The following is a 55827-nucleotide window of genomic DNA, read 5'->3' on the forward strand; positions in this document are numbered from 1 at the left end:
CCCTATCCAGGGCCGTCCGGATCCGGGCGGGTCCCGGTCAGCGTCGCTTGCGGTACTGCCTGCGCATGTAGCCGAGCACCCCGATGACGCAGCCGGCCAGCAGCATGATCAGCAGGACCGCCCACATCGGGGCGTTGACGGTGGTGAGGCCCCACAGATGGATCTTCACCGACTGCCGGTTGATGAGGATGAACCACACCGCCAGGACCGTCACGACCGCGAGGACGATCCTGCCGGTGGTGACGCGCACCCCGCCGATCCGGCGCTCGGCGGCCTCCTTGTTCGTGGTCATTCTTCCAGTCTGGGGCGGCGGCCCGGTCCCCGCCCGGCGAGGGCCGCCGAGCGGGACCGACAGGCCCCGCCGGGGTCGGGACGGTGGGCCGGTCGGCCCTGTCCGAGCGGCGCGGCCGCCCGCCAGGCTGGACGGTGAGGACAGAAGAGGCCGTCGCCTGCACTCCCGGAGGGGGAGCCGACCATGAGCGCACCGCTGACCGACGCGGAACTCACCGAGCTCGACGCGCACTGGCGCGCCGCCAACTACCTCGCCGTCGGACAGATCTACCTGATGGACAACCCGCTGCTGCGGGAGCCGCTGCGCCCCGAGCACATCAAGCCCAGGCTGCTCGGCCACTGGGGCACCTCCCCCGGGCTCAACCTGGTGCACACCCACCTCAACCGCGCGATCCGCGCCCGGGACCTGGACGCGCTCTGCGTCTGGGGGCCCGGCCACGGCGGACCCGCCGTGCTCGCCTGCTCCTGGCTGGACGGCAGCTACACCGACCACTACCCCGGCATCACCCGTGACGAAGCCGGCATGGCGCGCCTGTTCCGGCAGTTCTCCTTCCCGGGCGGCGTGCCCTCCCACGTGGCGCCGGAGACGCCGGGCTCGATCCACGAGGGCGGCGAGCTCGGCTACGCGCTGGCCCACGCCTACGGCGCCGCCTTCGACAACCCCGAGCTGGTCGTCGCCTGCGTCGTCGGCGACGGGGAGGCGGAGACCGGGCCGCTGGCCACCTCGTGGCACGGAGACAAGTTCCTCGACCCGGTGCACGACGGCGCGGTGCTGCCCATCCTGCACCTGAACGGCTACAAGATCGCCAATCCGACCGTCCTCGCCCGGCTCCCGGAGTCGGAGCTGGACCAGCTGCTGCGCGGCTACGGCTACACGCCGATCCACGTCAGCGGCGACGAGCCCGCCGTGGTGCACCGGGCGTTCGCCGCGGCCCTGGACAGCGCCCTGGACGCCATCGACGCCGCTCAGTACGCCGCCCGCACCGAGGGCGCGACGGAGCGACCGCGCTGGCCGATGATCGTGCTGCGCACGCCGAAGGGCTGGACCGGGCCGGCCCGGGTGGACGGGCTGCAGGTCGAGGGAACCTGGCGGGCGCACCAGGTCCCGCTCGCCGAGGTCCGCGAGAACCCGGAGCACCTGCGGCAGTTGGAAGCATGGCTGCGCTCCTACCGCCCCGAGGAGCTGTTCGACGCCGACGGGCGGCCCGCCCCGCCGGTGCTCGCGCAGATCCCCTCGGGCGCCCGGCGGCTGGGCTCGAACCCGCACGCCAACGGCGGCCTGCTGCTGCGCGAGCTGCCACTGCGGGAGCTGGAGCGGTTCGCGGTGCCCGTCGACAAGCCCGGCACGGGCATGCACGAGCCCACCCGGGTCCTGGGCGACTACCTCGCCCAGGTGATGGCGGACACCGCCGCCCGCCGCGACTTCCGTCTGGTGGGCCCGGACGAGACCGCCTCGAACCGGCTGCAGGCCGTCTACTCCGCGACCGGCAAGGCCTGGCAGGCGGAGGTGCTGCCGGTGGACGATCATCTGGCCCGCGACGGCCGGGTGATGGAGGTGCTCTCCGAGCACCTGTGCCAGGGCTGGCTGGAGGGCTACCTGCTGACGGGGCGTCACGGCCTGTTCTCCTGCTACGAGGCGTTCGTCCACATCGTCGACTCGATGGTCAACCAGCACATCAAGTGGCTGCGGACCACCCGCACCATCCCCTGGCGCGCGCCCGTCGCCTCGCTCAACTACCTGCTCACCTCGCACGTGTGGCGCCAGGACCACAACGGCTTCTCGCACCAGGACCCGGGCTTCGTCGACCACGTGCTCAACAAGAGCCCCGAGGCGGTGCGGATCTACTTCCCACCGGACGCCAACACGCTGCTGAGCGTGGCCGAGCACGTGCTGCGCAGCCGGAACTACGTCAACGTGGTGGTGGCGGGCAAGCAGCCGTGCTTCGACTGGCTGACGCTGGAGCAGGCCCGGGTCCACTGTGCCCGGGGGCTGGGCATCTGGGACTGGGCGGGCACCGAACGCGGCGACCGCGAGCCGGACGTGGTGCTGGCCTGCGCGGGCGACGTCCCCACCCAGGAGATCCTGGCGGCCGCCCAGCTGCTGCGGCACGAACTGCCCGAGCTCGCGGTACGGGTGGTGAACGTGGTCGACCTCGCCCGGCTGATGCCGGCCGAAGAGCACCCGCACGGGCTGTCGGACCCCGAGTTCGACGCGGTCTTCACCCGGGACCGGCCGGTCATCTTCGGCTACCACGGCTACCCGTGGCTGATCCACCGCCTCGCCTACCGCCGCGCCGGACACGCGCAGCTGCACGTGCGCGGGTACAAGGAGTCCGGCACGACCACCACGCCGTTCGACATGGTGGTCCGCAACGACCTCGACCGCTACCGGCTGGTCATGGACGTGATCGACCGCGTCCCGGGCCTCGCGGTCCGCGCCGCGCCGCTGCGTCAGCGGATGGCCGACGCCCGGATCCGGCACGGGGAGTGGATCCGCACCCACGGCGCCGACCTGCCCGAGGTCGCCGACTGGAGCTGGACCGGCTGACCCGGCCGCGCCCGCCTACCGCCCGCCCGAGGCGAGGGCCTCGGGGCGGTCGGTGTCGCCGTGCCAGGTGGGCCAGCCGAGCAGGCGGGGGCGCTCGGTGACCCAGGCGCGGGTGTCCGCGCCGATCTCGGCGTCGATCAGGGCCTCCAGCAACGCCCGGTAGCGCTCGACCAGTTCGCGGTGGGCGGGGTCGGCAGCCAGGTTCCGCACCTCCGCCGGGTCCTGCTCTCGGTCGTAGAGGACGACGTCGTTGTCGGCCAGCAGCGCCTCGGTGTCGGCCGGACGGTTCGGGCGCAGCGGGGAGAAGTAGCGGCCGAAGGTGTAGCGCGCGTCGCTGTATCCGCGCAGGAAGCCGCGCTTCTCCCAGTCCGGCCGTAGGTCGCCGGAGGCGACGCGCTGGGGCGCTTCGGGGTCGGCGAACTCGAACCAGAAGGAGGCGTCCAGGGTCGTGATCGACTCCACCGCGTTCAGGACCCCCTCGCGCACCGACCCGCCGTGCAGCACCGGCATCAGCGAGTGGCCCTTCAGCGCCGGGTGACGGGCGGCCCTCTGGGCGGCGTCGACCCCGGCGACGTCCAGCAGCGTGGGCACGAGGTCGACCGCGGACGCGAGGGCGGGGGTGCTCGCGCCGCCGGCCACGTCGGGGTGGGCGATCAGGAACGGCACGTGGAAGTTCTCGTCGTAGAGGAGGTTGCCCTTCTGGCGCAGGCCGTGGGAGCCCGCCATCTCGCCGTGGTCGGAGGTGAAGACCACCACGGTGTCGTCCGCCTGGCCGGTGGCCTCCAGGGCGTCCAGGACGAACTCGACGCTGCGGTCCACGTCCCGCAGCGCGTTGAGGTAGAAGTTCAGCCCGTCGTACCAGTGCTGGTCGTCGGCGACCGGACCGAAGACGGTGTCGAGCATCCGCGCGTACTCCGCCACGGCCGGCGCGGCGCCCGACAGGTCGTCGTGCAGGCTGGCGGGCAGGTCGAACTCCCACCGGGGCCGGTAGACCGGAATGTCCGCCGCCGCACGCGTCACCACGGCGTGAGCGAGCCCGAAGGGCAGCTGGACCTGGGGCCGGCCGCCGTAGTCGAAGCTCATGATGTCGTGCGGGTTCACGAAGTTGACGGCCATGAACCACGGCTGGTCCTGCAAGACGACCGGGGCGCGGTTGCGCAACCACTTCACCGCTTGCCCGGCGATGACCGGGTCGATCTTCAGTCCCGCCCAGGCGCCGCCGTCGATGTCCCCCCAGTCGTTGAACTCGCTGAACCCGTAGGGCTCCAGCGCGTCCGTGGTGGGGCCGGGGTTCTCCGGCGTGACGTACGCGTTCGAGAGATGCCACTTGCCCTGGTAGGTGGTGTAGTAGCCGGCCGAGCGCAGCATCGTGCCCAGGGTGCCGAGCGCCGGGTCGAGCGGGCGGATGTAGGGCATGTTGTCGTTGTCGTAGATCTCGGTGATCGGCAGGTGCTGCCCGGTGTAGATGACCGAGCGGGCGGAGCTGCACTGGGCCGAGGCGGTGTAGTAGCGCTCGAAGGTGGTCCCCCGAGCCGCGATCCGCTCCCGGGCGGGCAGCGAGAAGCCCGGCGGCCGGGGCAGGGACACCCGCTCCTCGTCGGTGACGATCAGCAGGATGTTGGGTCGCCTGGTCATGAGCTGCCCTTCGTTCGCCGCCCGGGTTCGCTCCGAATCTAGGACGCCCCGCGTGGACCGCCGGTCAGGACGCGGCCGGGGGCGGCCGGACGGGTGAGCCCGCACCGCCAGGAGCGCCGGGGGCGCCGGGCGTTCCCGGGTCGGACGGCGCGTTCTGCCGTAGCTCGGCGAGGCCGGGTCCGGGGGCCAGGAACTCGCGGATCCCGAAGGCGATCAGGACGACGAACGCGAACCAGAACACCACCAGACCGGTCGGGTGGTCCCACAGGACGAAGACGAGCGCGGCGATGAGCAGGATCGCCACCCCGATCCCGTGCTTGAAGCGCCGCACGAAGGTCTCGACCGGCCCGGCCCGGAAGCCCACCTGCTCCGCGGCCTGCCGGACCCCGCCGATGCCGGTGCTGCACGCCGCCCGGACGAAGATCGCGGCCCGGGAGCGGCCGCCGAAGAACGCGCCGAGCGCCACCAGCACGGCGAGCACCCCGACCGCCCGCACGGTGACCCGCAGGAAGTGCGCCAGCGCGTCGTAGACCGCGCCCACCGCTGCGGCGTCGACGCCGGGCGGGAGCTGGTCGAGGAAGTAGCCGCGGAAGACCGCCAGCGACACGCCCAGCACGAGCATGGCCACCGCGACGGCGACCGCCGCCCCGATCAGCGCGCGTCTTCGGTCCCGGGCCAGGTAGACGCCTGCCGCCGCGACCACGACCGCGATCACCGGCATCCAGTTGCCCGCGACGTCCAGCAGCCGCAGGTAGGACTTGAGCTTGCCGATCGACTTGGAGGAGTAGACGGTGAAGGTCGGATGGATCGCCGGCAGCTTCGCCACCAGGCCCAGCCCCGAGTTGGCCAGCTGCTTCTTGACCTGCTCGATGATCGGCCCCAGGTCGATGGTGACCTGGTTGTTCGCCAGCGACACGGTCCCGCCGCCCTCCCCCGTGAGCGCCTTGACCATGGAGGAGTGGGCGGCCCGCAGCGCGTTGGTCCACAGCGTGGCGAAGGCCGGGCTGGTGACGACCTTGTTCACGACCGTGCCGACCAGGCTGGTGATGCCGCTGCCGATCGCGCCGCTGAGCGACCCGATCAGGGTCGCCGCCTTCGGCGGCACGCCCTTCTGCGAGGCGGCCTGGGAGAGCTGGCTCACCAGCGAGGGCACGTCGATCTGCTGCACCACCGCGTTGGTCACCCGCGTGGTCAGCGCGCTCTGCACGTGCGGATCGCTCGCCAGTGGGGCCATCGTGGCGACGAAGCGGCCGGTGTCGGTCACCTGGTCGCGCGCCCACACCGACACCACCGCCAGCAGCGAGAGGATCGCGGCCAGCACGATCAGCACCGCCGACCCGGTGGCCCGCGCCCGGTGGTGCTCCCTGTGGACGGGCGCGGCACGGGCCTCCAACTGGGCGATCCGCCGCCGCAGCTCCTCCAGTTCGCCGGAACCGGGCTCGGGCTCGGACCCGTCGTCCGGTGGCGCCATGTGCTGCTCCGTCCTGGCCGCGCGTCCCGGCCGTCAGGGCCGTCCTCATCCAAGGAAAGGCGCGGCCCGGCGGGTCGGCGACAGGGACTGGCCCGGTCGGGTGCAGAGTTTCCCCATGACTGACGCCGGCTGGACGGGGGCCGCGGTCGCCGGGGTCGCCGCCGGCTACGCGCTCGTCTCCCGCAGGCTGGCCGGAACGCCGGTCTCCGACGCGCTGGTCTTCGTCGGCTTCGGCGTCCTGCTCGGGCCGGTCGGCGTCAACCTGGTGAGCCTGAAGCACGACAGCGGGCCGCTGCGCACGCTGGCGGAGGCCGCGCTCACCCTGGTGCTCTTCGTCGACGCCTCGACGGTGCGCCCCGCGGAGCTGCGCAGCGAGGGAACGCTGGCCGGACGGCTGCTCTCCGTCGGGCTGGCGCTCACCATCGGGGCGGGGTGGCTCCTGGCGCGGCCGCTCTTCCCGGGGCTGACCCTCTGGGAGTGCGCGCTGGTGGGCGCGGTCCTCGCGCCCACCGACGCGGCCCTCGGCAAGAGCGCGATCTCCGATCCACGGGTGCCGAGCCTGGTCCGTCAGACGCTCAATATGGAGAGCGGGCTGAACGACGGGCTGGTGCTGCCGTTCTTCGTGCTCTTCCTGGCGGCGATCCCCGGCACCTCCTACGCCCACGAGGGCATGGCCGAGACGATCTGGAGCGCTCTGCTGCTCAGCCCCGCCCTCGGGCTCGCGGTCGGCGGGGTCGGCGGACGGCTGCTGCGGGCGTCCTTCGACCACGGCTGGGTCGCCCGGGACTGGCGGGAGATCTTCGTCCTCGCCGCGGCCGTCGGGGCGTACACGCTGGCCGCGGTGACCCACGGCAGCGGCTTCATCGCGGCCTGGGTGGCGGGGTTCGCCTTCGCCGGCGTCTTTCGCGGCGCCGGGGAGCCGGCGGTCGAGCCGGCCGACACCACGGAACTCGCCGAGGACCTCGGCGGGCTGCTGGCCATGCTGAGCCTGCTGTTCTTCGGGGCGGTGCTGCTCGGTCCCGCCCTGCAGCACCTGAGCTGGCGGGTCCTCGGCTACGCCCTGCTGAGCCTGACCGTCATCAGGATGGTCCCCGTCGCCCTGTCGCTGGCCGGCAGCCACCTGAAGCGGCCGACCGTCGCCTATGTCGGCTGGTTCGGGCCGCGCGGGCTCGCCTCGGTGGTGTTCGGGCTGCTCGTCGCGGAGGAGCCCATCCAGGGTGTGGGGCTGATCAGCCAGGTGGTCGCGGTGACCGTCGGGCTGAGCGTGCTGCTGCACGGCGCCTCGGCCGCGCCGCTCGCCGCCCGCTACGGACGCTGGTACGAGCGGGCCGCCGCCGACCCAGGGGTCGCTCCGGGGCTCAGGGAGAGCGCCGCCACGCCCGTCACGCCACGACGGCGCAGGCTCGGCCCGCTCGAACAGCCCGAGGGCTGACGCGCGGGCCGGACCGGCGGCGGCTCACCAGGTCGGACGGGAGGTCACGACCCGAGGATGCGGGCCTTCTGTGCCGCGAACTCGGCGTCGGTCAGCACCCCCTGGTCCTTGAGGGCGCCCAGTTGCTGCAGCTGGGCGAGCTTGCTGTCCATGTCGCCGCCGGGGGCGGGGGCGGCAGGGGCGGCCGGCGCCGCCTGGGGCGGCGGGTAGTCGGCCTGCGCCGAGGCCATGTACTCGCGCTGCTCCTGCTCGGCCCAGCGGCCGGCCTGCCGGCGCGAGACGCGGTTGGAGACGGCCGTGGCCGTCCCGGCGATGGCGGCGGTGCGGGCGACGCCCCGGATCAGTCCAGGCATGGTGTGCTCCCTTCGGAGTCGGTGGCGGACGGCGGCGGATCACGCCGTGGCGGCGTCCAGTTCGTCGAGCGTCGCGAGGATCTCCTGCACCGGGATCCGCCCCCCGGCGACGAGGTGGGCGCCGCCCCGGCGCAGCGCCGCGGCGAAGGGCGCGGCCCAGAGGTTCTCGTAGACCAGGATTCCGGCGGAGTCGCCCGGCGACAGGATCGACGTGGCCTCCTCGAGGTCGTCCGCGCCCAGCAGGCCGGACGAGACCCCCTCGAACACGGCGAGGTCGAGCGTGCCGTCGCTGTCGAAGTCGGCGATCTGAAGCCCCGTCAGCGTGCCGTCGCTCTCCTTGCGGACGAACGCCAGATCGAGGATCCGGATGATGCCCCGGTCCACCAGGTCGACCAGGATCGGCAGCCCCTCGCCGGTCATCCGGCTGCCGGGGAACTCGACGATCAGGTAGTCGATCGGTCCCATCTCGTTGAATTCGGTGGTCACGTCTCCTCCTCGGGGTGTGCGTCCCGGCGCGGCACCGGCTCCACGTCCCGCACCCGTTGTCGACGTAACCCCTTGGTGGTGTGCCCGGGGATCACCCCTCGTGGGTGACCCGGTCCGGAGCGCCCGGCAGCACCGTGGAGAGAGGGCGGGTTCCCCGGAGCCGCAGCCGCCGGAACTCCTCGGATCGACGGGCGAGAGGTGTCACATGCGCTACGAGATCCGCGTCGAGGGGCTGATGGTGGAGACGACCTTGCACGAGGCCTTTCCGGAGCTGGAAGGAGTCTTCGTACCGAACCAGACCATCCTGTTCGGCCAGATCGTCGACGACGCGCATCTGTACGGCCTGCTCAACCGCTTCCAGGCGTTCGGCCAGCGGGTCACCGAGATGCGCCGGCTGCCCGACTGACGGCGCCGCCGCGCGCCCGTTCACAGGAGCTTCAGCATGCGTGCGCGGCGTACCGCCTCGCCGCGGCGGCCGGCCCCGAGCTTGCGGTTGATGCTCTTCAGATGCGTCTTGACGGTGTTGACGGACAGGTGGAGGTCGGCCGCGATCTCCTCGGTGGACATCAGCTCCGCGGCCCGTGCCAGCACCTCGTGCTCCCGCCCGGTGAGCGGCTCGACCACCACCGGCAGCCCGGGCTGGGCGGCCCCGGCCCCCGGCGGGTACGACCGAGCGGGGCGGAGGTCCGACGGCAGCCAGGCGTAGGGGCGGGTGAGCGCCTCGTCGCCGCGCAGCACCCGGCGCAGCCACGGGGAGGCGAGCCGGAACGGCAGCCACAGCCGTTCGGCGTCGGCGGCGGCCAGCGCCCGCCGGACCAGCCGCCGTGCTCCAGCCGGGTCGCCCAGGGCGTCGGCCGCCTGGGCGCGGGTGAGCAGCGCCTGAACGTCGACCACCGATCCGGGGCCGTGCCGCGGCCCGAGCTCGCCGAGGTCGCGCAGCGCCGTCTCCGGCTGGCCGCAGGCCAGGCGGGCGCGGGCGGAGGCGACCGCGGGCTCCGGCGCCTGCGGGTCCGCGTCGCACAGGGCGTCGATCGCCGCGTCGGGACGGCCGGCCGCGAGCAGGGCGGTGGAGGCGGTTGCCGCGACCCTGTCCGCCAGCCAGGGCGAGCCCGCCCCCTCCGGGACGGCCTTCTCTCCCTCCTGCAGGGCGTGCAACGCCGCGGCCGGCTCTCCCTTGGCGAGCATCAGGCGGGAACGGGCGACGGAGAGCTCCTGGGTCACCACCGGGTCCGCGCGGTCGGCGGAAGCGGCGTCGGCGCGCCGCAGTTCGGCGTCTGCGGCGTCGAGTTCGCCGCGGTCGATCGCCACCTCCGCCAGCACCAGCTGTCCGGCGCGGGTCCCGGTGCCGGGCCGCAGCCCGGAGCGCTCGGCCTCGGTCACGGCGGCCCGCGCCCGCGCCTCGGCCCGCGCCAGGCGGCCGTCGAGGACGTCGATGAGGCCGAGCCAGCTGAGGGACTCGTGCCGCAGTTGCGCCGTACCCGGGGCATCGGGCGCTTCGGCCGCGGCCACCAGAGCGCGGCTGGCCTCGTCGAACCGGCCGTCCCGCAGCAGCACCGCGCCGAGGTCGCCCATCAGGTGGGCGGAGAGCTCGGGGTGTTCGTCGACCAGCTCCCGGGGAAGCTGCGCCCGGAGGCCGGCGGCCTCTTCGGCGGCGGCCTCCGCGGAGTCGGCCGAGCCGTGCAGCCGGGCCGCGAGCACCCGCAGGCACGCGCCGGTAAGGCGCAGCGCGGCCGTCTGCGCGCTCAGGGGCTGGGCCCGGTCGGCGTCCCGCAGTGCCTCGTCGGCGTCCCGCAGGTGGTGGACCGCCTGGTCGGCGTCGCGGCCGGCCAGCGCCAGGGCGGCTCGCACCAGGGCCGGGGCCGGTCCCGGGGTCTGCGGCGGCATGGCCGCGAAGAGCCGGCAGAGCCGTTCGGCGTCGCGGCCCTCCAGCAACCGGCCGATGGCGAGGCTGCGGACGAGCAGCGTCGCGGCGAACTCCCAGTCCTCGGCCTCGGCGGCGTGGGCGAGCGCGGGCTCGGGCTGCCCGTGCTCGCCGAGCCAGCGCGCGGCACGCGCGTGCAGCTCCCGCTCCAGGCCCGGCTGCCAGACGTGCAGCCGGATCCGCACGATCTCCGCGAACAGCGGATGGTGCCGGTACCAGGAGTGGCCCACGGGGGTGACGAAGGCGTTGGCGCGGTACAGGTCGGCCAGGATCCGGGCGCCGTCGCGGCGTCCGGTGAGCGCGTCCGCCAGGTCCGGATGGACCTGGTCCAGGATGCAGGTGCGCAGCAGCAGGTCCTGGGTCGGCGCGGGCTGGGTCGTGAAGACCTCGTTGGTGAGGAAGTCGGCGATGGTGCTCTGCCCGGCCTCGAAGTCGCGCAGGCACGCCTCCGCGTCCGGCGCCTCCGGGGCGGCGAGCGCGGCCAGGCGCAGGCCCGCGGCCCAACCTGCCATCCGGGCGGTGAGGGCGCGCACCGACTCCTCGGAGACGGCGAGCCCGTGCGCCCCGAACAGCGCCACCGAGTCGTCCGCCGAGAAGGCGAGATCGGCGGCCCGCAGGGAGGTCAGCTCGCCCGAGACGCGGTACCGGTGCAGCGGGAGCAGCGGCTCGGTCCGGCTCACCAGCACCAGCCTCAGACCGAGGCCGGCGTGGCGGAGCAGCTCGTGCAGGCCGGCGGCGATCTCCGGTGAGCCGATCCGCTCGAACTCGTCCAGCACCAGCACCACGGGCTGCTCGGACGGTTCCCTGGCCTGCAGGTGCGCGGCGAGCCTGCCGAGCAGCGCCTGGTCGGCCTCCCCCGCCTCGGCCGGGGCGGTGATGTCGGCGGGCAGCTCCACGCCGTGGTGCTGCAACGCCTGCAGGACATAGGCCCAGAACAGGCCTGGATCGTCGTCCGGGCGTTCCAGGGTCAGCCAGACGGCACGACCGGCGCGGCCGGCGCGGCCGCGCTCGGCGCGGAACCAGTCGGCGACCAGCAGGGTCTTGCCCGCCCCGGCCGGGCCGGTGACCAGCACCAGCGGACCGCGCACGCCCTCGGCCAGCCGCCCGACCAGCCGGGGGCGGCGCACGTAGGTCGCGGGCAGCACCGGGACGGCGAACCGGGCGACCATGACCGGGTCGCCGCTCGGCGTGCTCGAGGTGCTGAAGGGACGGGGCATGGTGCTCACCGCCAGGCTCAGGGCGGACAGGACGTCCGCGACCGTCTCACCATGAGTGTCGTTGTGCGCGCACCACCCTCGAAGGGCCTCTCGGCCTCCGCGGCAGGGACCGTCGGCCCCAGTCGGAGGGAGGGGAACACGGCCCGTCCGTTCCCCGACCCCATGGTGACACCGACCGCCCGAAGGCGCTGGACGAGCAGCGATTCACCCGGAACGGGTGGTGTGTGCGGCGGCACGCCGTGCGGAAGTGGAGGCAGCAACGTCCGTCGAGCGAGGAGAGGGCGATGAACTACCCGCTGCTCAATGTCTTCTTCACCACCATGTGGGTCTTCCTGTGGGTCATGTGGTTCTTCCTGCTGTTCCGGGTCTTCGCGGACCTGTTCCGGGACGACTCCGTGAGCGGTTGGGGCAAGGCCGCCTGGTCGGTCTTCGTCCTGGTCCTGCCGTTCCTGGGTGTCTTCGTCTACCTCATCGCACGCGGCAAGGGCATGGGCGAGCGCGAGATGGCGCGTTCCGAGCAGGCCGAGAAGGACTTCCGCGCCTACGTCAAGGAGGCGGCCGCCACCAGCCCGGACGCCAAGCCCAGGAGCCAGGCCGAAGAACTGGCCCAGCTCGCGGAGCTGCGACAGCACGGCGACATCACCGAGGCCGAGTACCAGAGCGCCAAGGACCACGTCCTGGCCGCGTGACGTCGGGCACGACGACGCCGGGTCGACAACGCCGGGTCCGGTCACCTCTCGAGGTGTCCTGACCCGGCGTCCGGCGGCGTCGACGCCGGCTCAGTGCCCCACGGCGACCTTGGCGACCACGATGAGCAGCCCGAGGGCGAGGTTGACCGCCGCCTCGACGGCCATCTGCGGCCTGGACGCCCCGGCCCGCCGCGCGCCGAGCGTCGCCCAGACGACCTGCTGCGTGATCGCGACGCAGAGGGCCAGCCAGGCCTCGTCGGTCGTACCGAGCCACGGGCTGATCAGCACCGCCAGGGCCGGCAGGACCGCGGCCTCGACGATGGACCACTCGTGCCGCCCGATGCTCCGGGCCTGCTGCCAACTGACCGTCTTCCCCGCCTCACGCTCGCCCGCCACGTGCGCGTACACGTGCGCCAGCCAGAACACGAGTCCGGTGACGACCAGCAACACGATGATCGACAGCCGCGCGTGCGGCGCGTGCACGTCGGACGCGGCGATCACGGAAGCCGCGAGCAACGAACCGTAGACCGCGCCGGCGTAGTCCGTGCGGTCGCGGTCCCCACCCTTCTCCGAAAGTTCCACGACTCGAGGATTCCAGGACAGGGACGTGAGCGACGATGACCGACACCCTGACCCTGCCCACGGCCGCGGGACGCCGTGTGCTGATACCGCTCGCCCTGGCTCAGTTCATCTGCAGCTTCGCCGGCTCCAGCATGAACGTGATGATCAACGACATCAGCAAGGACCTGCACACCACCGCGCAGGGCGTCCAGGTCGCCATCACCGTCTTCCTGCTGGTCATGGCCGCACTGATGATCCCCGGCGGCAAGCTCACCAACCGGTACGGCCGCAAGCGCTGCCTGATGGTCGGTCTGGCCACGTACGGGATCGGCGCGGTGCTCAGTGCCCTCGCCCCCGGACTCGGCGTGCTGATCCTCGGCAACTCGATCCTGGAGGGCGTCGGGACGGCCCTGCTGATCCCCCCGGTCTACATCCTGACCACGCTGCTGTTCACCGGGACCACCAACCGGGCCAGGGCCTTCGGCGCGATCATGGCGCTCGGCGGCATCGGCGCGGCGGCCGGCCCGCTCATCGGCGGCCTGCTCACCACCGCCATCAGCTGGCGGGCCAACTTCGGCTTCCAGGTCCTGGTGATCGTGCTGATCGTGTTCCTCACCCGCACGCTCAAGGACCCGCTGCCCGCCGACCCGTCCCAGCAGTTCGACACCGTCGGCGCAGTGCTGTCCGCGCTGGGGCTGGTGCTCGTGGTGACCGGCATCCTCGCCGCCGACAACAACATCTGGCTGATGCTCGGCCTGCTGGTGGCCGGCGTCCTGGTGCTGGCCGGGTTCTTCCGCTGGATCAGGAACTGCGAGCGGTCCGGTCGCGAACCCCTGTTGTCCATGGCCCTGTTCCGCAACCGCGTCTCCAACCTCGGGATGGTCACGCAGAACATCCAGTGGCTGGTGCTGATGGGCGTCTCCTTCACGGTCGGCGCCTACCTCCAGGTCGTCCGCGGCTACAGCGCCATCGCGACCGGCGGCGTGTTCACCGCCGCCACCCTCGGCCTGCTCGTCTCCTCGCTCTCGGCCGAGCGCCTGGCCAAGCGCCATGCCCAACGCACGCTGATCGTCACCGGGTTCGTGGTCACCGTCGCGGGCATCGTGCTGCTGCTCACTCTCGTCCGCGCCTTCAACGACGTCTGGTCCTTCACCCCGGGCCTGCTGCTGATCGGGCTCGGGCTCGGCGCGATGCTGACGCCTTCGGTGAACGTCGTGCAGTCGAGCTTCCCCGACAGCCAGCAGGGCGAGATCTCCGGGCTCTCCCGCAGCATCTCCAACCTCGGCTCCTCGCTCGGCACCGCCATCGCGGGCACGATCCTGGTCTCCGAGCTCACCAAGAACGGCTACGCCGCGGCGATGCTCGCGCTCGCCCTCTTCGGCCTGGTCGGCCTCGGCGCCGCCTGGCTGCTCCCGCGCGGCGACCGCACCATGCCGACGGCCTGAGCGCGCGGTGCGCGCAATGGCAGGCTGTGCGGGTCGGGACGCCCGCCGGGCGTCTCTCGGCCGAGCGGGGGTCCTGTCGTGGGTTTCGGTGCTGTTCCGCCCTTCGACCCGGAGTTGGGGGCCGTGCTGGCGGCCTTGGGCGCGCGGGCGCCCGAGCCGCTCACTCCGGAGGGGCTGGCGGACTGGCAGGCGCGGGACGCCGCCGCACGGCCCAGGCCGACCCTCCGGGAGCTGCGGGCCGACGGCCGGTTCGACATCGAGGAGCTGCGCGTGCCGGGCCCCGGAGGCGGGCCGCCGGTGACGCTCGTCAGCGCGCGGCCCGCCGGGCTCACCGGGCCGCTGCCGCTGCTCTACTACCTGCACGGCGGCGGGATGGTCACCGGCAACGCCTGGTCGGTGCTGCCGCGGGTGCTGCGCGAGTGGGCGCTCCCGCTCGGGCTCGCGGTGCTGTCCGTCGAGTACCGGCTCGCGCCGCGGGCGCGGTACCTCGAACCCGTCGAGGACTGCTTCGCGGGGCTGCTCTGGGCGGCCGAGCACGCGGACGAACTCAGGCTCGACCCGGCGCGGTTCGTCCTGGGGGGGAAGAGCGCGGGCGGCGGCCTGACCGCCGCGCTCGCGCTGCTGACCCGGGACCGGAGCGGCCCTAGGGCGATCGGCCAACTGCTGCTGAGCCCCATGCTGGACGACCGCAGCGACAGCTTCTCCGCCCACCAGATGGCGGGCGCCGACCCGTGGGACCGTGCCTCCAACGCGACCGCCTGGCAGGCCCTGCTGGGCGACCGTCACGGCGCGGCCGACGTGTCCCCGTACGCCGCGCCGGCCCGTGCCACGGACCTGGGCGGCCTGCCGCCGGCATACCTCGAGGTCGGATCGGCCGAGACCTTCCGGGACGAGGCCGTGGCCTACGCCGACGCGCTCTGGCGCGCGGGCGGGGACGCGGAGCTGCACGTCTGGCCCGGCGCCTTCCACGGGTTCGACACCGTCGCCCCGCAGGCGAGCCTCAGTCAGGACGCCCGCGAGGCCCGGCTTCGCTGGCTGCGGCGGGTCGTCAGCCGATGAACCGGGCGCTGTCAGTCGCGGCGGGTAGCTTCGGGCAGAAGACCGGAGGACCGGAGGAGGAGGACGATGGCGACGTTCACGCTCGTTCCCGGCGCGGACGGCCGCGCCTGGTTCTGGCACCGGCTGGTGCCCGAGCTACGGGCGCGCGGCCACGAGGCGATCATCATGGACCTCCCCAGCGAGGCCTCGGCCGGGCTGGACGAGATCGCCGACGCCGTCGTCGCGGCGGTCACGGCGGCAGGCGGAGAGGGCGCCGGCCGCGGGCTCGAGCCGCTGGTCCTGGTCGCCCAGTCCCTCGCGGGCTTCTCCGCTCCCCTGGTCTGCGAGCGGCTGCCCGTGCCGGTCGCCGAGCTGGTGCTGCTCAACGCGATGGTCCCGGTACCCGGGGAGACGGCCGGTCAGTGGTGGGAGAACACCGGGCAGGCCAAGGCGCGGTCGGACCTCGCGGAGGCCACCGGCCGCGGGCGGGTCCCTGCTTTCGACGTGCGCACGGACTTCTTCCACGACGTCCCGCCGGAGGTGACGAAGGAGGCCCTCTCCGGCGGCGCCTCCGCGCCGCCGGAGGCGTTGTTCGGGCAGCCGTGGCCGCTGGCCACGTGGCCGGACGTGCCGACCCGCTTTCTCCAGGGGCGCGAGGACCGCTTCTTCCCGCTGGAGTTCCAGCGCCGCGTGGTGCGCGAACGCCTGGGCCTGGACGTCGAGGAGATCCCAGGCGGCCATCTCGCCGCGCTCAGCCGCCCCCGCGAGCTGGCGGACCACCTGCTGCGGTCCCCTCACCTCTGACGCGCCGACCACGGTGCGCGTCGGCTCCACCGGTGCGTGCGGCGGCACGTGCGTGCCAGGACCAGCCAGGCGCCCGCAAGGAGCGGGCGGCTCCTCGGGGGGCCCGCCGCCTGCTGCGCGGCCGCGGCATCGGCCGGATGTCGGGGACCCTGGACGACTGCCTCACCCGCCTGGGCCTGAAGTCCCCCGCCTGCCGGGGAACGGCCGACCGGTGACGTCGCGTCGTTGTCCAAGTGAACCGTTCGTCGACGCATCCGAGTTCGAGGCGCGTAGGGTGGTTCGGGGATGCACCGTACGCGCACGGCGCGACGGGGACGGGGAACGGGGGCTCAGGGATGGGACGACAGGCCGCCTGGCCGGGGGACGACGGAAAACGCGCGCCCTCCGCCGCGCTCGAACTGGACAGACCGCACCCGGCGCGGATCTACAACTACCTGATCGGCGGCAAGGACCACTTCGCCGTCGACCGTGAGGCCGCACACACCTTGCAGCGTCTGGTCCCGGAGAGCCGGGACGCGATGCGGCTCAACCGTGCGTTCCTCGGCCGCGCCGTCCGCGACGCGGCCGAGGCCGGGATCTCCCGGTTCCTGGACGTGGGCACCGGGATCCCGGCGCCGGGCAACACCCACGAGATCGCCCTCGACGTCCGCCCTGACGCCCGGGTCGTCTACGTCGACCGCGACCCGCTGGTGGTCACCCACGCCCGCGCGCTCGCCGCGCACCCCGGAGTGGCCGCCACGGCGGTGCTCCAGGCGGACCTGCGCGACCCGGACGCGATCCTCGCCGCGCCGCCGGTCGCGGAGCTGACGGGCTCCGGCGAGCCGGTGGCGCTGGTGCTGGGCGCGGTGCTGCACTTCCTGGAGGACCCGGACGAGCCGCACGCGGCCGTGCGCCGACTGTTGGAGCCGCTGGCGCCGGGCAGCAGGCTGATCGTCAGCCATGTCTGCCACGAGTCGCGGTGGGTCGACGACGCGGACCGCGAGCGGGCCGTCGAGGTCACCGCGCTCTACCGGGAGACGGTCGACCGGCTCGCCCCGCGCGGGGCGGACGCCATCGAGGCGTTCTTCGCCGGTCTGGACCTGCTGCCGCCCGGCCTGGTCCCGTGCGCGGCCTGGGGCGCGGATGCGTCGGTCGGCGAGCTGCGCGCCACGCGCGGCTTCCTGGCCGGCGTCGCCGTCAAGCGCTGAGCGGCCGGGCGCGTCCCGGCGGTCGGCGGGCGCGTCCGGACAGCCGCGTGGTGCCGAACCTTACGGTGCGGCCCCACGCGGTAGTGGGGGCCCACTTTGACGCGACGTCAGGCACGCGGCGGCGCGGGCGGGTTGTCCTGGGGCCCGGCCTTCGGCGCGCCGGGGGGGCGGCCCGTACTACGTCGGGCGGTAGGCCACGTCCTCCTGCGTCGGCGTGGGCTGCTGGACGGGCCCCGCCTGCGGGGGAACGGGCGGCGGGGCGTAGCCCGGCGCGGGCTGCGCACCGGGCTGCGGCGCCGGACCCGGCTGCGGCACCGGACCGGGTTGCGGCTGGCCCTGCTGCTGGTGCGGCATCGGCTGCGCGGGGTAGCCCGGCTGCGGCTGACCGGGCTGACCCGGCTGCGGCTGACCGGGCTGACCCGGCTGCACGGAGTAGCCGGGCACTGGCTGCTGCGGGTAGGGCTGGACCGGTCCGGGCTGCTGCGGGAAGGGCTGCCCCGGTGCGGGCATCCGCGCCTGACCCGCCATCGGACCGACGGGCATCGGCCGCGGACCCGCGTGCGCGTTGCCGCGCGAGGTCGCCAGCATGGCCAGCAGCGTGCCGACGGCGATGAGCAGCTCGACGATCATGATGAGGTAGAACCAGAGGTTGTGGCCCAGGGTGAACGCGTGGCGCCCGTCGGAGGTCCGCAGCGCGTCCAGCAGCGAGGTGGCCGTCGGGTAGCCGTTCAGCGCCATGGTGACCCCGATGGCCGCCCGTCCCCAGGTACGGCCGCCCAGCGAGCCGAGGATCCCGGCGCCCAGCACCGCGCAGGTCGCGACGTCACCGGCCGTGAACTGGGTCGGCGCGTCGATCCAGTGGTCCCCGAGCCCGAACAGGTTCAGCAGGGCGTCCAGGTGGCCCGGCGCGTCGACCAGCGTGAGCAGCAGGAGCAGAGCCTCCATCAGCAGCATCGCCCCGGCGCCGACCACGGCGACCGCGGCCTTTCCGCCGCCGGCCTGCCCCGCGCCGGACGGACCGGCTCCGCCACGCGGCGGCTGCGGCGCCGGCACCGGGCCGCCGATCGGACCGCTTGGGTTGAACGACATCGGTGAACTCTCCCCTTCCGTGCGCACATCCCCGTGGTGCGCCACCGGTCGAGGGTATCGGGCGGGTCGGGGACGGGCGGCCCGCCCCCGGACGCCGCGGCGGCTCAGGCCCCGTCGTGACCGTGCAGCGCGCCGCCCGCCGACTCCCAGGCCTCGGCGATGACTTCGCGCAGCATGGCGGGGGTGAGCCGACCGGTGAAGGTGTTCTGCTGACTGACGTGGTAGCAGCCGAACAGTGTCAACGCCTGCACGTCGCCTGCGGGTTCGACGGGCGGCAGCACCACGCGCACGCCGTGTCCGAACACCGGACGCGGCCGTGGCACGGCCCAGCCGGAGGCGGCCAGCACGGGCAGCACGGCCTGCCAGCCGAAGGCGCCGAGGGCGACGACCGCGCGCACCGTCGGCCGGAGCAGGGCCAGTTCGCGCGTCAGCCAGGGGCGGCAGGTGTCGCGTTCGTGCGTCGTCGGCCGGTTGTCGGGCGGGGCGCAGTGCACCGGGGCGGTGAACCGCACACCGTGCAGCAGCAGCCCGTCGTCGCGGCTGACGGAGGTGGGCTGGGAGGCCAGGCCGAGATCGTGCAGGGCGGCCACGAGGACGTCGCCCGAGCGGTCGCCGGTGAACATCCGGCCGGTGCGGTTGCCGCCGTGCGCGGCCGGGGCCAGGCCCACCAGCAGCAGCGACGCGTCGGCCGGCCCGAAGCCCGGCACGGGCAGCGCCCAGTAGTCGTGGTCGGCGAAGGAACGCCGCCGGACCCGGCCCGCCTCCTCGCGCCACGCGACCAGGCGCGGGCAGGCGTAGCAGCGGCTGACGGCAGCGTCGAGCCCCGCGAGGTCCCGCGCCTTCGGCGCCTCCTCGCGGGGCTCGGTCACCCGGTCCGGCAGGCTCACCCTTGCGCGGACTCCTCGGGCTTCCCGGCGGTCTCGGGAGCGGCCTGCGCCGCGGTGTCGGTCGCCGCGGCGGCCGCGTCGGGCTTCCTCACCTTGCAGACCAGGGCGTCGCCCTGCACGTCCGCGACGATCGTGTCGCCCGGGGAGGCCTCGCCGCCGAGCAGCAGCGAGGCGATGCGGTTGTCCAGCTCGGACTGGATGGTGCGGCGCAGCGGGCGCGCGCCGAACTCCGGCTGGTGCCCGTGCGCGACCAGCAGGTCGCGGGCGGCCTGGGTGACCTCCAACTGCATGCCCTGCGACTGCACCCGCCGCTCGCTGCGCCGCAGCAGCAGGTCCACGATGTTGTTCAGCTCCTCCTTGGTGAGGGCGTGGAAGATGATCGTGTCGTCGATGCGGTTGAGGAACTCCGGCGGGAAGTGGCCCTGCAGATCCGCCATCAACTGCTCGCGGATGCTGTCGGTGTCGCCGTGGTGGGCCAGGATCCGGTGGGCCCCGATGTTGCTGGTGAGAATGACGACGGTGTGGCGGAAGTCGACGGTGCGGCCCTGGGCGTCCGTCAGCCGGCCGTCGTCGAGCACCTGCAGCAGGGCGTTGAAGACGTCGGGGTGGGCCTTCTCGACCTCGTCGAAGAGCAGCACGCTGTAGGGCTTGCGGCGGACCTTCTCGGTCAGCTGGCCCGCCTCCTCGTACCCGACGTACCCGGGAGGCGCGCCGACCAGGCGGGAGACGGTGTGCTTCTCCTGGAACTCGCTCATGTCGAAGCGGATCAGCCGGTCCTCGTCACCGAAGAGCAGCTCGGCCAGCGCCTTGGCCAGCTCCGTCTTGCCGACGCCCGTCGGTCCGAGGAAGAGGAACGAGCCCACCGGGCGGTTCGGGTCGCCCATGCCCGCCCGGTTGCGGCGCACCGCCTCGGAGATGGCGACGACCGCCTCGTCCTGGCCGACGACCCGAGCGTGCAGCTCCTGCTCCAGCTTGAGCAGCTTGGCCTTCTCGTCCTGGGTCAGCTGGGTGACGGGGATGCCGGTGCGGCGCGAGACCACCTCGGCGATGTCGTCGACCGTCACCGCCATCACGCCCTCCCGGCGCTCGGCGATGCCCGCCAACTCGCCCTCCGCCTGGGCGAGCTGCTCCTTCAGCCCCTTCGCCGCCTCGAAGTCCTCGGCGGCGATGGCCTGGTCCTTCTCCCGCCTCAGCTTGGCGATCCGGTCCTGGCGGTCACCCGCCTCCGTCGAGCGGCTCAGCGACTTGATCCGCACCCGGGCGCCCGCCTGGTCCATCAGGTCGATGGCCTTGTCCGGCAGGAACCGGTCGGAGATGTAGCGGTCGGAGAGCTCGGCGGCGGCGCGCAGCGCCTCGTCGGTGAACCGCACCTGGTGGTGGGCCTCGTAGGCGTCACGCAGGCCCTGGAGGATCTGCACCGTCTCCTCGACGCTCGGCTCCGGGATCAGCACCGGCTGGAAGCGCCGCTCAAGGGCGGCGTCCTTCTCGATGTACTTGCGGTACTCGTCGATCGTCGTCGCGCCGATGACGTGCAGCTCGCCGCGGGAGAGCGCGGGCTTGAGCATGTTGCCCGCGTCCATGGCCCCCTCGCCCCCGGCGCCCGCGCCGACGACGGTGTGCAGCTCGTCGATGAACAGGACGAGGGAGTCGGTCGACTCCTGGACCTCGTCGATGACGTTTTTCAGCCGCTCCTCGAACTCGCCGCGGTACTTGGCCCCGGCGACCATGCCGGCCAGGTCGAGCGAGACGACGCGCTTGCCGCGCAGGGTCTCCGGCACCTCGTCGGCGACGATGCGCTGCGCCAGCCCCTCGACGATCGCGGTCTTGCCGACGCCCGGCTCGCCGATGAGCACCGGGTTGTTCTTCGACCGGCGGGAGAGGATCTCGATGGTCTGCTCGATCTCCTCGGCCCGCCCGACGACCGGGTCGAGCTTTCCGGCCTTCGCCTCCTCGGTGAGGTCGCGGCCGTACTCGTCGAGCGTGGGGGTGTCCGTCCCGGGCTTCGACGACGCGCGTTCACCGGCCGCGGCCCGGTCCGAATCTCCGCGCAGCCGCTCGACGTCGACACCGCCGGTGCCGAGGAGGCGGCCCGCGCCGGAGTCCGGGTCGTCCAGCAGCGCACCAAGGATGTGCTCGGGCCCGATGTAGGAGCCGCCGCCGGCCTGCGAGCGCGCGTGCGCGGCGATGAGCACGCGCTTCGCGGCGGGCGTCAGGCTCGGCTCGGCGGACGGCGTCCCCGCGACCCCCGGCAGCATCTTGTCGATCGCCTGCGCGAGGGCGTCGGGATCGACACCGGCCTGGGCGAGCAGCGAGCGCGCCGGCTCGACCAGGCAGGCCGCCCACAGCAGGTGCTCGGTGTCCAGGTCCTCGCTGCCGTCCTCGGCGGCCTTCTGCTGGGCCCGCCCGATCAGCTCACGCGCGGACTCGGTCAGCAGCTTGCCGATCGGCACCCGCTGGACCGCGGGCGGCGAGGAGGCGGGAGACATTCCGAAGAAGCGGTTGAGCAGATCGGAGAACGGGTCTTGACCACCGTAGGAGCCGAAGGTGGACATCGACATGAAAGTACAGCCTCCTCACCCCCGAGTCGGCATGACGGCTCCATTCAACCCCGGAATCCCGGGGCGCACATGTGCAACCGGGCGCGCTGCACCCATCCAGGGGCGAGGCGGAGCGAGCTCAGGCGATCACGAGAAGAGCCTGTTCAGCTCGACCCAGCCCAGATCGGCCTTGGTGGCGCTCGCCGTGCCCTGTCCGAGGATCTCGCGCGCCGCCTTGTCCGTCAGGGCGTAGGCCGCCTCCGCGATCGACGCGCCCGCGCTGATCCGGGCCGCGCCCGCCGCCGCCAGGGCCGGGACCGGGAGGGTGTCCGCGGCCACCGTCACGTTCAGCGGCAGCGTGACCTCCTTGGCCAGCGCGGCCACCGCCTCCGCGCTCAGGGCGCCGAAGACGAAGACGCCGCTCGCGCCCGCCGCCGCGTACGCCGCCGCGCGCGCGACCGTCTCCTCGTGGTGGCGGCCGCGCTGCTCGGCCGGGAGACGGTGGGTGTCGATGCGGGCGTTGATGAACAGCGGCATGCCGAGCGCCTCGGCCGCCTCGCGTGCGGCGGCGATCCGGGCGGCGTTCTCGTCGACCGGCCCGAGCGAGTCCTCGATGTTGACGCCCACGACACCGGCCTCGACGACGGCGCGGATCGTCTCCGCGAGCCCTGGCGGGTCCTCGGCGTAACCGCGCTCGATGTCCGCCGTCACCGGGACGGAGACGGCCTGGACGATGCGTGCGGCCGCGGCGACGCCCGCCTCACGGGTCAGCCGGCCGCCGTCCGCCGCGCCGAGCGACCAGGCGAGCCCGGCGCTGGTGGTGGCGACCGCCGCCGCGCCCGCGGCCTCGACGATGCGCGCGGACGCGACGTCCCACGCGTTGGGCAGCACCAGCGGGCGACCGGGCTGGTGAAGCGAGTGGAAGTGCCGGGCCTTCGCGACGAGTTCGACGTCAACCTTGGTCATGCGTTCATCCCATCACACGCCGCCGACAACGAGGGGCTCTGTCCGGAACCCGCGAGGCCGGGAGCCCGCGGGCGTCGCCCGTGCCGCAGGCCCCGCACCGCACCGGCCCGGCCGCGCGGGGCGCGGTCGGGCCGGCAGGCAGGTCACGCGGCCCCCGGGTCAACCCGGAGCCGCCGCAGATCAGTTGTGGCCGAAGCGCTTCTCCTTCTTGCGCGAGTGGCGCATCGGCATGTCGCCGGAGGCGTCCATCGGTTCCATGCCCGCTGTCTGCTGACCGGCCTTCATGTCCGCGAGCATCGCCTTGTCGTGCGTCTGCGCGCGGCTCGGGGTGTGAGCCGCCGACTGCTTCTGCTTGCGGGGCTGGTTCTTGACCTTCGTCATGATGTTCTCTCCCGAAGGGGGGTGAGGCGCCGTGCCCGGGGGTCCGGGCGGGACTCTCGGCGCACGCCTTCACCCTGACAGCGCCGGTCCACGATCGCATCTCGAACGGTCACGGAACGTGACCGCAGCGGGTGGCGCCGTCCGGGAATTCACCGCCCGCTGAGGGCCGAGTGCTGTTCCGCGCCGCGGTGCCGGTGCCCCGGCACGATGTCGTGCGCGGCGGCCATGCGGGAGCCGGACCACTGCGTACGGCGGTCGCCCGCGGCGTGGTGGGCGAAGGCGGGGGCCATGGGACCGGCGTCGGCGCGGCCGCCCACGCCCGGCATGGGCTGGGGCATCCCCGCCACGGTGTCGGCCGACGTGCCGGTCATGCCGGTCCTGCGCAGCAGGTCCTCCGCGCTCCGGCGCAGCTTCCTGGACTGACGAGCGGCCATCGCGGCTCTCCTCTCCGCGCGCCTGCCGCGCGCTTCGTGCTCGCGCCTGCCGCCGCCCCGGTCCGGACGGGAGCCGGAGCGGTGTCTGCCCAAGTCTAGTGAGGTCGGGGTGCTTTCGTCCCGACGGGCGAACGGCCGCCGCGGACGGCGCGGTCACGCCATACTCGCCGTGGTACTGGGTACTCGGCGTGAACGAACGGACACGGGTGGATACCCGTGGACATCCGGCGGACCTCCAGGGGGGCGTGTGCACGGGGAGCGGGTGGCGGTCGTCGGCGGGAGCATCGCGGGCTGCGCGGCGGCGCGGGCGCTGCGACGGGCGGGCGCGGGCGAGGTCGTCGTGCTGGAGCGCGCCTCCGGCCGGCTCCAGGACCGGGGCGTGGGCCTGGCGATCCAGAACGAGCGCTACGCCGAGTTGGAGGCCGCCGGCTATCTGGACGCGCGGATGCCGTGGGTGCCGCTGGCGCGACGCCCCTGGGTGGTCCGGGACGGCGCGCGCCGTGAGGGGCGCGAGATCGCCTCGATGCCCTTCCCCTTCCGCTCGTACAGCTGGGGCTCACTCTGGCAGGAGCTGCGCCGACGGCTGCCGGACGAGGTCGACTACCGCGACGGCGTGTCCGTGCGCGCCGTCACGGACGGCCTCGACGGAGCCGTGGTGCACCTCGCCGACGGGGCCGAGGAGCGGTTCGACCTGGTCGTCGGCGCGGACGGTCACCGCTCCGCGGTCCGCGCCGCGATGCTGCCGCCGGGCTCCTCCGCCGCGCCGGCCTGGGGCGGCTACCTCGCCTGGCGCGGGACCCTCGCCGCCGGGCAACTCCCCTGTCCTTCCCGGGCGTTCCCCGAGGACGCGGCCACCACCGTGGCCTTCCCCGGCGGCCACATGATCTCCTACCGCATTCCCGGCGCTCCGGGCGGCGACGGCGGCGTCCAGGTCAACTGGGTCTTCTACGCCACCCCGCCGCCGCCCCTCGCCGAGGAGCTGGCCGATCCCGACGCGAGCCCCTCGGCCGAGCTGACGAGCGCGCTGACCGATTATCAGCTCGATCTGGTGGAGCGGCACTTCCCCGGCTACTGGCGTGACGTCGTGCACGGCACACCGAAGGAGGCCCGGCTCCTCCAGCCGATCCACGACGCGGCCGCGCCCCGCTTCGCCCACGGCCGCCTGGTGCTGCTCGGCGACGCCGCGGCCATCGCCCGTCCGCACACCGGCAGCGGCGCGCTCAAGGCGCTCCAGGACGCGACCGTCCTGGGCCGGGCGCTGCGCGAGCAGGACTCCCTCCCCGCCGCCCTCGCCGCGTACGACGCGGAGCGCGCCCCCGTCGGCCGCGCGATCCTCGCACTCGGCCGCAGCCTGGGCCGCGCCCACGTCCAGCACACGCCCGACTGGGCCTCGATGGACCAGCGGTCCTTCGAGGCGTGGTGGCAGGAGAACCAGGGCGCGGGCGTCGGCGGCCGTCCCCTCGGGTCGTAGGGCGCGGCGCGCACCGCTCGTGCTGGAATGGGGCCATGATCTACCACGTCGTTCCCCTCGCCGACTGGGACGCCGCGCCCGGCGGCGCCTACGCCCCGGCGTCCCTGGCGGACGAGGGCTTCGTCCACTGCTCGCCCGACGTCGCGACCACCCTCGCCGTCGCCGATGCGTTCTACCGCGACGCCCCGAGGCCGCTGCTGGCCCTCGTCGTCGACGAGTCCCGCCTCACGGCGAAGTGCGTCTTCGAGGCCGCCGCCCCCGCCCCGCCGCCAGGCGTCGCCGCGGGCACGCTCTTCCCCCACGTCTTCGGCCCGATCAACCGCGACGCGGTCACCGAGATCCTCCAGGTCGCCCGGGACGCCGGAAACCACGCGACGGGCCTGACAAACCGCGGATCATAGCCGAATCGCCCTCGGTGAGGGCGCGACCGCACGGCCTCGGCGCGGTTGAGCTGAGGGTTTCCGGCACAACGGATCTGACGGAGTATCGTCTCGTGCCATGCCCCAGGTGATCCGGATCGTGACGCGTTCCTCCCCCATGGCTCTCGCGCAGGTGGAGCGGGTGCGCTCGCTGCTGGCCGAGCGGCATCCGCGGCTGGTGACCGAGGTCGTGCCCGTCACCACGTCCGGGGACCGGTGGCTCGGCGCGCTGTCCGCGCTCGGCGGGAAGGGGGCGTTCACCAAGGAGGTGGACGCCGCGCTGCTCGCGGGCGAGGCGGACCTGGCCGTGCACTGCCTGAAGGACATGCCGGGCGACCGGCCGCTGCCCGAGGGCACGGCCGTGGCCGCGTACCTGCCGCGTGACGACATCCGCGACGCCGTCGTCCAGCCGCGCGGCCTGCGGCTCGACCAGTTGCCCGCCGGAGCGCGGATCGGCACCAGCTCGGTCCGCCGCAGCGCCCAACTGGCCGCCGCCTACCCGGAGCTGGAGTGCGTGCCGATCCGTGGCAACGCGAACTCGCGACTGGCCAAGCTCGACGCGGGCGAGTACGACGCGCTGCTGCTGGCCGTCTCCGGCCTGGAGCGGATCGGGCAGCCGGAGCGGATCACCGAGGTGCTGGAGCCGGACGCGATGTGCCCGCCGATCGGCGCGGGCATCCTCGCCCTGCAGTGCCGCGCCGACGACGGCGCGACGGTCGACGCGGTCGCCGCGCTGAACCACGCGCCGACGTGGCGCGAGGCCGCGGCGGAGCGGATGATGCTGCACGCGCTGCAGGGGCACTGCAACTCGCCCATCGCCGGCTACGCGCGGGCCGAGCAGGACGGACGTCTCTCCCTGCGGGCGCGCGTCTTCACTCCCGACGGCAAGCGCGTGCTGGAGGCGCACGAATGGGCGGGCGCGCTCTCGCCGGAGGAGCTCGGCATGGCCACCGCGCTGGCGCTGCTGCGCCAGGGCGCGCGGGAGATGATCGACGAGATCCCGCACTGACCCGGCACGGGCCCCGCCGGCGACCGCGTCAGGCGGAGACCGTCTCCGGAGCGTGCTCGCTCCCATGGGCGTGCGCGTGCGCGCCCCGGACGACGAGGGAGTCCAGCAGCTCGCGCGTCGCGTCGGCGACGGCCTCCACGGCCGCGTCGAACGCCTCGCGGTTGTGCGCCGCGGGCGCGCGGAACCCGGACACCTTGCGCACGTACTGAAGCGCGGCCGCCTGGATGTCGGCCTCCTGCGGGTGGGGGGTGACCGGGGCCCGGAGCGTCTTGATCGATCGGCACATGGCTCCAGCGTAGGTCCACACGACAGGCCCTGGGGCCGTCGCGGTGGAGCGGGGGGCGGATGCGCGGTGCGGGCGGGATGCCGGGGGTCTACAGTGCTGGGAAAGAGCAAATCTGTTGATACAGGGCAGGAGGTTCCAGATGTCCCAGCCCGAGGGCGACGACGAGCGACCCACGCCGGACCGGTTGCTCCACACCGGAGCGGAACACCCGGTCGACCCGGAGGACCTGGTCCGCGCCAGCGGTCGCGAACCCACCCCCGCACTGATCGAGAAGGCCCGCAGGGCCCTGGAGGAGCAAGGCGCCGCCGCGGTCGAGCGCCTGCTGCCCTGACTGCCCGCTGCCCTGACTCCGCAAGCCTGATCCGACCCGCGCACCGCGCCGGTCGGGTCAGGCTTCGGCGTCTGTGAGGGCGGAGGCCGCCCCGGCGGAGCCAGCCGCGCAGTCGGGGCAGAGGCCCCGGTAGGTGACGGCGACGCGCGAGACGGTGAACCCGTAGCGCTCGGCCGTCGGCAGCCCCACGAGCGGGTCGACGGAGGGGTGGACGTCGCGGATCGTGCCGCAGGAGTCGCAGACCAGGTGCTGATGGGCGTGGTGGGCGTTCGGGTCGTAGCGCTTGGCACGTCCGTCCGTGCTCACCTCGAGCACCTCACCGATAGCGACGAGCTCGCCCAGCGTGTTGTAGACCGTCGCCCGGCTGATCTCGGGGAGCAGTGCCGCGGCGCGCGCGTGGATCTCCTCGGCGGTGAAGTGGACGTGGTCGCCGTCCAACACCTGCGCGACGACGCGCCGCTGCGCGGTGAGCCGCCAACGGCGCGCTCTGAGTCGTGCCAGCAGGTCGCTCATGTCAGCGAGAGTACCAGGCAGATCGGACGATGTTCGAGATTAGTGCGCCTGTTGACTTAGACAGTGTCTAAGGTAGGGTCGAAATCCGGTGCCGGAAACCCTCCCCTAGCCCCGCAAGGATGGCCATGTCTGAGAACCTTGACGCCAACGTCGACGCGAATGCGGGGGGCGCGGGCGGCTGCCCCGTCGCGCACGGGCGCGCGCCCCACCCGACGCAGGGCGGCGGAAACCGTCAGTGGTGGCCGCAGCAGCTGAACCTGAAGATCCTCGCCAAGAACCCGGCCGTGGCGAACCCGCTGGGCGGGGGCTTCGACTACGCGGCCGCGTTCTCGACGCTGGATCTGGCGGCCGTCAAGCGGGACATCGGCGAGGTGCTGACCACCTCGCAGGACTGGTGGCCGGCCGACTTCGGCAACTACGGCCCGTTCATCATCCGCATGGCCTGGCACTCCGCGGGCACCTACCGCATCAGCGACGGCCGCGGCGGCGCGGGCGCGGGCCAGCAGCGCTTCGCCCCGCTCAACTCCTGGCCCGACAACGCCAACCTGGACAAGGCCCGTCGGCTGCTGTGGCCGGTGAAGAAGAAGTACGGCAAGTCCCTGTCCTGGGCCGACCTGATGATCCTGGCCGGCAACGTGGCCCTGGAGGACATGGGCTTCACGACGTTCGGCTTCGCCGGCGGCCGCGCCGACGTGTGGGAGCCGGACGAGGACGTGTACTGGGGCCCGGAGACCACCTGGCTCGGCGACGAGCGCTACACCGGCGACCGTGAGCTCGAGGAGCCCCTGGGCGCGGTCCAGATGGGCCTGATCTACGTCAACCCCGAGGGCCCCAACGGCAACCCGGACCCGATCGCCGCCGCCCGCGACATCCGCGAGACCTTCCGTCGCATGGCCATGAACGACGAGGAGACCGTCGCCCTCATCGCGGGCGGCCACACCTTCGGCAAGACCCACGGCGCGGGCCCGGCCGACAACGTCGGCCCCGACCCCGAGGGCGCGCCGCTGGAGGAGCAGGGCCTCGGCTGGAAGTCCTCCTACGGCACCGGCAAGGGCGGCGACACGATCACCTCCGGCCTCGAGGGCACCTGGACCAACACCCCCACCACCTGGGACAACAGCTTCTTCGAGATCCTCTTCGGCTACGAGTGGGAGCTGTTCAAGTCCCCCGCCGGCGCCCACCAGTGGCGTCCGAAGGACAACGCGGGCGCCGGGACCGTGCCGGACGCGCACGACGCGTCGAAGTCGCACCAGCCGGTCATGCTGACGACGGACCTCTCCCTGCGCTTCGACCCGGCCTACGAGCCGATCTCGCGCCGCTTCCTGGAGGACCCGGCCGCGTTCGCCGACGCCTTCGCGCGCGCCTGGTTCAAGCTGACCCACCGTGACATGGGCCCGATCGCCCGCTACCTCGGCCCCGAGGTCCCGGCCGAGGAGCTGCTCTGGCAGGACCCGGTCTCCGCGGACACCCGCTCGCACCTGGACCCGGCCGACGTCACCAAGCTCAAGGCGAAGATCGCCGAGGCGGGCCTGTCCGTCGCGCAGCTGGTCTCCACCGCCTGGGCCTCCGCCTCGACCTTCCGCGGCAGCGACAAGCGCGGCGGCGCCAACGGCGCCCGCATCCGCCTTCAGCCCCAGGCCGGCTGGGAGGTGAACGACCCGGACCAGCTCGCCCAGGTGCTGCGCACCCTCGAGGGCGTGCAGCAGGCGTTCAACGCCGAGCTGACCGGTGGCAAGCAGGTCTCCCTCGCCGACGTGATCGTGCTGGCCGGCGGTGTCGGCGTCGAGCAGGGCGCGAAGGCCGCCGGTGTCACCGTCGAGGTGCCGTTCACGCCGGGCCGCGGCGACGCGACCCAGGAGCAGACGGACGTCGAGTCCTTCGCCGCGCTGGAGCCGACCGCCGACGGCTTCCGCAACTACCTCGGCAAGGCCAACCGCCTCCCGGCCGAGTACCTGCTGCTGGACAAGGCCAACCTGCTCAACCTGTCCGCCCCGGAGCTGACCGTCCTGGTCGGCGGCCTGCGCGTGCTGGGCGCCAACCAGGGTCAGTCCTCGCTGGGCGTGTTGACCGACCGGCCGGGCGCGCTGACGAACGACTTCTTCGTCAACCTGCTCGACCTGGACACCACCTGGGCCCCGGTTGCGGCCGACGCCGGCACCTTCGAGGCCCGTGACGCCTCCGGCCAGGTCAAGTGGACCGGCTCCCGCGCCGACCTGGTCTTCGGCTCCAACTCCGAGCTGCGCGCCGTGGCCGAGGTCTACGCGAGCGACGACGCGCAGGCCGCGTTCGTGGCCGACTTCGTCGCCGCCTGGACCAAGGTCATGGAGCTGGACCGCTACGACGTGCGCTGATCCCCTCGCCTGAACGACGGTGCGGGCCGGCCCTCGTGGGCCGGCCCGCACCGTCGTTGTCGCGCGCTTCGTGGCGCGCACGCCATGGATCAGTCGATCCGGGCGACGGCCGCGATCGGGGCGCCGGTGTTGTCCGGCTCGTTCTCGTCCGCACGCCACTTGTAGTAGGAGACCAGGCCGGGCTCCAGCAGCGTGTACGGCGCGAGCCAGTCCGCGACGGCGGCGGGCGAGTGGAGCACCAGCGGGGAGGAGGCGTGGGCGTAGATCGCCTCGGCCTTCTCGATCTCGTCCTGGTCGAGCCGACCGGCGCTGGCGATCGACAGGGCGAGGTGGCTGCCCGGAGCGAGGCGCTCGGTGTACGCGCGGATCATCGCGGCCGGGTCCTCCTCGCGGCGGACGAAGTGCATCACCGATATCAGCAGCAGCCCGACGGGCTGCGAGAAGTCGATCGTCCCGGCCGCCGCCACGCGGTCGAGGATCTCCTGCGGTCGGCGCATGTCGGCGTCCAGCGCGTACACGCCCGTCTCGGCGCGCAGCGCGCGGGTGTGCGCGAGCACGACGGGGTCGTTGTCGACGTAGACGATGCGGGCGTCCGGCTGGTGCGCGCGCACGATCTCGTGCACGTTGGGGCTGGTGGGGATGCCCGCGCCGACGTCGATGAACTGGCGGATGCCGCTCTGGGCCAGCAGTTCCACGGCCCGCACCAGGAAGCGCCGGTTGGCCTGCGCGATGGAGCGCGCGGTCGGCTGTGCGGTCAGCAGGTGCTCGGCGGCGGCACGGTCGGCGGCGAAGTTGTCCTTGCCCCCGATGAGGTAGTCGTAGATGCGGGCGGTGCTCGGCACGTTCGGGTCGAAACCGCCGATGCCGACGGTGCTCCCGTCGCCGTCGCCCGCCTCGGCTCTGCCGCCCGGTCCCCGGTCCGCCTCGGACATCCGTCGCCCACCCCTTGCGCTTCGTGATGACAGTCGATCAACTTCGCAGCGCAGTCTAGAGGACGTCCGATGTTCAGGTGTACGACCGTTCGACTCAACCGGCCGCCGCCCCGGCTGCCGCCCCGGCCACGGCCGGCTCAGCCGAGGGAGACGACGGTGGCCTCGGCGCGGCCCTGCGGGGTGTCGTACTCCACGACGTCGCCGGCCCGGCGACCGAGCAGGGCGCGGCCGAGCGGGCTGTCTGCCGTGACCAGGGTGCGGTCGAGCTCCTCGGCGACCTCGCCGATCTCGACGCGCTCGACCGTGCCGTCGGCGAAGCGCACGGACACGGTGCTGCCGACACCCACCACGTCGGCGTCGGGCGGGCCGGCGATGGTCGCCTGCTTCAGCCGCAGCGTCAGCGCCTCGATGCGGTCGTCGAGCCGGGACAGCTCCTCCGCGCGCTGAAGCTCGTCGGCCTGGTCGGCCCGGTCTCCGGTGGAGTCGGTGTCGTGCAGGGTCCCGGCGACTGCGGCCCGCTCCGCGCGCAGCTGGACCAGATCGCGCTCGATCGCCTCGCGCGCCCTCGCGCTGATCGGCTCCACCTCACCGGCCATGGTCTCCTCCTCGACGCCCTCGGCGCTTGCGACGACGCGCACGGCGTCCCACCACTCAAACCCCGCCGTGGGAGGCCCGCAACCGGGCGCGCAGGTGCCGGGCCGGTGCCACTGTGCCAGCGTGGAACAGGGGCACCGCACCGAGAGGAGTGGCCATGTCGTCCAAACGGCGTCGCAGGAAGAAGCAGCGCAGGAAGCACGGCGCGAACCACGGCAAGCGCCCCTGCTGCTGAGCAGGCCGGGTCCGGACCACCGGACCGCTCGGCCCGGCCGCCCGTTTTCCCCCGGGCGGGCGGGCCGAACGGCTGTATTCGGGCCGTTGCCTGCCTTCGCGCCGTTGCGCGTCTTCGGGCCGTCGCGTGGCGTCAGGCCGTCGCGTGGCGTCAGGCTGTCGCCGCCGGCGTGGCGAGGCCCGGCAGCACCTCCGCGCCGGGGAGGCGGGCGACCGCCCAGCCCGGCAGGATCAGCTTGCCGCGCCGCGCGCCGCTGCCGACCAGCACGGACGGCGCGGCGGCCACGGCCTCGTCGACCAGCAGCGGCCACTCGGGGGGCAGCCCCAGCGGGGTGATGCCGCCGTACTCCATCCCCGTGCCGGCGACGGCCGCGTCCATCGGCGCGAACGAGGCCTTGCGCGCGCCGAGGCGCTTGCGGACGGCCTGGTTGACGTCCAGACGGGTGGTGGCCAGGACCAGACAGCCGACCATGGTCGTCTCCCCGCCGCGCTTGGCCGCGACGACCACGCAGTTGGCCGAGAGCTCCGGAGGGGCCTCGTAGGTCGCACAGAAGACGGCGGTGTCCGCCTTCTCTGGGTCGGTGTCCACCCACAGCACGGACCGGGCCGCCTCCCGGTCCGTCCAGTCGCGCAGGGCGGCGGCGACGGGCGAGACGAGATCGGCTGACGCGTCGAGCGCGAGCCGGACGGTGGGGAACTTCCCGAAGGGGGCCTGTACCTGGTCGCTCACGGGTCGACTCTAGCGACCACGGCGACGGGCCCGACCGCCGGGGCCGCCCCGAATGTGACGGGGATCACGGCCCAGCATGACCGAGCGGTGAAATGGACGGCGGCCGTCCGCGGTTGTCACGCTTGCACGAAATACTTGCCCACATCAAATGTCCGGCACCTTGAGGAACCATATGACCACCGTTGCGTCCTCCGCCTCCCGCGCGGCCGAGATCCTGTCCCGGCCCGTCACCCTGAACGGTCTGACCGTCCCCAACCGCATCGCGATGGCGCCGATGACGCGCATGTTCTCCCCGGGCGGCGTCCCGGGCGAGGACGTCCGGTCCTACTACGCGCGCCGCGCCGCGGCGGGCGTCGGTCTGATCGTCACCGAGGGCACCTACGTGGGCCACGACTCCGCGGGCCAGAGCGACCGGGTGCCGCGCTTCCACGGCGAGGAGCAGCTAGCCGGCTGGGCGCGGGTCGCCGACGCGGTGCACGCCGCGGGCGGCACGATCGTGCCGCAGCTGTGGCACATCGGGATGGTGCGCAAGCAGGGCCAGCCGCCGTTCGCCGAGGCCCCCGCGGTCGGCCCCTCCGGGCTGCGCATCGACGGCACCGAGGGCACCGGCAACGCGATGACGCAGCAGGACCTGGACGACGTCATCGGCGCGTTCGCCGAGGCGGCGGCCGCCGCCGAGCGCGCCGGCTTCGACGGCGTCGAACTCCACGGCGCCCACGGCTACCTCGTCGACCAGTTCCTGTGGGCGGGCACCAACCGCCGTACCGACGCCTACGGCGGCGACCCGGTCTCCCGCACCAAGTTCGCCGCCGAGATCGCCGCCGCGGTCCGGGCGAACGTCTCCGCGGACTTCCCGGTGATCTTCCGCTTCTCGCAGTGGAAGCAGGAGGCCTACGACGCCCGGCTCGCGGAGACCCCCGAGCAGCTGGAGGCGATCCTCGCCCCGCTCGCCGCCGCGGGCGTCGACGCGTTCCACGCCTCCACCCGCCGCTACTGGCTCCCGGAGTTCGAGGGCTCGGACCTCAACCTGGCCGGCTGGACCAAGAAGCTGACCGGCAAGCCGACCATCACCGTCGGCTCGGTCGGCCTCGACGGCGACTTCATCGGCGCCTTCATGGGCGAGGGCTCGCCGGTGCAGGGCATCGACAACCTCCTCGACCGCATGGAGCGCGAGGAGTTCGACATGGTCGCCGTCGGCCGCGCGCTGCTCCAGGACCCGGAGTGGGCCGCCAAGGTCCTCGCCGGCCGCTTCGACGAGCTCAAGCCCTACGACGCGGCGTCGCTCAAGTCCCTGAGCTGACCCCGACCGGCGGCGCGGCCGGCCTCACTCCGCCGCGTACCAGAGCGTGGTCGGGTTGGTGAACTCCCGGATGCCCAACCCGTCCAGCTCCCGGCCGTAGCCGGAGCGCTTGACGCCGCCGAACGGGAAAGCGGGGTGCGAGGCGGTCATCCCGTTGAAGAAGACGCCCCCGGCCTGCAGGTCCCGGGCGAGCACCTCCTGCTCGCCCGGGTCGCGGGTCCACGCGTTCGAACTCAGCCCATAGGGCGTGTCGTTGGCGAGCGCGATCGCCGCGGCCAGGTCCGGCACCCGGTAGAGCGTGGCCACCGGGCCGAAGCACTCCTCGTGGTGCAGCCGCATGGCGGGGTCGATGTCGGTGATCACCGTCGGCTCGTAGTACCAGCCCTCGGTCTGCTCCGGCGGCCGCTGCCCGCCGCACAGGACCCGCGCGCCCTTGCCGCGTGCGTCCTCGACCTGCTCCTCCAGGTCCGTTCGGCCCTGCTCGGTGGCCAACGGGCCCACGTCGGTGTGCTCCTGCATCGGGTCGCCGACCCGCAGCGCACGCATGCCGTCGACGAAGGCGCGCGTGAACGCGTCGAAGACTTCCTCGTGGACGATGAACCGCTTGGCGGCGATGCAGGACTGACCGTTGTTCTGGACCCGTGCCCGCACCGCGACCTGGGCGGCCGCGGCGACGTCGGCGGAGGGCAGCACCAGGAACGGGTCGCTGCCGCCGAGTTCCAGTACGCACTTCTTCAACTGCTCGCCCGCGACCGTCGCGACGGCCTGACCCGCGCCCTCGCTGCCGGTGAGCGTGACCGCCGCGACCCGGTCGTCGCGGATCACGTCGGCGACCTGCCCGGACGAGATGAGCAGGGTCTGGAAGCAGCCGGGCTCGTAACCCGCCTCGCTGAAAAGCTCCTGGAGGTACATCGCGGTGCGCGGCACGTTCGAGGCGTGCTTGAGCAGCAGCACGTCACCGGCCATCAACGCGGGCGCGGCGGCTCGGATCACCTGCCACAGCGGGAAGTTCCACGGCATGACGGCCAACACCGGCCCCAGCGGCCGGAAGCGGACGCGCACCGACGCGGCCCCGCTGTCGGTGACGTCCGCGTCCTCGGGGATCTGGTCGGCGAGCAGACCGGGCGCATGGTCGGCGAACCAGCGCATCGACTTGGCGCACTTGTCCGCCTCGGCGCGGGCCTGCGCCAGCGGCTTGCCCATCTCGGTCACCAGCGTGCGGGCCACCTCCTCCCGGTCGGCGGTCAGCTTGTCGGCGGCGCGGCGCAGAAGCTCGGAACGGTGGTCGAAAGCGGTGGTCCGATAGCGCTCGAAGGTCTCGGCCGCGAGTCGCAGCCGCTCCTCGACACCCTGCGCGTCCAGCGCCGGGAAGGTCGCCAACGTCCGGCCGGTGGCCGGATCGACGGTCGCGATCGTCATGACGGTCCCCTCACTACTGTCCTGTCCGCGGATCTCTCCTCCGCGGACGTCTTCTCCGCGGACTCATCCGTGGCTGCGGTGACTTGCCGACCTCCTTGACTCTCGGCCAGGACGCGCCCGTCTGCAACCGGCCGGACGGCCCTGATCGCGGCGGGACCCGCGGGTGTCGGGCGCGGGCGCGGGCCCGGCAGACGAGCGGACGGCCACCGCGCTGTGGGGCGCGGGGGCCGTCCGCTCGGTGTGGCGACGCCGGCTCAGTGCCCGAACAGGTGCATGTGGCGGCGCGGCCGGCCGGAGGTGGTCGTCGTCTCGGCAGGGGCCGTGGTCGTCGTGGTGGAACCGGTCCCGGTGTCGGCGGGCTCGGTGGCGGTGTCCGCCGCCTGGCCGGACCGAGTCGTCCCGGCCTCGGTCATCCGCGGCTGGGCCACTGGCTGTGGGGTCGTCCCGCGCTCCGTCAGGGGCGCCGGCACCGGCGCGCCGGTGCCGTTCGGGGTGGTCGGGACCGCGTCACCGGTCCTGCCGTGGCGCGCGTGGCGTGCCTCGCGCAGCCGCAGCCGACGGCGCCTGGCCAGCACTCCGCCCGTCCCGGTCATGGCCAGCCCGAGGCAGAAGATCAGCGCCAGAGCGAGGCCGGAAAGGAAGATCTCCAGGCTGTTCATCGTGGCGATGGTGTTGCCGAGGACCGTCACGTGGTACTCCGGCCCACCCGACAGGTTGTCCGCGATCACGAGGCCGGTGAACGCCGCGGTGGCGGCGATCAGCAACAGGCCGAGCAGCAGCATACGAGGGCTCCTTCCTCGTCGTGCGCGTCATGGTTCCCCATGCGTCTGACCCGTCCGGCCCGGGGCAAACGTCTGGGCCGGACGGGTCAGACAGGTCGTTCAAGAGGTGAGGAAGCAGGAAGTGAGCCGCCCAAGAGGTGAGGAAGCAGGAAGTGAGCCGCCGCATTCGCGGGGGTGTGCCAGCGGTGGGTCAGTGCGGGCGCAGGGCTCCCCACCCGCCGGCAGGGGTGAACCGGTCGTGCATGCGCTCCCGGAAGCTCTTCTCACCAGGTGCGTAGTGGTCCTCCGGCGGACGGACACCGGGCGGCGCCTGCGGGGTGGTACGGCCGCGCAGGCGGAGCTCCCGGGCCCGCGCCCCGAGCTCGTCGAGCTCGGCCTGCGCGACCGTGGCCCGGAGGGCCGGGAACACCCGCGCCTCCTCCCAAGACATGTGGCCGGTCATGTGCTCGTTCAGCACGGCGAACTCGCGGGTGAAGTCCGGGTCCTTCGCCTTCAGCAGCCCGAGCGCGTGCAGGGCCGCCTCGGCCCGCACGTGGTCGTCGTGGGCCACGCGGGACACCGCCCCGTCCGCGCCCTCGGGGAGCCGCGCCATGAGCGGGTACAGGAGCTCGTCCTCGATCACGCCGTGCCGCACGATCACGGGCGAGACCCTGTCCATCTGCGCTTTCCGCTCAGGGTCGCCGATCGGGATCCCCAGCATGCCGCCGAGGAGCAGCCGGATCTTCTCGTGCTCGGCGTCGAGCTGGTCCAGCAGGTCCCCGCTGTCGACATGGCCGCCCCGCCAGCCGATCGAGCCGGACCAGTCCAGTCGGTAATGCGTGTCAGTCATCGGTTCCGCCCTCGTTCCTCGGCCCCGACGCCGTCGTGCGCACCCCCGCCACGACGGTCTCCCGGCGCGCGTCTGCCTTCCAGCCTCCGCCTTTCCGGCCCCGCGCGCACCCGATGTCTCCGGCCGGGACAGCCGCGCCCGGCTCGGGGCCCCTCAGCTGCGGATTTCGACGACGCGCGCCCACAAGGGCGGCGGGTCGGGCCGGTAGGCGGATTCCTCGTCGTGGCGTTGCCGGGGGAAGAGGCCGATCACCGTGCGGCTCTTCATCGCTCCGGAGGCTAGCGCCGCCCCGGGCGTCGTCTCCACCGGTTTTTCTCCCGGGGCCGCGGGTGCCCGGCGGGGCCTTACCGGTCGTGGGGACCGCCGATGCGGCGTTCGGCGGTGTGTTTGGCGACGAAGACGCCGACTGCGACGAGGCCCACGCAGGCGACGACGATGCGGGAGGCGTCGGTCAGGCTGTCGAACTTGAGCACCAGTGCGAGGAAGCTGAGCACGGCCGTCACGCCTGCGACGACCGCGACGAGGTCCCAGGCCGCGCGGCGGAGCACCACGGGCGCGGTGCGGTGGTGACTGTTCACGGGTTCCCTCCGTTCGAATGCCGCCGGCGGCGGCCGTCCAGCTCGACTCGGTCCACCGGTCGCCTGCCCCGCCGCTCGCCGGACATGCACCCGTCGACCACGAACTCCGTTGCCCTGTCACGCCGTTGTCGGCCGGGCCGGCCACGTGTAGTCACGCAGGAACCGGTGGGCCCGGTTCCCGTACCGCCCGTGGGGGCGGACCCGTCAGCCGGGCGTCGGGGAGGGCGCGCAGTCCGCTGCCCGGAGTGCTGCCCATCGCCACGACGAGACTGCCGCGGTGCGGGCCCGACCGGGTCGCAAGCCGGGCGGAGCACTCGCTGCCCTGCTCACCGACCTGACCGGCGCCGCCCGGATCGAGTTCCGACCAGGCCGACGCGCCGTCCGGCTCACCCCGGCCGGCCGCGCCGCACTGACGCAGACGCTCGGCCCGCGGCCGTCCTGGGCGGAGGCCCGGCAGCCCGCCTGGGCCGTGCGGGTCCCTGGAGCCCCGTGGGAACCGCGGAGCGGGTTCGTGGCGTCGGTGCGAGCGGAGCGGCTGTGCATGACACCGGGTCATGCCACTGCGGGGAAGCGGCTCCTGTGGTCCCCCCGCTCTCCTGACCGTCCGCAATGTCGCACGCCGGTAGGTCGAACGTGTACTCCCGTGTGCCGAACGGGGGAGCGCGACGCGCCACGAGCGGGGGAGCGGGTACGGATCGCGGCGACGACACCCGCACGGCGCGCCCCGACCACCCGAAAGAAGGCACACGCATGACGGTCGACCGACGGAGCTTCCTCGCCGCGCTGGGCGCGGGCGGGGCGGCGGTGCTGGCAGGGGCCCACCAAGCGGCGGCGCTCGGCGGCGGCATGCTGCGCACCGGCGCGGCGACATCGGTCGACGCGTGGCCGACCCGCGCCCGCGTCCAGGCCCACATGCCGCCCGACTGGCGGAAGCTGCGTGCGCGGCTGGGCAGCCGCCTGGTGCTGCCCGGCGATCCGGGCTACCCCGTCTACCGGCTCGGCTTCAACGAGCTGAACGACGGTCATCGGCCCGCCGCCATCGCCCGATGCGCCTCGGCCGCCGACGTTCAGGCCTGCCTCGACGTCGCCCGCGGGCACGGCATCCCGATCGCCGCGCGCAGTGGCGGTCACAGCTACCTCGGGTACTGCATCCCGAACGGCGGGCTGGTGATCGACCTGCGCCTGATGGCCCAGGTCCGGGTGCACCCCGACGGCACCGCCGAGGTGGGCGCCGGCGCCCGGCTGATCGAGGTCTACGCGGCCCTCGCCCGGGCGGGCAGGCTGCTGCCCGCCGGCTCCTGCCCGTCCGTCGGCGTCAGCGGACTGACGCTGGGCGGCGGCATCGGCGTGCTGACCCGCAAGTACGGCCTGACCTGCGACCGGCTGGCCGAGGCCGAGGTGGTCACGGCCGACGCGCGGCTGCTCACCGCCTCGCCCGGCTCCGAGCCCGATCTGTACTGGGCGCTGCGCGGCGGTGGCGGCGGCAACTTCGGCGTGGTCTCGCAGTTCACCTTCAAGACCGAGCCCGCCCCCGGACTGACGGTCTTCTCGCTCGGCTTCCCCAAGGGCTCCGCCCCCGCGATCATCGGGGCCTGGCAGGAGTGGATCGCCAAGGCGCCGTTCGAGCTGTGGGCGAGCTGTCAGGTCGCCGGCGGCAACCCGCCCACCCCGCGCCTGGTCGGCTGCTACGTGGGCGGCGAGACCGCCGCGAACCGGCTGCTGGACCGGCTGATCGCCGCCGCGGGCGTGCGGCCGAGCTCGCGCAGCGTGCAGCCGAAGAGCTACCTGGACGCGATGAAGTACATGGCCGGTTGCTCCAACGACACGCTCGCCGAGTGCCACCCGGTCTCGGAGGGCGGCCGCCTCCCCCGCGAGTCCTTCGTCGCGGTCTCCCGGATGCTGGGCCCGCGTCCGCTCGACGCCGGGCGCGTCACCGAGCTGATGCACGGGCACGCGGGCGTGGACCTGCTGCTCGACTCGCTCGGCGGGGCCGTCTCCCAGCTGCGGCCCGACGCGACCGCCTTCCCCCACCGCTCGTCGCTCGCCAGCGCCCAGATCTACGCGAGCGCCACCCCCGCGAACAGGAACGCGGTGACCCGCACCGTCGACGGGATCCGCGACGGTCTGGCCCGGCTGGGCGCGCGCGGCGCGTACGTCAACTACATCGACGCCGGCCTGCCCGACTGGGGCCACGCGTACTACGGCGCCAACCTCCCCCGCCTGAAGTCGGTGGCGCGCCGCTACGACCCCGACCGCGTCTTCGCCTTCCGCCAGAACGTGGCCTTCGCCTGAGGCGGCGGGCCCGGCCGCCCCGCTCTTCGGTGAACCGTCCACGTCGGTGAACCGCCCACGTCGGTGAACGTCCTCGTCGGTGAACCGGCGCTCGGGCGCAGGCGTAGGAGGAGCAGAAGCTCTGGACGTTGCGACCGGGCCCGGCGAGGTGAACCACATGAGTGCTGATCGAAGGAGCGACGGTTCGGTCGGCGGCCGTGCGCCCGGTGCGCCCGCGACGGCGCTGTCCGAGCTCCCTGAGCTCGCCGTGGAGGCCTTCGACGCATGGCAGTACGGGGAGGCCCAGGCCGCGCGGGACGCGGCCGCGGGGGCTGGGCGGGCGGCGGAGACCGCCGTGGCCGGCTTGGACGCCGTCCTCGCAGGTCACCGCCCGCCCGGACCCCCTGCTGCACCGCTGGACGGGCCCGGGGCTCAGTAGCCGTACCCGCCGCCGGAGCCGCCGGAGCCGCTGCTGGTCGGGCTCGGCGCCGGGCTCGCGGGCGCACTCATGATCGCGTTGCCGTCGACCCCGACCACGTACCAGGTGCCGCCGAAGTTCGTGACGCCCTCGCCGGTCACGTCACCGGCCTTGGCGTCCTTGACGAAGGTGTAGAGCGGGTGGCCGTTGTAGGTGACCTGGCTCGTGTGGTCGGTGCGGGTGGTCGTGCCGACCATGGAGGCGGTGACGCCGCTGGTGCTCGGCATGCCCGTGGTGTGGTCCGGCGGCCAGAAGGTCGCACAGCTGCCGTTGCAGGAGGACTTCCCCCCGGTGTCCGCGGTCAGCAGGTAGAGCGTGTGGCCGGAACCGTCGACGAGGATCTGCCCGTATTTCGAGCTCGCGGTGTGCAGCGCCGCCGTCGACGCCGAGGCGGACGCGCCGCCGGCGCTGGGCGGCGAGGAGACCGCGTTCTTGGTGCTGGAGCTGCAGCTGACGGCCAGGGCCGCGACAGCGAGGGCGACGGCCGGGAGGGCGAGAACACGGTTCATGACGGGCTTCTTCCGATGGGGCCACCGCGTCACCTGCTGCGAAGCGGTCGGTCCGCCCGAGGCGGGGCCTGTCGGGGGATACGCATCCGCCCTTGGGCGGGTTCACATCTTTTGCCCGTTTCGGCGGACGACACGGCGGATCGCGCGGCGATGACGCGGGCATCGGCCACTCGACCGATCCCCCGACCGCCCGGCGGAGGGGAAGCGCGGACGATCCGCGGACCTGACCGGCGGCAATCGCCGGGGGCGCTCTCCGTCCTGACGGTCTCAGGGGTGCTTCAGGAACCTCAGGTAGAACGCCCCGAAGACCAGCACGATCCCGATGTTCGCCATCAGCCGCGGCCAGAACTGGTGCCTGAAGAACAGGACGTCGACGCCCACCACGACGGCCACCATCGCGAGCACGTAGAGCACCAGTGCTGCCTGTCTTCCCATCCTCCGACTCTACGCGGCCCGGGGGCCGTCGGGTTGTCCCCCGGCTGCCCTCGCGGGCCCGGTGAGCGCCGACCCGCCGGCTACCCCGCGGCTACCCGCGACGGGACGGACGTCCGGCCGCGCCCGTACGACGTCCTCGCCGCGTCATCGGACCCGGGCGTGTAGGTTGGCCGCCACCGAACCGAGAGGTGCACCATGCCGGGCCGCCCCCGCATCCTGTTCGTGACGGACCTCGCCTACCAGGCCCGGGGCCGGCGCTACTGCGACGAGGACATCTTCCTGACCTCGCGCCTGCGGACCGAGTTCGACCTCGCCCTGTGCCACCCGCTCGACGCCGCGGCGATGTTGGACGTGTTCTCCGCGGTGGTGGTCCGCAACAGCGGCCCGGTGCTGCGCTACCGGGCCGCATACGAGGCGTTCCGGCGGGTGGCCGCCGCGCGCGGGACCCGCGTCTACAACCCGCTGACGGGTCGTGGGGACATGGCCGGCAAGCAGTACCTGCTGGAGCTGACCGCCGCCGGGTACCCGGTCATCCCCACCGTCGACCGACCGCAGGACCTGGGCGGTCTGCCCGAGGCCGCGGAGTACGTGGTCAAACCCAAGATCGGCGCCGACTCCATCGGGATGAGGGTGCTCCCCCGGGAGCGGCTGGGCGGGCTCGCCTACGGCGAGATCCTGGTCCAGCCGAGGATCGACTTCCGCTACGAGGTGTCGTTCTACTTCGTCGACGACGTCTGCCAGTACGCCCTCTACGCTCCCGACCCCGAGCGGCGCTGGGACCTGCGGCCCTACGAGCCGACCGAGGCCGACCTCGCCTTCGCCCGCCGCTTCGTCGACTGGAACACCCTCGACCACGGCATCCAGCGGGTGGACGCCTGCCGCGACCAGGACGGCCGACTGCTGCTGGTCGAGCTCGAGGACCTCAACCCCTACCTGTCCCTCGACCTCCTCCCCGACCCGACCCGCGACGCGTTCGTGACCGCCATGGCGGCCTCCCTGCACCGCTTCCTCGCGACGACGCTGGCCTGACGTCCCAGGCCGACGCCCGCTCCGGGGGTGAGCCCGTTCCACGCGGCGGCCCAGGCCGTGACCGCCCGCGGCAGGCGCGGTCCGGCGGGCTGTCCGTTCCGGTCCACCCGTGTCCGCCCTGCCGTGCAGGGGTGACCGAGCGCACGTTGACGCGTCCGGCCCGCGGGCGGTGCGATGCCGGGGACGACACGCCTCGAAGGAGATGCGCATGACCAGTGCCGGCCGTGAGTCCGTCTCCGTCCGGACGGAGATCGCCGCCGCGCCGGACGCCGTCTGGGCCGCCGTCAGCGATGTGACGCGCATGGGCGAGTGGAGTCCCGAGTGCACCGGCGCCGACTGGCGCGGCGCCCCGGCCGGTCCGGTGCTGGGCGCGCGCTTCCGGGGACGCAACCGCAAGGGCGGCATCCGCTGGAGCACCGTCTGCCGGGTCGTCGAGGCCGAGCCGGGACGCGCCTTCGCCTGGGACGTCAGCTTCGGACCGATTCCCGTCGCCCGCTGGGGATTCCGCCTCACCCCGGGCGACCCGGACGGCGGCGCGACCCTGGTGGAGCAGTTCTGGCAGGACCGCCGCGACCGGCTCAGCGCCTGGACGACGGAGACGGTGCTGCGCACCGGCGACCGCGCGGACTGGAACCGCCGCAACATGACGCTGACGCTCGCCGCACTGAAGCGCTCACTTGAGGCCGACCCGGCGGCAGCCGCCGCACAGGACCACTGACGACCGGGGCCGGCCTGGCCTCGTTGTTCACCCGTTCAGCGGTACCCCCGACCCGGCGGCGGCGTTCGCCATGGCCCTCGCCGGGCGTGGTGACGGGTGCGGAGCGACAATCCAAGGACAGAGCATCGCTTGCTGCCGAGCGGCGACGCCGCTGAAAGCAGCACCCCGTCATCCGAACCGAAGGGGTTGCCATGGCGGTTGTGACGCCAACCCGCACGCGCGAAGTCGTCCCTTGGCACCGGGTGGTCCCACCCCGGCACCTGTGGTGGGCGGACCAGCGGGAGGCCCTCGGCTATCCGCTTCTCGTCATCGGTCTGTGGTTGTTCATCACGGTCGTGGTTCTCGGCTACCCGCTGACCTACCAGGCCCAGGAGGCCCACCTCAACGAGACCATGGTCGGTATCGTGATCTTCTTCAACGGCCTCGCCCGCCTGGTGCGCACGCCCACCAGGACCAGCGACGTCATCGTCGGTCTGTCGGGAGCGTGGCTCGTGATCGCGCCCTTCGCCGTGGGCTACACCCACCACTCCGAAGCCGGCCGGGCGGCCGCGAACGACATCGTGACCGGAGGGATCCTGATCCTCCTGGCCGTCTACAGCGTGCTCGCGCAGGCGGTCTCGGAGCGGGCCCGGCCGGGTGCGAAGCGAGAGGCTGTGTCCGCCACGAGCTGACGGCGCGACACCGCGTTCCGGCGTCTGCTCTCGCGGCGACGTAGGGCTACCCCTACCCAGGACCCGGTGCTCCGCCCTACCTCGGACCCGGTGACCCGCCCCATGGTTCCGGGGATGCTTCTCCAACAGGCTGGACACACAAGGACGCAAGCCCGTGTCGAGCCTCAGGAGAACCCCAGTGACCACGTCCGTATCGAGCCCCCCGGCCCAGGGCAGCGGCTCGCGCACGTCCGTCGCGGCCCGCGCCCGCGGGCTCACCAAGGCGTATGGCAGCGGCGAGACCCGAGTGGTCGCGCTCGACGCGGTGGACGTCGACATGCCCCGGGGGCGTTTCACCGCGATCATGGGCCCCTCCGGGTCCGGCAAGTCGACGCTGATGCACTGCCTGGCCGGTCTCGACACCGCCACCAGCGGGCAGATCTGGGTCGGCGATACCGAGATCACCAAGCTGCGGGACAAGCGGCTGACCCGGCTGCGCCGCGACAGCATCGGCTTCGTCTTCCAGGCGTTCAACCTGCTCCCGACGCTGACCGCGCTGGAGAACATCACGCTGCCCATGGACATCGCCGGTCGCACGCCCGACCGGGAGTGGCTGGACCGCGTCGTGACGACCGTCGGACTGGCCGGACGCCTCAAGCACCGCCCGGCGCAGCTCTCCGGGGGCCAGCAGCAGCGCGTCGCCGTGGCCCGCGCCCTCGCCGCCCGCCCTGAGATCATCTTCGGCGACGAGCCGACCGGCAATCTCGACTCGCGCGCCGGGGCCGAGATCCTCGGCTTCCTGCGCCGGTCGGTCGACGAGCTCGGGCAGACCATCGTCATGGTGACCCACGACCCGGTCGCCGCCTCGTACGCCGACCGCGTGCTCTACCTCGCCGACGGCCGGATCGTCGACGAGATGCTCGCACCGACGGCGGACGCCGTCCTGGAACGGATGAAGTCCTTCGACGTGCGCGGGCGGACGTCATGACCGTGCTGCGAACCTCCCTGCGCAACTTCCTCGCGCACAAGGGCCGGATGGCCCTCTCCGCGGTCGCGGTGCTGCTGTCGGTGGCGTTCGTCTGCGGGACCCTCGTCTTCACCGACACCATGAACGCGACCTTCGACAAGCTGTTCGCGACGACCGCCTCCGACGTCACCGTCAGCCCCGCCAAGGTGGACAACGCGCAGCAGACCGGGACGCCGGACACCCTGCCCGCCTCGCTGCAGGCCCGGCTCGCGCGGGTTCCGGGCGTGGCCGCGGTCGTGCCCGAGGTCAGCAGCCAGCAGGCCACCGTCGCCGACGGCCGCAACCAGGACATCGGCTCCACGACGGGCGCGCCGACCATCGTCGCCAACTGGAACCCGACCCAGACGAAGACCGTCACCGTCACCTCCGGCCACGTCCCGCTCGCACCGGGCGACGCCGTCGTGGACGCCGACACCGCGGCCAAGCACCACCTCGGCATCGGCGACACCCTCCGTGTCATCGCCGGTCCCGGCGACTTCAAGGTGACCATCGGCGGCATCGCCACCTTCAAGACCACCAACCCCGGTGCGGCCGTCGTCTACCTCGACACCCGGACTGCGCAGCAGGGGCTGCTCGGCTCCCGCACCGCCTACACCGACTTCGCCCTCACCGCCGCGCCCGGCGTCAGCGACGACCAGCTCAAGACGCGGGTCGACGCGGCGATCGGCCGCGGCTACCAGGTGCAGACGGCCGCCGAACTGCAGGCCCAGAACCAGAAGGACATCGGCTCCTTCCTGGGCCCGATGAAGGACGTGCTGCTCGGTTTCGCCGGGATCGCGGTCCTCGTGGGCGTCTTCCTGATCGTCAACACCTTCTCGATGCTGGTGGCCCAGCGCACCCGGGAGATCGGGCTGATGCGGGCCATCGGCGCGAGCCGTCGCCAGGTCAACCGCTCGGTGCTGGTCGAGGCGGTGCTGCTCGGCGTGGTCGGCTCCGTCGCCGGGATCGGCGCGGGCATCGGCCTCGCGGTCGGCCTGATCAAGCTCATGGGCGCGATGGGGATGCACCTGACCACCGCGGATCTGACGGTCAAGGCGGCGACGCCACTGATCGGCCTGACCGTCGGCGTCGTGGTGACCGTGGTGTCCGCCATGCTGCCGGCCCGCCGCGCCGGCGCGATCTCCCCGATGGCGGCCATGCGCGACGCCGGCACGCCCGCCGACGCCCGTGCCGGACGCGTCCGTGCGGCGCTCGGGGTGCTGCTGACGGCGGCGGGCGGGACCGCGCTCGCCCTGGCCGCGACGGCGTCCTCCGCCTCGGCAGGCTCCGGGCTGCTCGCGGCCGGCGTGCTGCTGACGCTGGTCGGCTTCGTCGTCGTCGGCCCGCTGCTCGCCGGGCTCGTCGTGCGGGTCCTGGGCGCGGTCACGCTGCGCTGGTTCGGCCCGATCGGCCGCCTCGCGGAGCGCAACGCGCTGCGCAACCCGCGCCGCACCGGCGCCACCGCCGCCGCGCTGATGATCGGTCTGGCGCTGGTCGCGGGCCTGTCGGTGGTCGGCGACTCGATGGTCGCCTCGGCGACCGCCCAGATGGACAAGTCCGTCGGCGCCGACTTCATCATCCAGGCCGGGAACGGCGATCCGATCAGCCCGGCCGCGGCGAGGGCCGTCCACGCGGCCGGTCACCTGGCCCACGTCACCGACCGCACGGATGTCGCCGCGACGGTCACCGCCCCCGACGGCACGAAGGACAGGACGGTGATCGCGGCGGCCACACCGTCCTACACCGACGACCTCCAGGCCAAGACCGTGCAGGGCAAGCTGATCGACGCCTACGGGCCCGGCGCGATGTCGGTGCCCGCCGGCTGGGCCAAGTCCCACAAGGTCACCCTCGGCACCCGGCTCGACGTCGCCTTCACCAGCGGGTCGACCGCGCGGCTCACCGTGGACGCGATCACCTCGGACGACACGGTCTTCGACAAGGGCGCGATGTACATGAACATCGCCGACGCGCGCAAGTACCTCCCCGCGGACCGGTTCCCCGCGAACGACATGATGTTCGCCGCGGCGATCCCCGGCCAGCAGAGCCAGGCGGCGGCCGCGCTCAAGGCCGCCACCGCGGACTACCCGCAGCTCAAGGTCCGCGACCAGGCCGACTACAAGGCCATGATCCAGCAGCAGCTCGACCAGCTGCTCAACATGATCTACGCCCTGCTGGCCCTCGCCATCGTGGTCGCCGTCCTCGGGGTGGTGAACACCCTCGCACTCTCGGTCGTCGAGCGCACCCGCGAGATCGGGCTGATGCGCGCGATCGGGCTCTCCCGACGCCAGCTGCGCCGGATGGTCCGGCTGGAGTCGGTCGTCATCGCCCTGTTCGGCGCGGTGCTCGGCGTGGGCCTGGGCATGGGCTGGGGCGTCGCGGCCCAGAAGCTGCTGGCCCTGTCGGGGCTGGGCGTGCTGAGCATCCCGTGGACCACGATCGGCGTCGTCTTCCTCGGCTCCGCGCTGGTGGGCCTGCTGGCCGCGCTCTTCCCGGCCTTCCGCGCCGGCCGGATGAACGTCCTGAAGGCCATCGCCACGGACTGACAGGACCGGCGGGAAAGGGAGTTCAGGGGCGCCGGCCGCCCCCGGCGTCAGGCGCGACGCCCGGGGGCGGCCAGTGCGTCCTTGACCTGCTGGGCGACCCGGGCCGCGTCCTCGGGGCTGTTCACCACGTCGGTGTGGTTCATGTCCACGACGAGGACCTCACTGGCCGAGTAGTGCCGGTGCACCCAGTCGTCGTAGCCGGACCACAGGATCCGGTAGTACTCGACCAGGCTCTCGTCCTGTTCGAAGTCACGGCCGCGCAGCCCGATGCGGTGCAGCACCGTCTCGAAGTCCGCCTTGAGGTAGACCATGAGATCGGGGGCCTTGCGGTACGGCAGGCCGTCGATCTCGCGCATCATCTCGTCGAGCAGCCCCTCGTAGACCTGCATCTCCAGGGAGCTGATCCGGCCCAGCTCGTGGTTGACCTTGGCGAAGTACCAGTCCTCGTAGATGGAGCGGTCGAGGACGTTGTCGCCCTGCCGGTACGCCTCCTTGATCGAGGCGAAGCGCGTCCGCAGGAAGTGCAGCTGGAGCAGGAAGGGGTAGCGCTTGGCCTGGATCTCCTCCGGGCGCGCCGTGTAGAACAGCGGAAGGATCGGGTTGTCCTCGACGCTCTCGTAGAAGACCTGGCTGCCGAGCGCCTTGGCGAGGACCTCGGCAACGCTCGTCTTGCCGATCCCGATCATGCCTCCGACGCAGATCACCGGCATACCTCACTATCTCCCCGCTGTGCACCACCGCTCCGCGGCCAACGTGCAGCATAGATGACCGCGAAGGGGCGTCAGAACCGGACGGCGGCGGCAGCGGCGAAGTCTCCGGCGTGGGCGAAGCCCGCCAGGACCACCAGGTCACCGGGGCTGATCCGTCCCGCGCGAAGGGAGTGGTCGAGGGTGACCGGGATCGCCGCCCCGAAGAGGTTGCCGCAGGAGTCGAAGGTGTCGGGGTGGCGGTCCGCAGGCAGTCCCAGCGCCTCGCGCCAGTTGTGCAGGAAGGCCCGGTTGGGCTGGTTGGTGACCAGCAGGTCGATCCCGTCGGCGGGGACGCCGAGCCGGCCGCACAGCTCGCCGACCACCTGCGGCACCAGCGTGTTGCCGCGCTCCATGACCTGGGCGACGCCCTCCTCGGTGAAGCCGATCCGGAGCTGGGAGGTCCCCGGCTCCCAGTACCTGCGTCCGTCCTCCAGTTCGGCGACCATGTCGCCGCCGAACTCGGGGAGGTGGCGCGTCACGACCCCCAGCAGGGGCCGCTCGGCCGAGGTGGTCAGGTAGCCGACCCCGCAGCCGTCGCCGGGGATGGCCGCCTGGGCCAGCCCGCGCACGTCGGACTGGGTGAACAGCTGTCCGGCGGCGCTCTGCGCGTTGCAGATCAGCGCCGAGCGGGCGTCCGTGCCGGTGAGGAGGGTCCGGGCGAGCTCCAGCATCTGCACGAAGGAGGCACAGCCTGCGTTCGCGACGTCGATCAGCCAGCGCGGCCTGAGACCGAGCCGCCTGGCGATCTCGGTTCCGGCCCCCACGAACGGGATGTCGGGGAGTTGGCTGTGGACCAGCAGCACGTCGACCGACCGGATCTCCTTTCGCCCGTGACGCTCGATCAGGGGCTGCACCGCGGACTCCACCAGGTCGACGTTGGTCTGACCCGGGGCCACGTGGTGCCGCAGGGCCGGTACCCGGAACATCGGGCTGTGGCGCAGCTTGTCCTCCGCGCCGGGGTACTCGGTGTAGTACGCGGCGGGCACGCCGTCGCCCGGCAGGTAGCCGGCGACGTCCGTCAGGCTGACCGTGGTCACCGGGCCTCCGTGGTACGCGGCGGCGCGGAGGAGACCGGCTGCCCGGCGCGATGCCGGTGTTCCAGGATGGCTTTGAGATTGGCCAGTTCCACGGTGTGGCCCGCGTAGAAGAGGGGCCAGAAGTCACCGACCCAGGGCCGGTCCGGGCGGGGGGCGAGCTCGGGGTGGGGGTTGCGGTCATAGTACGGATGGCGGCAGTTGGTCCAGGTGACCACCGATCCCGGCCGGTTCAGCACCAGTTGGGCCGGGATGACGCGCATGAGGTACACCATCCACAGGTCGTCGCCCTGGTCCCAGGCGCAGTGGTAGTCCACGGTCCGCGCCGCGGCGGACGCCTCGACCCGGCAGTAGATCGGGGTGTCCCGCTCCAGCAGGTCCTGGCCGACCCACAGGCCGGGCGAACCGGTCGGGCGGAAGCCGCGCAGGCTGAACGTCCACTCCTCCAGGTGGTGGCCTTGGCGCAGGTAGTCGTACACCTCGTCGGGAGGGCAGTCCACGTGGGCCTGGATGGTGCAGTACTGCCCGTGGACCTCCTCGTGCGTGTAGGCGGGCTTGGTCAGCTCGGAGCACCGGGCAAGCAGTTGCTCCTGGTCGGTGTGCTCCACCCGGATCAGGCCGGGTATCTCAGCCAACGTGGGCGTGGGCGCGGTCATGCGGGCTCTCCTCTTGCTGGAGGGTGCGGACGAAGGGCAGGAACGGGGGCAGCTCGGCGGCGTCGAGGTCGACCACGACGAGGGCCGGGCCGCCGCTGCTGTTGGAGTGCAGCAGGGCCCGGCGCAGGCGGCCCTGGTCCGTGGCCCGGGCGACCCGGAGGCTCGGGAACATGGCGGCCATGCCGCCGGCCAGGTCGGCCGGGTGGAAGAGATTGCTCGGATGCGGGCCGCCCAGGAAGAGCTGCTCGCGTGTGGCGCACATGGCGTGCGCGTTGTTGTTGAAGATCACGAAGGTGACGGGGGCCCGCTGCTCCAGCGCGGTGTGGATCTCCATCCCGTGCATGAAGAACGAGCCGTCACCGGCCAGGACGTAGGTGCGCTTCCCGGTGGCCAGCGCCGCGCCGATCCCGGCGCCGAAGGTGTACCCCATGCCGCCCATGCCGACCGCGACGACGAACCGGCCGTGCGTCGGCGCCGGCAGCCTGTGGATCGCGGCGGCGCCGGCGTTGCCGGCGTCGACGAAGACGTGGCAGTCCGGCGGCAGCGCGGCCTGGACGGCGGCCACAGCCTCCGCGTGGCCGAGAACTCCAGAGGGGGGCGCCGGACGCGGTGGCGGAGTGGGCGTCGGCACCGGCCCGGCGTGCTCCGGGGTCGGCCGCGCGGGGCCGAGCCGCTCGGTCAGTGCGCGCAGGGTGGTGCGGACCGGGCCCGGTACCGCGAGCGCCGGCACGTAGGCAGGCTCGGGGTCGAGGCAGACCACCGGAACCACGGCCAGCGCCTCGTCCAACCCGGCTCGGGCGAGGTCCGGTAACCGCGTGCCCACCAGCAGACAGGCGTCGGCCTGCCGCAGGCACTCTTCGACATTGCGGTGGCCCATCACCCCGGCGACCCCCGCGAAGCGCGGATCATCGTTGCGGAAGACGTCCTTGGCGTCAGGGCTGACGGCGACCCAGGCGCCCAGCCGCGCCGCCACCTCCGCCAGCTCCGCCCGCGCGTCGGAGGCGGCGACGCCCTCGCCCGCGACCACCAGGACGCGTCGCGCACCACCCAGCAGGTCCGCGGCACGCTGCAGCAGGGGCGGCTCCGCCGGGCGGGCGGGCTCCGGCGGCCGGGCCGGTCCGGCAGGCGGCGCCATGCGGCGGGGCGCGAACAGGGCGCGCTGGACGTCCTTCGGGAGCAGCAGCACGGCCGGTCCCCGCACCGGGCCGCAGGCGGCGCCGATCGCCTCCGCGAGCAGCTCCGGGATCGCGTCCGCGGACTCGACCCGCACGCAGAAGCGGCTCACCGGCGCGAAAAGCTCCTGTGCGGCGAAGGAGCCGGCCTTCCCGCTGCTGTCCTGGAACGCCCCGCGTCCCTCTGCGGTGGTGGGCGGCTGCCCCACGAGCGCGAGCAGCGGAACGCGCGAGGCGAACGCCTCCGCCAGCCCCGGCACCAGATTGACCGCGCCGCCGCCCGAGGTGGCGGTGACCACCCCGAACCGTCCGGTGGTCCGGGCGTAGCCGTCGGCCATGGTCGCCGCCGAGAACTCGTGCTTGCACACCACGGCACGCACGCCGCCGCTGACGGCGTGCAGGGCCGCATAGAAGTCCTCGATGTTCGCGCCCCCGACCCCGAAGACGTGGCTCACCCCGAGCCGGGCCAGTTCCCCGGCGAGGTAGTCGACCACCCGCACCTCGACGGTCATCCCGCACTCCTCTCGGCCGCTCCGGACGGCACCATCAGCCCGGCCGGAGACAGGGCTTGGAAACGGTGGCGGTATTCGCCCGGGGTCAGCTCCAGGGCACGGCCGAAGGAACGGAAGAACGTCTCCGGCGCGCCGAACCCGCAACGGTGGGCGATCTGCGTGACCGGCAGCTCGGTGGTCTCCAGCAGCGTGCGGGCCCGGGCGATCCGCAACTGCTCGATGTACTGCCCCGGCGGCACACCGACCTCGCGCCGGAACACCCGGGCGAAGTTGCGCAGGCTCATGTTGGCGCGCCGGGCCAGCTCCGGGAGCGGCAGCGGGCTTTCGAGGTTCTGCGCGATCCACTCCTGCGCGGTGCGGATCGGCGGCCGGTCGGCCAGCTGCGTCTCGAGGATCGAACTGAACTGGGACTGCCCGCCGTTGCGCTTGAAGAACAACACCAGGAAGCGCGCCAGCTCCAACGCGAACGCCGCGCCGTGGTCCGCCTCCACCAGGGCGAGTGCCATGTCGATGCCGGCCGCCACCCCGGCGGAGGTCACGAACCGCCCGTCCCAGACGAAGATCGGCTCGGACTCCACCACCACGTCCGGGTACCGCCGGGCGAGCTCCGCGCAGAACGCCCAGTGCGTGGTGGCGCGCCGTCCCTGCAGCAGCCCGGCCTCCGCCAGGAGGAACGCCCCGCCGCACACCGAGACGACCCGGCGGGCCCGCTTGGCGGCCCGGCCGATCCAGGACACCAACTCCGGTCGGTCGAGTGTCTCCTTGAGACTCCACCCGCCGGGAACGAGCAGGGTGTCGATGGGCCCCTCCCCCGCCTCCAGCGGCTCCGCCTCGACCACCATGCCCGCACAGGTCCGCACCCGCGGGGCGTCGGGCGAGACGAACCCGATCCGGTAGCCGCGGTCCCGGCCGTCGGCAAGCAGCCGGTTGACCGTGTCGAACACCTCGACCGGCCCTGCGATGTCCAGGGCCTGGGCCCCGGCATAGATCACCACTACAACACGTCGCTGAGACACCGTCACAGCGTGTATCGACCGCTTCGTTGGCAGCAATGACGACTTACTGGCGAATCAGGCCATCCCGGCGTCGACGAGCGCTCTGAGCTGGGCAGACGGCTGCCCTCGCGCGGATGTGAAATATGTCATGCTCACTACCATGGCGGTGTCGGACGATCCGTTCCGGGAGGGCTCACTCCATCGGGGGTCCAAACACCGTTACGCTCACCCACCCGACTTCACGAACCAGCCGCTGAGGACCCCCCGCCTGAGCACGATCAGGCCGCTGACCGGGCCACGGGCTCAGAACGGACGGACCGGGTCGTTGACCCGGTCCGTCCGTCTGGCGCAGTGGCTTCGGGTCAGGCGAGGCTGTCGTCGATGAAGGCGAAGAGCTCCTCGTCGGAGGCCGCGTCGAGGTGGTCGACGTCCAGGAGCTCGTCCGGGGTGTCGGAGACAGGCGCGGAGCCGGGCTGCGGGGATTCGGACCAGCGGGCGGCCAGGGCCTGCAGGCGCATCCGGACGCGGGCGCGGGTGACGCCGTCGGCGGTGCTCGCGGCCAAGGCGGCCTCGAGGCGGTCGAGTTCCTCGGTCACCGAGGCGGACGCGCCGTCGGCGAACAGTTGGTCGCGCAGGTGGGCCGCCAGGGCCGCGGGCGTCGGCTGGTCGAAGACCAGCGACGGTGGCAGAGACAGACCGGTCGCCTCGGAGAGCCCGTTACGCAGCAGGACCGCCATCAGGGAGTCGACGCCGAGATCCTTGAACGCCTGGGCCGGCGGAATGTCCTCAGGCCCGGGGTAGCCCAGCACGACGGCCGCCCTGCTGCGGACCAGGGCCAGGAGCGCGTTGTCGCGCTCGGACGGGGACAGCCTCGCGAGGCGGACCGGCAGCGGCTCCTCGACGCCCTCGACCCCGTCGTCCACGGAAGCGGTGGTGGTGTCCGTCGGCGTCGCCGACGGCCGCTCCGCCCGCTGCCGCTGGAACCAGGCCGACATGGCGGGCAGGGCCGAGCTGAGCGGCTGGTCGCCGTCGAGACCCAGGGTCGCGGTCAGCGCCTCCAGGTCCTCGCGCTCGACGGCCGCCCAGAACCGCTCGTCCACCGCGGCCGCGCGCGAGGCCTCCGTGGCCCCCTCCGCGGATTCCGGCCAGTAGCGGCGCTGCTGGAAGGGGTAGGTGGGCAGATCGATCCGGCGGGCGCCGGTCCCGGCGAAGAACGCCGACCAGTCCGGCGCGGCCCCGCGGGTGTGCAACTGCGCGAGCGCGGCGGTGAACGTCTCCGCCTCCGCGCGGTCGCGGCGCAGCACGGCGGCGAAGGAGGCGTCCTCGGCGACGCAGCCCTGGCCGAGGGTGGTGAGGGTGCCGTCCGGGCCGAGCTCCAGGTAGGTGCGCACGCCCTCGCGCTCCAGGGTCCGCACGGCGTCGGCGAAGCGGACGGCCTCGCGGACGTGGCGCACCCAGTACTCCGGGGTGGTGAGGTCGGCCGTCCGGTCGAGCGTGGAGACGATGGGGATCTGCGGCTCCTGGAATTCCAAGGACTGCGCGACGGCCCGGAACTCCTCCAGCATCGGGTCCATCAGCGGCGAGTGGAAGGCGTGGCTGACCGTCAGCCGCTTGGTCCTGCAGCCGTCGGCGGCCAGCTTCTCGGCCACCTCCAACACGGCCTGCTCGGCGCCGGAGATCACCATCGACATCAGGCCGTTGACGGCCGCGATCCCGACCTCGTCCTGGCGACCGGCCAGCAGCGGCAGCACCTCGTCCTGGGTCGCCTCGACCGCCACCATCGCGCCGCCGCCCGGCAGCGCCTGCATCAGCCGGGCGCGGGCCGCCACCAGCTTCGCCGCGTCCGCGAGCGACAGCACCCCCGCGACGTGCGCGGCGGCCAGCTCGCCGATGGAGTGCCCGGCCAGGAAGTCCGGCCGCAGGCCCAGGGACTCCACGAGCCGGAACAGCGCCACCTCGACGGCGAAGATCGCGGGTTGGGTGCAGGCGGTCTCGTCGAGCCGCTCGCCGGTGAAGACGATCTCCTTCAGCGGCCGGTCCAGGTGCCCGTCCAGCTCGGCGCAGACCGCGTCGAAGGCCTCGGCGAACACCGGGAACGCCTCGTACAGCCCCGCGCCCATCCCGGCCCGCTGGCTGCCCTGCCCAGTGAAGAGGAAGGCCAGCTTGCCCTCGACCGCCGTTCCCCGCACCACCTGGGCGGAGGGCTCACCCGAGGCCAACGCGTCGAGGCCGCGCGCGAGGTCGTCCCGGTCGGACGCCAGGACCACCGCGCGGTGCTCCAGCGCCGCCCGGCTCGTGGCCAGCGAGTGCGCGAGGTCCACGAGTGGGGCCTCGTCGGAGAACGAGCGCAGCCGATCGGCCTGGGCCCGCAACGCCGCGTCGTTCTTCGCCGACAGCACCATCGGCAGCACCGACGGCGCCGACGGCGTCTCGGCGACCACCCCGTCCGCGGTGTCCGGCGCCTGCTCCAGCACCGCGTGGGCGTTGGTGCCGCTGATGCCGAAGGAGGAGATCGCGGCCCGGCGCGGGCGCCCGGTCTCCGGCCACGGCTGGTTCTCCGTCAGCAGCCGGACCGCTCCGGCCGACCAGTCGACGTGCGGCGTGGGCTCGTCCACATGCAGGGTCCGCGGCAGCACGCCGTGCCGGATCGCCATCACCATCTTGATCACACCGGCGACCCCGGCCGCGGCCTGGGTGTGCCCGATGTTGGACTTCACCGAGCCGAGCCACGCCGGCCGGTCCTCGGGCCGGTTCCGGCCGTAGGTCGCCAGCAGCGCCTGAGCCTCGATCGGGTCGCCCAGGGTGGTGCCGGTGCCGTGCCCCTCGATCGCGTCGATCTGGTCGGCCGTCAGCCGGGCGTTGGCCAGCGCCTGCTTGATCACCCGCTGCTGGGACGGGCCGTTCGGGGCGGTGAGGCCGTTGCTCGCGCCGTCCTGGTTGACCGCGCTGCCCGACACCACGGCGAGCACCGGGTGCCCGTTGCGGCGCGCGTCGGAGAGGCGCTCGACCAGCAGGAGGCCCACGCCCTCGGCCATGTTGGTGCCGTCGGCCGCGCCGGCGAAGGACTTGCAGCGGCCGTCCGCCGCCAGCCCGCGCTGACGGCTGAACTCGATGATGGTCCCCGGGTTGGGCATCACCGTGACGCCGCCGGCCAGCGCGAGCGCGCACTCGCCGGTTCGCAGCGCCTGCACGGCGAGGTGCAGGGAGACCAGCGAGGCCGAGCAGGCGGTGTCCACCGTGACCGCCGGGCCCTCCAGGCCGTAGGTGTAGGAGAGCCGGCCGGACATCACGCTCGCGGTGTTGCCGGTGCCGAGGTGGCCCTCGAAGTTCTCCGCCGAACGCATCAGCACCGGCACGTAGTCCTGCCCGTTGGTGCCGACGAAGACGCCGGTCCGGCTGCCGCGCAGGGTCGTCGGGTCGATGCCCGCCCGCTCGAACAGCTCCCAGGAGGTCTCCAGCAGCAGGCGCTGCTGCGGGTCCATCGAGAGCGCCTCGCGCGGTGCGATGCCGAAGAGCCCGGCGTCGAACCGGTCCGCGCCCGCCAGGAAGCCGCCCTCACGGGTGTAGGAGGCTCCCTGGGCGTCCGGGTCCGGGTCGTACAGCCCGTCGACGTCCCAGCCGCGGTCGGTCGGGAAGCCGGAGATCGCGTCGCCGCCCGCGGCCACCAGCTGCCACAGCTCCTCCGGGCTCCGCACCCCGCCGGGGAAGCGGCAGCTCATCGCCACGACCGCGATCGGCTCGTGGGCCTTCTCGTCCAGGTCGCGCAGCTGGGTGTGGGCCTCGTCGAGGTCCTTCAGCACACGCTTGAGGTATTCGCGGAGCTTGTCTTCATTGGCCATTCGATCGGTGCCCATTCGGATCGTCGGGGTGAGGGCTGGCGGGTTGCGGAGGACGGTACGCGGTGTGTGGTGCGCGGTGTG

At 73.2% G+C, this 55827-nt stretch carries 51 protein-coding genes and 1 pseudogene; 22 read left to right on the plus strand and 30 right to left on the minus strand.

Annotated features, from left to right (window positions below; translation table 11 throughout):
• Positions 1–37: 37 nt before the first annotated feature.
• A complete protein-coding gene (locus tag TR48_RS15430) occupies positions 38–292 on the minus strand; it encodes a LapA family protein (RefSeq protein WP_042367270.1) in 255 nt (84 codons plus the stop codon).
• Between the two features lie 183 nt (positions 293–475).
• Between TR48_RS15430 and TR48_RS15435 the strand changes: the two genes are divergently transcribed.
• Positions 476–2839, plus strand: coding sequence for a phosphoketolase family protein (locus TR48_RS15435; protein WP_042367272.1), 2364 nt, complete (start codon positions 476–478; stop codon positions 2837–2839).
• Positions 2840–2854: 15 nt separating this feature from the next.
• On the opposite strand, the gene TR48_RS15440 is transcribed toward TR48_RS15435, so the two are convergent.
• Positions 2855–4474, minus strand: a complete 1620-nt coding sequence (locus TR48_RS15440; protein ID WP_052442690.1) for a sulfatase family protein — start codon at positions 4472–4474, stop codon at positions 2855–2857.
• A 64-nt stretch (positions 4475–4538) separates the two neighbouring features.
• Entirely contained in the window at positions 4539–5945 is a 1407-nt protein-coding gene (locus TR48_RS15445) for a hypothetical protein (protein WP_042367274.1), read from the minus strand.
• Between the two features lie 115 nt (positions 5946–6060).
• On the opposite strand from TR48_RS15445, the gene TR48_RS15450 reads away from it, so the two are divergent.
• Positions 6061–7377, plus strand: coding sequence for a cation:proton antiporter (locus TR48_RS15450; protein ID WP_042367276.1), 1317 nt, complete (start codon positions 6061–6063; stop codon positions 7375–7377).
• A gap of 44 nt (positions 7378–7421) precedes the next feature.
• Here TR48_RS15450 and TR48_RS15455 read toward each other — a convergent pair whose 3' ends face one another.
• The gene (locus TR48_RS15455) at positions 7422–7730 is read right to left on the minus strand and encodes an SHOCT domain-containing protein (protein WP_042367278.1); all 309 of its coding nucleotides are present in this window, start codon (positions 7728–7730) and stop codon (positions 7422–7424) included.
• A gap of 39 nt (positions 7731–7769) precedes the next feature.
• Complete coding sequence (locus TR48_RS15460; RefSeq protein ID WP_042367377.1) at positions 7770–8195, minus strand: DUF6325 family protein; 426 nt, start codon at positions 8193–8195, stop codon at positions 7770–7772.
• Positions 8196–8421: 226 nt separating this feature from the next.
• On the opposite strand from TR48_RS15460, the gene TR48_RS15465 reads away from it, so the two are divergent.
• Positions 8422–8622, plus strand: coding sequence for a DUF8691 family protein (locus TR48_RS15465; RefSeq protein ID WP_042367286.1), 201 nt, complete (start codon positions 8422–8424; stop codon positions 8620–8622).
• Between the two features lie 20 nt (positions 8623–8642).
• Here the strand turns inward: TR48_RS15465 and TR48_RS15470 are convergent, their stop codons facing one another.
• Positions 8643–11354, minus strand: a complete 2712-nt coding sequence (locus TR48_RS15470; RefSeq protein ID WP_042367379.1) for a winged helix-turn-helix domain-containing protein — start codon at positions 11352–11354, stop codon at positions 8643–8645.
• Positions 11355–11638: 284 nt separating this feature from the next.
• Between TR48_RS15470 and TR48_RS15475 the strand changes: the two genes are divergently transcribed.
• Positions 11639–12043 (plus strand): SHOCT domain-containing protein, encoded by a 405-nt coding sequence (locus tag TR48_RS15475; protein WP_042367287.1) that lies wholly within the window; start codon positions 11639–11641, stop codon positions 12041–12043.
• A 90-nt stretch (positions 12044–12133) separates the two neighbouring features.
• On the opposite strand, the gene TR48_RS15480 is transcribed toward TR48_RS15475, so the two are convergent.
• The gene (locus TR48_RS15480) at positions 12134–12625 is read right to left on the minus strand and encodes a hypothetical protein (RefSeq protein WP_084729453.1); all 492 of its coding nucleotides are present in this window, start codon (positions 12623–12625) and stop codon (positions 12134–12136) included.
• Between the two features lie 35 nt (positions 12626–12660).
• On the opposite strand from TR48_RS15480, the gene TR48_RS15485 reads away from it, so the two are divergent.
• The 4 genes from TR48_RS15485 (at position 12661) to TR48_RS15500 (ending at position 17078) form a co-directional block, all read left to right on the plus strand.
• Positions 12661–14049: an MFS transporter gene (locus TR48_RS15485; RefSeq protein WP_042367291.1), complete on the plus strand. Its 1389-nt coding sequence runs from the start codon at positions 12661–12663 to the stop codon at positions 14047–14049.
• Between the two features lie 78 nt (positions 14050–14127).
• The gene (locus TR48_RS15490) at positions 14128–15108 is read left to right on the plus strand and encodes an alpha/beta hydrolase (RefSeq protein ID WP_042367293.1); all 981 of its coding nucleotides are present in this window, start codon (positions 14128–14130) and stop codon (positions 15106–15108) included.
• 66 nt (positions 15109–15174) lie between these two features.
• Complete coding sequence (locus tag TR48_RS15495; RefSeq protein ID WP_042367295.1) at positions 15175–15891, plus strand: alpha/beta fold hydrolase; 717 nt, start codon at positions 15175–15177, stop codon at positions 15889–15891.
• A 335-nt stretch (positions 15892–16226) separates the two neighbouring features.
• Entirely contained in the window at positions 16227–17078 is an 852-nt protein-coding gene (locus TR48_RS15500) for an SAM-dependent methyltransferase (RefSeq protein ID WP_042367296.1), read from the plus strand.
• Between the two features lie 177 nt (positions 17079–17255).
• On the opposite strand, the gene TR48_RS15505 is transcribed toward TR48_RS15500, so the two are convergent.
• The 6 genes from TR48_RS15505 to TR48_RS15530 all read right to left on the minus strand — a co-directional run bounded on the left by TR48_RS15505 (position 17256) and on the right by TR48_RS15530 (position 23372).
• Complete coding sequence (locus TR48_RS15505; RefSeq protein ID WP_042367298.1) at positions 17256–18167, minus strand: hypothetical protein; 912 nt, start codon at positions 18165–18167, stop codon at positions 17256–17258.
• 104 nt (positions 18168–18271) lie between these two features.
• The gene (locus tag TR48_RS15510) at positions 18272–19048 is read right to left on the minus strand and encodes a uracil-DNA glycosylase (RefSeq protein WP_304941218.1); all 777 of its coding nucleotides are present in this window, start codon (positions 19046–19048) and stop codon (positions 18272–18274) included.
• A gap of 2 nt (positions 19049–19050) precedes the next feature.
• Positions 19051–21612 carry an ATP-dependent Clp protease ATP-binding subunit gene (locus TR48_RS15515; protein ID WP_042367300.1) on the minus strand — a complete coding sequence of 854 codons (2562 nt, stop codon included), beginning with the start codon at positions 21610–21612 and terminating at the stop codon, positions 19051–19053.
• A 126-nt stretch (positions 21613–21738) separates the two neighbouring features.
• Positions 21739–22557, minus strand: a complete 819-nt coding sequence (locus tag TR48_RS15520) for an isocitrate lyase/phosphoenolpyruvate mutase family protein (RefSeq protein ID WP_042367301.1) — start codon at positions 22555–22557, stop codon at positions 21739–21741.
• Positions 22558–22737: 180 nt separating this feature from the next.
• Entirely contained in the window at positions 22738–22938 is a 201-nt protein-coding gene (locus TR48_RS15525; protein WP_042367303.1) for a hypothetical protein, read from the minus strand.
• A 149-nt stretch (positions 22939–23087) separates the two neighbouring features.
• Positions 23088–23372 (minus strand): hypothetical protein, encoded by a 285-nt coding sequence (locus TR48_RS15530; protein WP_042367305.1) that lies wholly within the window; start codon positions 23370–23372, stop codon positions 23088–23090.
• Positions 23373–23619: 247 nt separating this feature from the next.
• On the opposite strand from TR48_RS15530, the gene TR48_RS15535 reads away from it, so the two are divergent.
• From TR48_RS15535 to hemC, 3 genes are all read left to right on the plus strand, one after another.
• Positions 23620–24843, plus strand: coding sequence for an FAD-dependent monooxygenase (locus tag TR48_RS15535; RefSeq protein ID WP_042367307.1), 1224 nt, complete (start codon positions 23620–23622; stop codon positions 24841–24843).
• A gap of 35 nt (positions 24844–24878) precedes the next feature.
• A complete protein-coding gene (locus TR48_RS15540) occupies positions 24879–25244 on the plus strand; it encodes a DUF952 domain-containing protein (protein WP_042367308.1) in 366 nt (121 codons plus the stop codon).
• A 97-nt stretch (positions 25245–25341) separates the two neighbouring features.
• On the plus strand, positions 25342–26271 hold the full coding sequence (gene hemC, locus TR48_RS15545; protein WP_042367312.1) for a hydroxymethylbilane synthase: 930 nt from the start codon (positions 25342–25344) through the stop codon (positions 26269–26271).
• Between the two features lie 28 nt (positions 26272–26299).
• Here the strand turns inward: hemC and TR48_RS15550 are convergent, their stop codons facing one another.
• Complete coding sequence (locus TR48_RS15550) at positions 26300–26557, minus strand: DUF2277 domain-containing protein (RefSeq protein WP_042367316.1); 258 nt, start codon at positions 26555–26557, stop codon at positions 26300–26302.
• 139 nt (positions 26558–26696) lie between these two features.
• On the opposite strand from TR48_RS15550, the gene TR48_RS15555 reads away from it, so the two are divergent.
• Positions 26697–26888 (plus strand): hypothetical protein, encoded by a 192-nt coding sequence (locus TR48_RS15555; RefSeq protein ID WP_042367319.1) that lies wholly within the window; start codon positions 26697–26699, stop codon positions 26886–26888.
• 57 nt (positions 26889–26945) lie between these two features.
• Here TR48_RS15555 and TR48_RS15560 read toward each other — a convergent pair whose 3' ends face one another.
• Entirely contained in the window at positions 26946–27401 is a 456-nt protein-coding gene (locus TR48_RS15560) for a Fur family transcriptional regulator (protein ID WP_042367322.1), read from the minus strand.
• A gap of 125 nt (positions 27402–27526) precedes the next feature.
• Here TR48_RS15560 and katG point away from each other — a divergent pair, with 125 nt between their 5' ends.
• Entirely contained in the window at positions 27527–29752 is a 2226-nt protein-coding gene (katG, locus tag TR48_RS15565; RefSeq protein WP_042367326.1) for a catalase/peroxidase HPI, read from the plus strand.
• 89 nt (positions 29753–29841) lie between these two features.
• Here katG and TR48_RS15570 read toward each other — a convergent pair whose 3' ends face one another.
• Both TR48_RS15570 and TR48_RS15575 read right to left on the minus strand, forming a co-directional pair.
• Positions 29842–30684, minus strand: coding sequence for an SAM-dependent methyltransferase (locus TR48_RS15570; protein WP_084729457.1), 843 nt, complete (start codon positions 30682–30684; stop codon positions 29842–29844).
• 137 nt (positions 30685–30821) lie between these two features.
• Complete coding sequence (locus TR48_RS15575; protein ID WP_042367384.1) at positions 30822–31280, minus strand: GreA/GreB family elongation factor; 459 nt, start codon at positions 31278–31280, stop codon at positions 30822–30824.
• Between the two features lie 155 nt (positions 31281–31435).
• On the opposite strand from TR48_RS15575, the gene TR48_RS46980 reads away from it, so the two are divergent.
• Positions 31436–31513, plus strand: a complete 78-nt coding sequence (locus TR48_RS46980; RefSeq protein WP_500799094.1) for a hypothetical protein — start codon at positions 31436–31438, stop codon at positions 31511–31513.
• Between the two features lie 150 nt (positions 31514–31663).
• On the opposite strand, the gene TR48_RS15580 is transcribed toward TR48_RS46980, so the two are convergent.
• Entirely contained in the window at positions 31664–32242 is a 579-nt protein-coding gene (locus tag TR48_RS15580; RefSeq protein ID WP_042367328.1) for a YbaK/EbsC family protein, read from the minus strand.
• Positions 32243–32414: 172 nt separating this feature from the next.
• Between TR48_RS15580 and TR48_RS15585 the strand changes: the two genes are divergently transcribed.
• Positions 32415–33542 carry an NADH:flavin oxidoreductase gene (locus TR48_RS15585; RefSeq protein WP_042367332.1) on the plus strand — a complete coding sequence of 376 codons (1128 nt, stop codon included), beginning with the start codon at positions 32415–32417 and terminating at the stop codon, positions 33540–33542.
• Positions 33543–33566: 24 nt separating this feature from the next.
• Here the strand turns inward: TR48_RS15585 and TR48_RS15590 are convergent, their stop codons facing one another.
• From TR48_RS15590 to TR48_RS15605, 4 genes are all read right to left on the minus strand, one after another.
• Positions 33567–34961, minus strand: a complete 1395-nt coding sequence (locus tag TR48_RS15590) for an aldehyde dehydrogenase family protein (protein ID WP_042367333.1) — start codon at positions 34959–34961, stop codon at positions 33567–33569.
• Positions 34962–35215: 254 nt separating this feature from the next.
• Entirely contained in the window at positions 35216–35743 is a 528-nt protein-coding gene (locus TR48_RS46590) for a hypothetical protein (protein ID WP_369405583.1), read from the minus strand.
• Between the two features lie 190 nt (positions 35744–35933).
• Positions 35934–36572, minus strand: coding sequence for a hemerythrin domain-containing protein (locus TR48_RS15600; RefSeq protein ID WP_042367334.1), 639 nt, complete (start codon positions 36570–36572; stop codon positions 35934–35936).
• Positions 36573–36916: 344 nt separating this feature from the next.
• Positions 36917–37150 carry a hypothetical protein gene (locus TR48_RS15605; RefSeq protein WP_042367335.1) on the minus strand — a complete coding sequence of 78 codons (234 nt, stop codon included), beginning with the start codon at positions 37148–37150 and terminating at the stop codon, positions 36917–36919.
• A 750-nt stretch (positions 37151–37900) separates the two neighbouring features.
• Between TR48_RS15605 and TR48_RS15610 the strand changes: the two genes are divergently transcribed.
• Positions 37901–39442, plus strand: a complete 1542-nt coding sequence (locus TR48_RS15610) for an FAD-binding oxidoreductase (protein ID WP_042367336.1) — start codon at positions 37901–37903, stop codon at positions 39440–39442.
• 157 nt (positions 39443–39599) lie between these two features.
• Positions 39600–39860, plus strand: coding sequence for a hypothetical protein (locus TR48_RS15615; RefSeq protein ID WP_042367337.1), 261 nt, complete (start codon positions 39600–39602; stop codon positions 39858–39860).
• Here the strand turns inward: TR48_RS15615 and TR48_RS39725 are convergent.
• Positions 39854–40408 (minus strand): COG4315 family predicted lipoprotein, encoded by a 555-nt coding sequence (locus tag TR48_RS39725; protein ID WP_042367339.1) that lies wholly within the window; start codon positions 40406–40408, stop codon positions 39854–39856. The genes TR48_RS15615 and TR48_RS39725 overlap by 7 nt on opposite strands.
• 267 nt (positions 40409–40675) lie before the next feature.
• On the minus strand, positions 40676–40843 hold the full coding sequence (locus TR48_RS44345; protein ID WP_170183533.1) for a hypothetical protein: 168 nt from the start codon (positions 40841–40843) through the stop codon (positions 40676–40678).
• A gap of 195 nt (positions 40844–41038) precedes the next feature.
• Between TR48_RS44345 and TR48_RS15625 the strand changes: the two genes are divergently transcribed.
• From TR48_RS15625 to TR48_RS15645, 5 genes are all read left to right on the plus strand, one after another.
• The gene (locus TR48_RS15625; RefSeq protein ID WP_042367341.1) at positions 41039–41872 is read left to right on the plus strand and encodes an ATP-grasp domain-containing protein; all 834 of its coding nucleotides are present in this window, start codon (positions 41039–41041) and stop codon (positions 41870–41872) included.
• A 208-nt stretch (positions 41873–42080) separates the two neighbouring features.
• Positions 42081–42590, plus strand: coding sequence for an SRPBCC family protein (locus TR48_RS15630; RefSeq protein WP_042367343.1), 510 nt, complete (start codon positions 42081–42083; stop codon positions 42588–42590).
• A 191-nt stretch (positions 42591–42781) separates the two neighbouring features.
• A complete protein-coding gene (locus tag TR48_RS15635; protein ID WP_084729459.1) occupies positions 42782–43261 on the plus strand; it encodes an SPW repeat domain-containing protein in 480 nt (159 codons plus the stop codon).
• 178 nt (positions 43262–43439) lie between these two features.
• Positions 43440–44228, plus strand: a complete 789-nt coding sequence (locus tag TR48_RS15640) for an ABC transporter ATP-binding protein (RefSeq protein WP_042367345.1) — start codon at positions 43440–43442, stop codon at positions 44226–44228.
• A complete protein-coding gene (locus TR48_RS15645) occupies positions 44225–46789 on the plus strand; it encodes an ABC transporter permease (RefSeq protein WP_042367346.1) in 2565 nt (854 codons plus the stop codon). The genes TR48_RS15640 and TR48_RS15645 overlap by 4 nt, the downstream gene beginning before the upstream one ends.
• 47 nt (positions 46790–46836) lie before the next feature.
• Here TR48_RS15645 and TR48_RS15650 read toward each other — a convergent pair whose 3' ends face one another.
• The 6 genes and pseudogenes from TR48_RS15650 to TR48_RS15675 form a co-directional block, all read right to left on the minus strand.
• Positions 46837–47499 (minus strand): deoxynucleoside kinase, encoded by a 663-nt coding sequence (locus tag TR48_RS15650; RefSeq protein ID WP_042367347.1) that lies wholly within the window; start codon positions 47497–47499, stop codon positions 46837–46839.
• A gap of 71 nt (positions 47500–47570) precedes the next feature.
• A complete protein-coding gene (locus TR48_RS15655; RefSeq protein WP_042367348.1) occupies positions 47571–48575 on the minus strand; it encodes a 3-oxoacyl-ACP synthase III family protein in 1005 nt (334 codons plus the stop codon).
• The gene (locus TR48_RS15660) at positions 48572–49228 is read right to left on the minus strand and encodes a hypothetical protein (protein WP_042367349.1); all 657 of its coding nucleotides are present in this window, start codon (positions 49226–49228) and stop codon (positions 48572–48574) included. The genes TR48_RS15655 and TR48_RS15660 overlap by 4 nt, the downstream gene beginning before the upstream one ends.
• Positions 49200–50912, minus strand: coding sequence for a thiamine pyrophosphate-binding protein (locus TR48_RS15665; RefSeq protein ID WP_042367350.1), 1713 nt, complete (start codon positions 50910–50912; stop codon positions 49200–49202). The genes TR48_RS15660 and TR48_RS15665 overlap by 29 nt, the downstream gene beginning before the upstream one ends.
• A complete protein-coding gene (locus TR48_RS15670; protein WP_201777122.1) occupies positions 50909–51928 on the minus strand; it encodes a GlxA family transcriptional regulator in 1020 nt (339 codons plus the stop codon). Before TR48_RS15670 ends, TR48_RS15665 begins: the two co-directional genes overlap by 4 nt.
• A 440-nt stretch (positions 51929–52368) precedes the next feature.
• Positions 52369–55746 (minus strand): annotated as a pseudogene (locus TR48_RS15675) (type I polyketide synthase); the annotation flags it as partial.
• Between the last annotated feature and the right edge of the window lie 81 nt (positions 55747–55827).

The organism is Streptacidiphilus neutrinimicus (assembly GCF_000787815.1).
GTDB lineage: Bacteria > Actinomycetota > Actinomycetes > Streptomycetales > Streptomycetaceae > Streptacidiphilus > Streptacidiphilus neutrinimicus.

Bases quoted from the DNA above. Each gene is read 5' to 3' on its own strand.
- TR48_RS15440 (WP_052442690.1), bottom strand. From the start codon at position 4,474: ATGACCAGGCGACCCAACATCCTGCTGATCGTCACCGACGAGGAGCGG.
- TR48_RS15555 (WP_042367319.1), top strand. From the start codon at position 26,697: ATGTCCCAGCCCGAGGGCGACGACGAGCGACCCACGCCGGACCGGTTG.
- TR48_RS15435 (WP_042367272.1), top strand. From the start codon at position 476: ATGAGCGCACCGCTGACCGACGCGGAACTCACCGAGCTCGACGCGCAC.
- TR48_RS15450 (WP_042367276.1), top strand. From the start codon at position 6,061: ATGACTGACGCCGGCTGGACGGGGGCCGCGGTCGCCGGGGTCGCCGCC.
- TR48_RS15570 (WP_084729457.1), bottom strand. From the start codon at position 30,684: ATGTCCGAGGCGGACCGGGGACCGGGCGGCAGAGCCGAGGCGGGCGAC.
- TR48_RS15500 (WP_042367296.1), top strand. From the start codon at position 16,227: ATGGGACGACAGGCCGCCTGGCCGGGGGACGACGGAAAACGCGCGCCC.
- TR48_RS15525 (WP_042367303.1), bottom strand. From the start codon at position 22,938: ATGACGAAGGTCAAGAACCAGCCCCGCAAGCAGAAGCAGTCGGCGGCT.
- TR48_RS15460 (WP_042367377.1), bottom strand. From the start codon at position 8,195: ATGGGACCGATCGACTACCTGATCGTCGAGTTCCCCGGCAGCCGGATG.
- TR48_RS15505 (WP_042367298.1), bottom strand. From the start codon at position 18,167: ATGTCGTTCAACCCAAGCGGTCCGATCGGCGGCCCGGTGCCGGCGCCG.
- TR48_RS15650 (WP_042367347.1), bottom strand. From the start codon at position 47,499: ATGCCGGTGATCTGCGTCGGAGGCATGATCGGGATCGGCAAGACGAGC.
- TR48_RS15470 (WP_042367379.1), bottom strand. From the start codon at position 11,354: ATGCCCCGTCCCTTCAGCACCTCGAGCACGCCGAGCGGCGACCCGGTC.
- TR48_RS15550 (WP_042367316.1), bottom strand. From the start codon at position 26,557: ATGTGCCGATCGATCAAGACGCTCCGGGCCCCGGTCACCCCCCACCCG.
- TR48_RS15515 (WP_042367300.1), bottom strand. From the start codon at position 21,612: ATGTCGATGTCCACCTTCGGCTCCTACGGTGGTCAAGACCCGTTCTCC.
- TR48_RS46980 (WP_500799094.1), top strand. From the start codon at position 31,436: ATGTCGTCCAAACGGCGTCGCAGGAAGAAGCAGCGCAGGAAGCACGGC.
- katG (WP_042367326.1), top strand. From the start codon at position 27,527: ATGTCTGAGAACCTTGACGCCAACGTCGACGCGAATGCGGGGGGCGCG.
- TR48_RS15485 (WP_042367291.1), top strand. From the start codon at position 12,661: ATGACCGACACCCTGACCCTGCCCACGGCCGCGGGACGCCGTGTGCTG.
- TR48_RS15645 (WP_042367346.1), top strand. From the start codon at position 44,225: ATGACCGTGCTGCGAACCTCCCTGCGCAACTTCCTCGCGCACAAGGGC.
- TR48_RS15660 (WP_042367349.1), bottom strand. From the start codon at position 49,228: ATGACCGCGCCCACGCCCACGTTGGCTGAGATACCCGGCCTGATCCGG.
- TR48_RS15630 (WP_042367343.1), top strand. From the start codon at position 42,081: ATGACCAGTGCCGGCCGTGAGTCCGTCTCCGTCCGGACGGAGATCGCC.
- TR48_RS15530 (WP_042367305.1), bottom strand. From the start codon at position 23,372: ATGGCCGCTCGTCAGTCCAGGAAGCTGCGCCGGAGCGCGGAGGACCTG.
- TR48_RS44345 (WP_170183533.1), bottom strand. From the start codon at position 40,843: ATGGGAAGACAGGCAGCACTGGTGCTCTACGTGCTCGCGATGGTGGCC.
- TR48_RS15635 (WP_084729459.1), top strand. From the start codon at position 42,782: ATGGCGGTTGTGACGCCAACCCGCACGCGCGAAGTCGTCCCTTGGCAC.
- TR48_RS15590 (WP_042367333.1), bottom strand. From the start codon at position 34,961: ATGACGATCGCGACCGTCGATCCGGCCACCGGCCGGACGTTGGCGACC.
- TR48_RS15540 (WP_042367308.1), top strand. From the start codon at position 24,879: ATGATCTACCACGTCGTTCCCCTCGCCGACTGGGACGCCGCGCCCGGC.
- TR48_RS15455 (WP_042367278.1), bottom strand. From the start codon at position 7,730: ATGCCTGGACTGATCCGGGGCGTCGCCCGCACCGCCGCCATCGCCGGG.
- TR48_RS15475 (WP_042367287.1), top strand. From the start codon at position 11,639: ATGAACTACCCGCTGCTCAATGTCTTCTTCACCACCATGTGGGTCTTC.
- TR48_RS15665 (WP_042367350.1), bottom strand. From the start codon at position 50,912: ATGACCGTCGAGGTGCGGGTGGTCGACTACCTCGCCGGGGAACTGGCC.
- TR48_RS15610 (WP_042367336.1), top strand. From the start codon at position 37,901: ATGACGGTCGACCGACGGAGCTTCCTCGCCGCGCTGGGCGCGGGCGGG.
- TR48_RS15520 (WP_042367301.1), bottom strand. From the start codon at position 22,557: ATGACCAAGGTTGACGTCGAACTCGTCGCGAAGGCCCGGCACTTCCAC.
- TR48_RS15445 (WP_042367274.1), bottom strand. From the start codon at position 5,945: ATGGCGCCACCGGACGACGGGTCCGAGCCCGAGCCCGGTTCCGGCGAA.
- TR48_RS15575 (WP_042367384.1), bottom strand. From the start codon at position 31,280: ATGGCCGGTGAGGTGGAGCCGATCAGCGCGAGGGCGCGCGAGGCGATC.
- TR48_RS46590 (WP_369405583.1), bottom strand. From the start codon at position 35,743: ATGCTGCTGCTCGGCCTGTTGCTGATCGCCGCCACCGCGGCGTTCACC.
- TR48_RS15585 (WP_042367332.1), top strand. From the start codon at position 32,415: ATGACCACCGTTGCGTCCTCCGCCTCCCGCGCGGCCGAGATCCTGTCC.
- TR48_RS39725 (WP_042367339.1), bottom strand. From the start codon at position 40,408: ATGAACCGTGTTCTCGCCCTCCCGGCCGTCGCCCTCGCTGTCGCGGCC.
- TR48_RS15495 (WP_042367295.1), top strand. From the start codon at position 15,175: ATGGCGACGTTCACGCTCGTTCCCGGCGCGGACGGCCGCGCCTGGTTC.
- TR48_RS15600 (WP_042367334.1), bottom strand. From the start codon at position 36,572: ATGACTGACACGCATTACCGACTGGACTGGTCCGGCTCGATCGGCTGG.
- TR48_RS15615 (WP_042367337.1), top strand. From the start codon at position 39,600: ATGAGTGCTGATCGAAGGAGCGACGGTTCGGTCGGCGGCCGTGCGCCC.
- hemC (WP_042367312.1), top strand. From the start codon at position 25,342: ATGCCCCAGGTGATCCGGATCGTGACGCGTTCCTCCCCCATGGCTCTC.
- TR48_RS15465 (WP_042367286.1), top strand. From the start codon at position 8,422: ATGCGCTACGAGATCCGCGTCGAGGGGCTGATGGTGGAGACGACCTTG.
- TR48_RS15560 (WP_042367322.1), bottom strand. From the start codon at position 27,401: ATGAGCGACCTGCTGGCACGACTCAGAGCGCGCCGTTGGCGGCTCACC.
- TR48_RS15430 (WP_042367270.1), bottom strand. From the start codon at position 292: ATGACCACGAACAAGGAGGCCGCCGAGCGCCGGATCGGCGGGGTGCGC.
- TR48_RS15625 (WP_042367341.1), top strand. From the start codon at position 41,039: ATGCCGGGCCGCCCCCGCATCCTGTTCGTGACGGACCTCGCCTACCAG.